Raw genomic sequence first — 57,671 nt, 5'->3', positions numbered from 1 at the left:
GAGGCCCTGCAGGGTTGCACGGGTGCCGGCGCCGATCGTGTCGGCGCGCGCGGCAGGGCGCGGGCCTTTGCCCAGCAGCGCCTGGGCCAGGATCGCCGCGAAGACGAACAGCGCCTGGGCCAGCGGGTGGTCCACCCGCAGCGCGGGCGACAGCAGGCCTGTCGCCTGCGCGGCGATCTGACAAAGGGTGGCCAGCGCGCAGAAGCCCAGCAAGGCCAGCGCGCTGCCCGACCAGGCCCGCAGCGCGCCGAACGGCCAGCCACCGCCCGCTTCCCTGCGATGCGCCAGCAGCGGCAGCACCATCGCCAGGATCATCGCCGCCCACATCGCCGAAATCTCGGCCGCCATGGCCAGGATCGGGCGGGCCGGGTCATAGGAACACAGCGACCCGGCATCCATCCAGACCCTTATGTCGCCAAAGCCCCACAGCCGCAGCCCGTCGATCAGCCCCATGCCCGGCCCGAACGGCGCCAGTGCGCCCCGGCGGGCCTGTTCGGCCGCCATGGCGGCAAGCCCGCCCCAGCCCGACAGGCACAGACCCGCCAGGGCCAGGCGCATCGCAGGGGCAGGGGCGGGCGGGCGCATCGGCGGCGGCAGCTCAGCGGCTGCCCTGCTTGCAGTAGCAGGACGAGCGTACCGGCACATCGACCCGGCCCTTGGCCAGCGTCAGCCGCTGCCCGATCAGCGCCGCTTCGGCATCGCGGCCCAGTTTCCGCAGGCATTCGTGATAGCCCTGCAGGCTCCAGACATTGTCGGGGTGATGCACGGCGCGCGGCAGGGCCGGGTCAAGGCCCAGATCCTGGCGGTAGACCGCGGCCGAAGCCTCGACCTCGCCCTGCTCCAGCAGCAGCGCGGCCAGGGCGTGGCGGGTCGGCTGCATCCAGCCCCAGGGTTCATCGTAGGGCAGGTTGTCGCTGAGATCGACCGACCTGCGCAGATGGGCGAAGGCGGTTTCATACGCGGCCTGGCGATAGGCGATCTCGCCCAGCATCATTTCCCGCGCGACGGTCAGGATGTCGCGGCAGGTGTTGTTGAACAGCATCCGGCTTTCGGGCACCCGCGCGAAGGCCTGTTCGAACTTCTCGGCCTCGGCAAGCGCCGGTTCGACCCGGTTGCTGGCGGCATAGGCCACGGCCTTGGCGTAATGCATCATCGCATTGGTCACGCAGAACAGCTCGGGGTCTTCGGGCTGCGGCTGGGCGACGATCTCGTCCCATTTGCCGAAGCGGATATAGACGTGCTGCTTCACCGACAGAAAGCCTTCCAGCCAGTCGGCCATGGGTGGCGACGAGACCTGAAGCAGTTCGGCCGGAAGCGTGCCGGCCATTTCGGTGGCGGCTTCCAAAGCGGGCGCATATTGGCCCAGGAACATCGCGCCATAGACCTTGAAGTGGTAATTGTGGCAGCGATAGAGCGAGTAGAAATTGATCGCGCCCTGGCGGGCCAGGTACTTGCGGTCCGCCACGATGGCATCGTGGTTCGAGGTGACCACCCGTTCATACTGCCCGCACAGCACGTCGATATGCGTCGACATATGCTGCAGATGGCCGGAATCGGGCACCAGCCCGCGCAGCGCATCGGCGGCGCGCAGCGCGCGTTCCGGGAAGGGCGACATTTCCATCAGGTGAATGTAGATGTGCAGCAGGCCCGGATGCTGATAGCCGCCGGGCAGGGCCAGCGCGCGCTCGCTTGCGGCAACGGCCTCGGCGGTGCTGGCGCCCTCGGCGATCTCGCCGGTCTTCAGATCCCACAGCGCCCAGGGCGTGCGGTTCATCACCGCCTCGCAGAAGAAGGTGGCGACGTTCAGATCGCGCGGAAAGCGGGCCTGCACCGCGCGCATCGCATCGGCATAATCGTCATTCCAGACGCAGAAGGCCTCGCTGCCCTGGGCGACGGCGCTTTGATAGCGGCGTTGCAGCGCGACGATCAGCGCCGCCTCGACCTCGGAGGCGCCGGCGGATTTCTCAAGCGCGCGTTGGGCATAGTCGAAGGCGCGGGCCAGGGACCGTTCCATGTCGGCATCGTCGAAGGCCGCCCAGGGCTTGTTGTAATTGCAGCCCGACGCGTAAGACACACCCCAATAGGCGATCGCCAGATCAGGATCGTGGTCGATGGCCTTGAGAAAGCAGGCCACCGCCTCGTCGTGATTGTAGCCGAAGCACCAGATCAGCCCGCGGTCGAACCAAAGCTGCGCTTCGGGCGACTGGGTGGTGACCGGGCAGGTATAGGGTCCAAGGTTGTAATAGTCGGTCATGTCGGTCTCCTGGTGTCGGGGGTCCGGCCGCGGGGCCGGACCATGGGTTCCTCTGTGACAGGGTGTCCGGTCACAGGCTTTCGTCGAGGATCCGCTTGGGGAACATCCGGCGGCCAAGGGGCGAGAGGCGGAACAGCTTGAAGCCGAACAGCAGGATCACCGCCGTGTAGATCGTCAGGCAGATAGGGCCCTGGAAGAAGGCCGACAGGTCGCCGCGCGACAACAGCAGCGTGCGGCGGAAATGCTCTTCCATCATCGGGCCAAGGACATAGCCCAGAAGCAGCGGACCGGCCGGGAAGTTGGCAAGCCGCGCGGCCACGCCGAACAGCGAGGCGACGATCACCATCCAGACATCGCCCAGATGCATGCGGACCGAATAGGTGCCGATGCAGATGAACATCAGGATCAGCGGATAAAGATACGGGCTGGGGATCCGCAGCAGCCGCACCCAGACGCCGATCATCGGGATGTTGAAGACGCAAAGCAGGATGTTGCCGATCCAGAAGCTCATGATCAGGCCCCAGACCAGATCGGCGTGATCGGTGATCAGCCGCGGGCCGGGGGTCATGCCATGCATGACCAGCAGCGACAGGATCAGCGCCATCGAGGTCGAGCCGGGCACGCCCAGCGTCAGGGTCGGAATGAAGGCGGTCATGTCGGCGCTGTTCGCGGCGGCCTCGGGGCCGACCACGCCCTCGATCGCGCCCTTGCCGAAGCGTTCGGGCGTTTTCGAGACCTTCCGTTCGGCCCCGTAGGAGATGAAGGTCGACACGGTCGATCCGGTGCCGGGCAGCGCGCCGAAGAAGGCGCCGATCGCCGTGCCGCGCAGCATGGGCGCGATCGAGCGGCGCAGATCGTCGCGGGTGGGCAGCATCGAGCGCATGCTGATGTTCTGCACCACGGCACGGGTGTTGGCGAAGCTGAAGACGATTTCGGCCACGCCGAACAGGCCCATGGCGATGACCACCATGCTGACGCCGTCCTGCAGGCTGGTCAGCCCGAAGGTGAACCGCTCGACCCCGCTGTTCACATCGGTTCCGGCCAGGCCGATGACGATCCCCAAAAGGACCATCGCGATGCTTTTCGACGGGCCGCTGTCGGACATGGCGGTGGTGGCCAGCAGGCCCATCGCCATCAGCGCGAAATATTCGGGCGAGCCGAAGCTGAGCGCGGCCGAGGCGATGACCGGCGAGAACAGCATCACGATGACGATGCCGATGGCCGCGCCCTTGAAGGCCGCCAGAGTGCTCATGAACAGCGCCACACCGGCGCGGCCCTGCTTGGCCATCGGGTGGCCGTCCAGACAGACGACCGCGGCATCGGTGGTGCCGGGGACGTTCAGCAGGATCGCCGTCGTCTTGCCGCCATAGGAGGTGCCGTAATAGATGCCCGCCAGCATGATCAGCGCGAATTGCGGCGCGACATGGAAGGTGATCGGATACAGGATCGAGATCGCGGCCAGCGCGCCCAGGCCGGGCAGAACGCCGACGACCATCCCGACGAACACCCCCAGCGTGCAGTACATCAGCCCTTCCGGCGATGCCGCGACCGAAAGACCCAGAAGAATATTCGAGAGCATATCGTTCATTTGAAGGCTTCCATCGGCCAGGTGACGATGTCGACAGGCACAGAGAGCAGCATGGAAAAGATCACCACGGCCAGCAGCCCGGCGCCCGTGGCCGCGATCAGCCGTTTCGCCGCCCCCATGTCCTTCGCCACGAAGGAGGCGATCAGAACCGAGACGAAACAGGCCGGAAACAGGCCGAAGCTTTCAAGCGCCAGGCCGAAGGCGGCGATCGAGACGACCACCAGCCCCAGCACGCGCAGGTTCAGGCCCTGCGCCGGCGCATCATCGGCGGGCGCGCGTCTGCGCCCGCCGATCAGGGTCAATGTCAGCGAGATCGCGCCATTCAGCACGAGAAGCAGCCCGAGGACGAGGGGAAAGCCCCCCGGGCCCGGCTCGACAAGCGTTCCCCGTTCGAGGTTCGCCATGCAATAGGCCGATATGGCCAGGCCGACAGCAAGGATGCTGGCGCCTGACAGCAGATCGGTCTTATGGTGCGTCGCTTTCACTTGGGTTCCTTTCCTGTCAGTCCGCCGGAGCGGCAAGCATCCGGCTGAGCCGGTCCATGCTGTCGGCCTGCTGGTCAAAGCCGCGCAGCAGGTCGAACAGCTGCTCGGTCGCGGGCTGGCCCATGACCGGCGTGACCAGTTCCGAGAATTTGGCGTGATGGTCGTCCCAGGTGAACGGACGCCGCGGATCGCCGAACGGAATTTCCGAAGAGGCCTTCAGCATCTCGCCGCTGTCCAGCTCGACCTCGATATGGGTCTCGTCTTCGGGCTGGTCGCCGATGGTGATGCATTCGATCTTCTTCAGCAGCGCCTGCACCTCGGGCCGGGCCAGGGTTGCCTCGGTGAAGTCATGCGGACCGAGGTTGATCCCCAGCAGGCCCATCGCCACGCAGAGCGGAATGCTGAACCGGCCTTCCAGCCCGGTCTTCGGGTCCAGCCGTCCGGCGGTGACCATGGCTGTGCGGTCAAGGTAGACCACCACCCGCTTGATCGCGCGCCCGTCCACCTTGCTGCGCGCCAGAATGGCGGCTTCGGCCGGGGTATGGGTGGCGCGGCAGCTGGCAAAGCGCTTGTAGCCGGTTTCCAGCAATTCCCATTTGGCCGCGAAATCCAGATCGGGGATCTGGAACTGGTCGTCGCGCAGGAAGGCCGTCATCCAGCCACCCTTGATTTCATACAGCTGCCGGGCGCCGACGAAGCCGTCCAGCGCCAGCTCGGCGCAGAGGATGCCATCCATCGCGGCCTTGCCGGCATGGAAGGGTTTGCCATGCGTCCCGAACGAGCCCAGAAGCCCGCCCGCCGTGGTCGCGACCGCGCCCAGGGCATTGCCGATCTGGTCCTGGTCCAGCTTCAGCAGCGCCGCCGCCGTGCAGACCGCGCCCATCCGGCCCACCATCGAGGTCGGGTGGAAGCCGCGCACCTGCAGCGTGCGGCCGATGCCATAGGTGCCGCCGCCGCCCAGCCGTGCCATCACCTCATAGCCGGTGACGAAGGCGGCCAGCGCGTCCTGCGCGCTTTTCCCGTAATGCTGCCCCATCGCCAGCGCGGTGGACCAGACCGGGCCGCTGGGATGGCCGCAGCCCTGGCTGTGGGTATCGTCCATATCAAGCGCATGGGTCATCGACCCGTTGGCCAGGGCCGCCATCGCCGGATTGGTCGCTTGCCCCAGAATGACCCTTGCCTTTCCGGCGGCCCCCCAGCGCTTGATCATCTGCTGCGCGGGTTGCGCAGCCGGGCTGTCGCGGCCCACGATCGACACGCCGATGTAATCCACCAAAGCCTGACGGGCGGCCTCCCGCACGTCTTCGGGGATTGTATTGTAGCTCGTCGCCAGCACAAAGCTTTCGAGCTGTCTGCCGCGGGGCAAATCAGACATTCTTCCGTCCTTCTGGGGTAAGCGATGCCTGTCCGGCATCATTGGAACGGGGCCTGACGCCCCGGAATACCTGCAAGGGAACGCCGCGACCGGCGTTCCCCCAGCAGTCTGTGGATCACTTGATCAGGCCAAGATCCGTCGCGATGGACCGGAACTGGTCCAGATCCTTCTTCAGCATCTCGCCATAGGCTTCGGGCGCGCCGGCCTTGACCACGAAGGACGTCTCGCTTTGCAGCTTCTTGCTAACGTCTTCAGAGGCCAGGGTTTCGCTGATCGCGGCATTGAGCTGGGCGATCACTTCGGGCGGGGTGCCGGCCGGAGCCACGACGCCATAGGTCTGCAGGATCTCGAAGCCGGGCAGGGTTTCGGCCACGGTCGGCACTTCGGGCAGCAGCGGATGGCGATCGGCCGAGGTCACGGCGAGGTAGTTCACCTTGCCTTCGCCGACATAGTCCTTGACCTCGTAGGGATAGGCCAGGAACAGCGGCACGCGGCCCGACAGGAAGTCGGCGAACATCTCGCCGCCGCCCTTGTAGGGGATCTCGATCATCTCGACCCCGGCCTGCGACTTCAGCAGGCCATAGGCCAGCGCCTGCAGCGATTCCTTGCCCGAGGTGGAATAGGGAATCTCGTTCGGCTTTTCCTTGGCCTTCGCCAGCAGCTCGGGAAGGGTCTTCACGCCCAGATCGGCGTTCGCGGTGATGAAATAGGGCGACGAGGCCAGCGCCACGACCGGGGTGAAATCGGTCAGCAGGTCGAAGCCCACTTCCTCATGACCCTTCACCGCCTGGTTCACCACCATCGAGCTGGTGATCGACAGGATGGTGCAGCCATCGGCCTTGGCGTTCATCGCCTCCTTGCCGCCGACGGCGCCGGTCGCGCCGGCGCGGTTGTCGACCACAACGGCGACCCCGCCCAGTTTCTGCGACACGCCGTCGGTCACCAGGCGCGTGGCCCAGTCAAGCCCGCCGCCCGCCGAATAGGGCACGATCCAGCGCAGGGTCGAGCAGGCGAAATCCGCCGCCGAGGCGGCCGTGCCGGTGACCAGCAGGCTGGTCATCGCGCTGGCAAGAAGCATGGTGCGTTTTGTCATTTTCGTCTTTTACCTCCGTGTTGTGCGGGATCAGAGCCTGATCCCCCTTTTTGTTCAGTCGAACTTCGTGATCACCCCGACGCCATTCTCGTTGCGGATCTCGGTCCCGTAGCGTTCAGAGTATTCGGCCATCTTGCGGATGATCCGGTCGCCGATCTCGCGGCTGGCGATGCGCGGCAGCCCGCGTTGCGCGCGCTTTTCGTGGTGGTGCCACAGCGGATGCAGCCGGATCTCGGTCACGGCGCCATCCTTGAAGGACAGGGCGCCCAGAACCGCCTCGTGCCATTCGCCATATTCCCCGCCCGCGCGCAACGGGCGGATATTGTCTTTCTGCACCCGGCCGGCGCGGATCGCGTCGCGATATTCGATCGCTTCCTGCGGCAGGGCGTCGATGCCCAGCCCGGCGCGCAGATACTGGTCCGGGGGGAAAAGCTTGATCGTCTCGCTTTGGTAGAAGAAATTCCCCAGGCTGTAGAAGATCGGCCGGCCCTTGTAGATCTCGATGCCCTGCAAAAGATGCGGGCCGTCGCCCATCACCACATCGGCGCCGGCGTCGATCAGCGCATGGGCCAGATCCTCGACATGGTGCAGCGGATAGTGGCCTTCGGTTTCCTGATGCAGATGCACGACCACGATGTCCGAGGCCAGCTTGGCATCCGCGATCACGCGGCAGTTGCGGGTCAGGTCGGCCTGGTCGACGGCATAATGGATGCTGTTGGCCTTGCCGCGCTTGAACACCTTGCCGAAGGCCAGGATCTGGTCGTCGCGCAGCGCCTTGTGCTGGTCGGTTTCCTGCATCAGCCGGGCCAGCGCGTCGAAGGTCTCGTCCGACACTTCGTAGCGGATGTCGTGGTGGATCGCGTTGATCCCGGGCCGGCCGGGCAGATCGGGGCCCTGCGGGCCGGCGGGGCAATGCGGCGGGAAGTCGATGCAGACCGAGATCAGGGCGAAACGGCCATTGTCGGTTTCAAGGAAGGTCGCGCGCGTCGCCTCGGACAGGTTCTTGCCGACACCGGCATGCACCAGCCCGGCGGCATCCAGGATCTCGGCCTCTTCGCGGATCATCTCGGGGCCGAAATCCATGCCGTGATTGTTCGACCGGCCGATCATGTTCAGACCCAGCCATTTCAGTTCCTCGGCCACGAACGGATCGGCCTGCTGATAGGACTGCTCCTGCCCCATCGTGTCGATCGGCATCGGCGCGCCCTTGAAGGTGTGGATCCGGGTCTCAAGATTGGTGCAGGCCACGTCCGCAGACCGGATGATCTCGACCATGTCGAGGAAGGGCCGGTCGGTGAAGGACGAATGTTTGCGGGTGCACAGCGTTTCGCCGGTAACCACGAGTTTTGCTTGCATAGGATATGTCCAGACTTCGGAAAGATCGGGCGGCCCGGCCCGTCAAAGCGGGCGTTTCGGCGGCCGGTTGAGGCGAGACTAGGGACAAATGCGTCTTGCGGGCCAATGCAAATCTGATGGCCGTGCGTTGCAAAATTCGGAATAATAGAGTCAGCTTTTTCCTGGTTTGGCACAGAAAACAGGCAGGCCTGCGGTGACGATGGGCCCAGCTTCAACCGCAGGCCCGTCGCGCGCCGTCACAGGCCCGATACAGAGGGGGGGATAAGGTAAGTCCGGCCGGAATCCGTCGCGGCGCGGCTGTCAGGCGGTGATCAGGAAGAAGCCGATCCCCAGATAGGCGGTCTCGGCCACGACCAGAATCACCGCGGGCCCGCCGACCTGGGCAAGCTGCCGCAGCGAGGTTTTCATTCCCACGGCGGCCACTGCGGTCAGCAGCATCCATTTTGACAGCTCGCCGGCAAATTGCACCAGCGCGGGCGGGGCGGCGACAAGCGAATTCAGGGTGGTCAGCAGCAGGAAGGCCAGCACGAAGAACGGCAACAGCGGCGGGCGGCGCGCGCCCGGGGCCCCAGCCTGCCCCGACCCCTGCCCGGACCGGCCGATGGCGACGCCCAGAAGCAGGATGACCGGCGCAAGGCAGGCGACGCGCAAAAGCTTGACGGCCGTCGCGACATCGCCCGTCTCATCCGACACCGTGTAGCCCGCGCCCACCACCTGCGCGACATCGTGGATCGTAGCGCCCAGAAACAGGCCGGCATCGGCGGGGGGCATGTCGGCAGCATCGGTGAAAATCGGGTAGATCACCATGGCGATGGTGCTAAGAAGCGTGACGGCCATGACGGTAAAGGACAGGTCGGTATCCGACCGCTCGTTGCGCGGCAGCACGGCCGAGATCGCCATCGCCGCCGAAGCGCCGCAGATCGCCACCGATCCGCCGGTCAGCATGCCGAAGCGCCAGTCGCGCCCCAGCAAACGCGCGCCCAGCAGCCCGACCGCGATGGTGGTGGCGACGGCGGCCATGATCCACAGCACCGACGACGCGCCCAGCCCCGCCAGCATCTGCCAGCTGATCCGCAGCCCCAGCAGCGCCACGCCAAAGCGCAGGACGGTGCGGCTGGCGAAGGCGATGCCGGGCGCGCATTGGGGCTCTTCGCTAAGAAAGTTCAGCGCGATGCCCAAGAGCAGCGCCATCAGCATGGCGGGTGCCCCGTAGTGATCGGACAGAAAGGTCGCGGCGCCGGCGATCAGCAGGGCCACGAACACCCCGCGGAACAGCCGCGACACCGAGGTCGAGACCGCGTGAAAGGTGGCGTGCATCAGAAGGGGCATCATTCGACCTATGCGCTGAAAGGCGGTCTGGCAGGCGCGCGGGCGCCTTCCGCCCTATTCCGGCGAAGGCCCAGGCGCGCCAAAGGGCGGGCGCGGGCGATGCGGCGGCAACCGGATCGCCCGCGCGGGGTCAGATATAGGGGCAGCCGGCTTGTGCGGCGCCTTGTCCGGGACGGCGGCTCAGGCGTCCTTGCCGCTGGTGAAGTTGAACTCGGCGCCGGTGCGGATGCCCGAGGGCCAGCGCGTCGTCATGGTCTTCAGCCTGGTGTAGAAGCGCACGCCCTCCATCCCGTGGATGTGGTGGTCGCCGAACAGCGACCGCTTCCAGCCGCCGAAGGAATGATAGGCGACCGGCACCGGGATCGGCACGTTGACACCGACCATGCCGATGCGAACCCGCGCCCAGAAATCGCGCGCCGCATCGCCGTCGCGGGTGAAGATCGCGGTGCCGTTGCCGAATTCGTGGTCGTTCACCATCTGCACCGCCTCTTCGTAGGTCTTGGCGCGCACGACGGAAAGCACCGGCCCGAAGATCTCTTCGCGGTAGATCGACATGTCGACCGTCACCCTGTCGAACAGGCAGCCGCCGATGAAATAGCCCTCTTCATGGCCGGGAATGGAAATGCCGCGCCCGTCGACCACCAGCTCGGCGCCCCGCGCCAGGCCTTCCTCGATCAGGCCCAGGATGCGGGTCTGGCTTTGCTTCGAGATCACCGGGCCCAGTTCCGCCTTGGGATCGGTGCAGGGCGCGATCCGCAGCTGGCGGATGCGCGGCGACAGCGCGGCGACAAGCCGGTCTGCCGTGTCCTCTCCCACCGGAACCACCACCGAAATCGCCATGCAGCGTTCGCCCGCCGACCCATAGGCCGAGCCGATCAGCGCATCGACCACCTGATCCATGTCGGCATCGGGCATCACCACCATATGGTTCTTGGCGCCGCACAGGGCCTGCACGCGTTTGCCGTTCGCCGCGCCGCGGGTGTAGATGTATTTCCCGATCGGGGTCGAGCCGACAAAGCTGATCGCCTCGACCGCCGGATTGTCGAGCAGGGCATCGACTGCCTCTTTATCGCCGTTCACCACGTTGAACACGCCCGCCGGCAGCCCGGCCTCGGCCAGCAGTTCTGCGATGCGCAGGGCGACGCTGGGGTCTTTCTCGGAAGGTTTCAGAACGAAGGTGTTTCCGCAGGCGATGGCGACGGGATACATCCACAGCGGCACCATGGCGGGGAAGTTGAAGGGCGTGATGCCCGCCACGACGCCGACCGGCTGACGGACCGAGAAGCTGTCGACATTGTTCGCCACGGATTCGGAATAGTCGCCCTTCAGCAGCTGCGGGATGCCGCAGGCGAATTCGACCACTTCGATGCCGCGGGCGATTTCACCCTTGGCGTCGGGGATGGTCTTGCCATGTTCGGCCGACAGCAGCGCCGCCAGTTCGTCAATGTGCTTGCGCAGAAGGTCGCGGAAGTCGAACAGCACCGCGGCGCGTTTCGCGGGCGGGGTCGCGGCCCAGGCCGGCAGCGCGCGGCGGGCCGCTTCGACCACGGTGTCGACATCGGCCTGGCTGGCCAGCGCCACCCGCCCCGTCACCGCGCCGGTCGCCGGGTTGCGGATCTCGGACCAGCGGTCCGAGGTGCCGGCCCAGGGCTTGTTTGCCATGTGGTGGGAAATCTCGATCATTCAGGTCTCCATCCGCCGGGCGGGGGGCCGCCTGCTGCGGTCATCCGCGCTGTAGGTGCAAAAGGGGTGGTCGATCGACCGGGAAGCTTGGGTCGATCGGGCTTCTGACCCTGCTCCTAGCGCGAAGACGATCGGCGGCGACAGACACAGATCCGGGCGGTTTGGGGGTACAGATCGCGCGGCGGCGCGCGCCGGCCGGTCATTCCGGTTCGCGGAATAATCCTGTCGGATATCGGCATTGGAAGAAAGGCCGCCGTGCCGCTACGGATAGGGTGGGCCCGCTTCTGGCGGCCAGATCCGGGCATCCGCGGCAGGCAAAGGACAAAGGCATGCAAAGGCCCTTCGCAGGCATCAAGATCGTCGACATGACCCATGTGCTGGCCGGCCCCTTCGCCACGGGTCAGCTGGCGATGCTGGGGGCCGAGGTCATCAAGGTCGAGCCGCCCGAAGACCCCGACATGGCGCGCAGCGATGGCGGCGACAAGACACTTGCCGATGCCTTCATGGGCACGCGCTTCCTGACCACCGGCGCGAACAAGCGGTCGCTGACGGTGAACATCAAGACGCCCGAAGGCCGGGCGATCATCGAGGCGCTGGTCCGCGACAGCGACATCTTCGTCGAGAATTACCGCGCCGGGTCGTTCGAGGCGCTGGGGCTGGGCTATGAGGATCTGAAGAAGATCAACCCGCGGCTGATCTATTGTTCGCTGACCGCCTGGGGACAGGACGGGCCCCGGCGCGGCCAGACCGGCTATGACCAGGTGATCCAAAGCTATTCCGGCATCATGTCGATCACCGGCACCGAAGAGACGGGGCCCTTGCGCTGCGGGCCGCAGCTGGTGGATATCGGGGCGGGGATCGCCACGGCTTTCGCGATTTCCAGCGCGCTGTTCCAGCGCGAAAGGACCGGCAGGGGGCAAAGGATCGACGCCTGCCTGAACGATGTGGCCTTCATGATGATGGGCGCGCAGATCACCGATGCGCTGCGCACCGGCCGCGAGATGACCTATGAAAAGCTGGAACATGGCAGCCCGACCTACAACCAGTTCCAGGCCAGCGACGGCAAGGTGATGCTGGCGGCCGCGAACCACCGGCAATATGCGCGGCTGTGGCAGGCGCTTGGCCATCCCGAACGCGCCATGCGCAGCGAGGCCGAGCGGCTTGCCGGGCGCGAGGAAGAGCTGGCGCTGCTGAACACGATCTTCCTCACCAGGACGGCGCAGGAATGGGAGGATTTCTTCCAGGCCCATCATGTGCCCGCCGTGCGCCAGCGCAGCGTGCGCGAGGCGCTGGCCGACCCGCAAGTCGCGCATCGCCGCGCCTTTCACCGCTTCGAGGACGGCTCGCCCCTGGTCGAGGGCGACTATTCCGTGCCGCTTGCGCCCTTCACCTTCGCCGAGGGCGGGCCCAGGATCGACAGCCCGCCGCCGCCCTTGGGGCGCGACAATCAGGACATCCTGTCGGCGCTTGGCTACCGTGCCGAAGAGATCGAGGCCTTGCGGCGGAAGAAGGTCGTCGGCTGACCGCCGTTCGGGGCTGGCCGCGCGGTGATATAAGGGGCAGGATCAGACCTCGGCCGCGCCGAAGGTCTTCAGAAGGTCAAGGAAGGCCGTGACCAGCCGGCCCTGCCGCGCGCCGCTGCGCTCGATGATGCCCAGCCGCCGCGACACGACGGGGTTGACCAGCGGGATGATCCGCAGATCGCCCATCAGCAGCGGATCATAGGCCATCCGCGGCACGACCGACACGCCGACCGCCTGGCGCACCAGCCCGACGGCCGCGGTGACATGGTTCACCTCATGCGCCCAGTTCAGCTTGATGCCGTCCTTCGACAGCCTTGTGTCCATCAGTGTCCGGTTGCCGCTGGATCTGTTGACGCCGATCAGCGGCAGGGTGTTCAGCTCGCTCCAGGCAATTCTGGCCTTCTGGGCGATCCGGTCATCCGGCGCGCAAAGTGCCACGAATTCGTCCTCGAACAGCGCGGTGAACTTGAACTGGCTGTCGGACTGGCCGGTGAAGGTCAGCCCGAAATCCGCCGTGCCGTCAGACACGCTGTCCAGCACCTGGGCCGAGGAATTGTCGAGAATGCGAAAGCGCGCCCGCGGATAGTCGGCATGGAACCTGCCGACCACCCGGGGAAGGAAACTGATCGTCGAGGTCGGGATGCAGGCGATCGAGATGAACCCCGACCGGGACGCGCCCGCATCGGAAAGCGATCCGAACTGCTCGTCGATCTCGGCAATGGTGCGCCGCGCCATCGGCTCGATCTCGCGCCCGACATTCGTCAGCGAGACATGCCGGGTCGAGCGTTCGAACAGCTGATTGCCCAGCTTGTATTCGAAGGCCTGGATCCGGCGGGTCAGCGCGGGCTGCGAGATGTTCAGCGCCTCGGCGGCCTTGCGGAACGAGCCAAGGTCGATGATCGCGATGAAGGTGCGCAGATCGAGAAGTTCGAAGTTGATGCTCATTCCGGAATGGTGCGGGACAGAGTTGCAGTTTTCAACGGAAATCAACGGCGGGGTTCACGCGTCGGTCCCAACCACGCGACTGGCTTGTGACGCTGCCGCATGGGCCCGATCGCCAGTCGCTTCCGGAACGCTGTGTCGGTCGCCTCGGGTTGGGCCACGGCGGGGGCGGGTCAGGTCTTCGCGATGCTGTCGGGCCATTCGCTGTTCAAGAAATCGCGGAATTCCTTCGCCATCGAGGCAAGGACGCGCCCCTTCTTTTCAACGATGCCGATGGTCCGGGCCATCCTGGGTTCTCGCAATTCGATGGCAACCACGTTTGGAGAGTTGACGGTTTCCACCATCATATGCGGCATGATCGAGGCCCCGACGCCCGCATCCACCAGGCCGATGGCGGTGGACAGGTGATTGACCTTCACCGTCCAGTCGAGATCCAGGTTCGAAGGGGCCGTCGACAGATCAATGATCGTGCGATTGTAGCTGCCGCTCTGGAACTGGATGAGGCGATGCCCCGCCAGATCGGTACCCGTCACGAACTTGCGGCCAGCCAAGGGGTGGGACCGGTGGCAGATGAACACGAACGGATCGGACATCACCGGAATGAAGGCCAGCGACGGATAGCTGCCTGTCAGGATCGTCACACCAAAATGCGCCTCGCCGGTCGACACCGCCTCAAGCGCATCATTGGCCGAGACGTCGAGAATGTTGAATTCCACGCCGCTGTGCAGGCTTAGAAAGTCGCTGATGAGAGACGGCAGGAACTTGACCGCCGCCGAGAAGACGCAGGCGATCACAACGGTTTCGCGTGACGGGCCTGAGGTCGCCCCCAGGGACGAGATCGCGTCAAGTTCGTTCAGCAGGCGGGCGAAGGCCGGCTGGTACTGCTCGGCAATGCGGGTGGGGCGAACGCTTCTTGTTGTCCGCTCGAAAAGTTTGACGCCCAGTGTTTCTTCGAAATGTCCGATCCGGCGGCTGAAGGCCGGCTGCGACATGTTCAACTTCTCGGCCGCGGCGTTGAAGCTGCCAAGGCTCATCAAAGCCAGGAAAGCGCGGATATCCAGAAGCTCGTAATTATTCCTCATCCCGGATCAATCCTTCAATTATTTGCACTTATCAAATCTATCGCATTGTTGCATCAAACGAATAATGAACACGTTTCATGCAAGAAGCAACTTAGAAGGCAATGCTGTGAGCTGCGATTTCGGATCCTGTGACCCACGGCCTTCGGGCCAAGATCTGAACGTCGAGAGGGGTGGCGCGACGGCAGTCCCCGACAAGATCGACGTGATGATCCCGATGCGCGATGGCGTCCGGCTTGCCACGACCGTATTCGTGCCCAAGGAGGGCCGTGGCCCCTGGCCTGTCCTGCTTGAGCGCACGCCCTATGGCCGATTGGGCCTGCGTCAGGGCGAGAAGCGGGCGGGTGCCGAAAAGGCCCCGGAAGCGCAGGATATCGCGCGGCAGTTCTGCGCGCTGGGGTTCGCTGTGGCCGTTCAGGACTGCAGGGGCCGATACGACTCGGAGGGGCATTTCCGGAAATACATCAGCGAGGCCGAAGACAGCTTTGACACGATCCGTGCCCTCACGGAGATGCAGTTCTGCGACGGGCGGATTGCCAGCTACGGCCAGTCGTATTCGGCGCTCGTGCAGACGGCGGTGGGCCCGCTGAATCCGCCGGGGCTGGCGGCACAGGTTATTGATTCCGGCGGATTCTCCAATGCGTGGCGCAATGGCGTGCGTCAAAATGGTGTCGTCGAGATGAAGCAGGCGGTCTGGCTTTTCCGCGAGGCCGCGCAATCGCCTGCGGCCCTTGCAGATCCGGCGCTGCGCAACGCGCTGCTGGCCGAAGATTTCCAGGCCTGGCTTGGCCGCACGCCCTGGACCAGGGCGCATTCGCCTTTGTCCGCGGATCCCGACTATGAGGCCGCACTGCTTGAGCTTTTCGACCCCAAGGCCGCGACGACGGATTGGTCCAGCCTCGCCCTTGCGACCGAGGCGCATTACGACCGTTATGCGCCTGTGCCGATACTTTTCATGTCGTCGTGGTACGATCCCTATGCGCGCTCGATCAGCGAGCTGTATTGCGGTCTCAAGGATCGCCAGCCCTGCCAGATCGTCCTGGGACCCTGGACCCATTGCGATCACAATTCGTCGGTCTCGGGCGACGTGGATTTCGGGCCGCAGGCTCAGCTCGATTCCTGGGCGGGAAGCTGGGTCGACTATCGGGCGCGGTTCTTCCAGGCCGCCATGCAGGGCAGATCCCCTGATGCCCCGACCGCCCGGTTTTTCCTCATGGGCGGGGGCAGCGGCAGGAAGACGGCGCAGGGTCGGCTGGATCACGGGGGGCAATGGGTTGTCGCGGCAGACTGGCCGGTGCCGGGGACCGAATCCAGGACACTGTACCTGGCTGAAGGCTCGGCGCTTGCGGAACAGGGTCCGGCCGGACCCGTGTCGCGCAGCTTCCCCTATGATCTGAAGTCGCCCGTGCCGACCCTGGGTGGAGATTTCTCAAGCTTCAGCCCCTATCTGGAAGCCGGTTCCTTTGACCAGGTCCAGCCCGACAACGCGGCGCATTGCCCGACGCCCGGACAAAGGCTTGCCGACCGGCAGGACATCTGCGTCTTCCGCACCGCCCCGCTGACCGAGGACATCGCGGTCGCGGGCTGCGTGGACTATGATCTGAGGATCTCGACCGATGGCGGTGATACGGACATCACGCTCAAGCTGATTGACGAATATCCCGCCGGCCCAGACTACCCCGAGGGCTATGCCATGCTTCTGGGGGACACGATCCTGCGGCTCAGCCACAACGTGCCGGAAGGGCAAGAGGTTACCGGAAGAGTGGTTTCCGTGGCGGGCACCCTGTGCTGGACTGCAAACAGGTTTGCGGCCGGGCATCGCCTGCGGCTGGACATCTCGTCGTCAAACTTCCCCAAGTTCGAACTTAACCATGCGGCCGTCCGAGACGGTGGCAAGGGCATCACCAACGTCCTGCATCTTGGGGCCGAGACGGGTGGCTGCCGGCTTACGCTTCCGATCCTGGCAAAGGATATCTGGTCATGACGCAAGCGGTCATCTTAAGGATCCTTCAATCGATCGGCGTCATCCTGGTGATGACCGTGATCGTCTTCATCGGCCTGCATGCGATCGGCAACCCGGTCGACGTGCTGATTCCGTCGGATGCAGACCAGATCGAACGCGCCAGGGCCGTCGAGGCGCTTGGTTTGGACAAGCCCCTCTGGCAGCAGTATTTCTACTTCCTGCAGGGGATCCTGCACGGCGATCTGGGGCGCAGCTTCGTGTCGGGCGAACCGGCGCTGGAGCTGATCATGAAGCGCCTGCCCGCCACGCTGGAACTGGCGATCAGCGCCGTCGTCCTGGCGCTTCTGATCGGGGTTCCGCTGGGGCTGATGGCGGGCATCTATCCCAAATCGCTGGCCTCGCGCCTGTCCGTCGGGTTGAGCGTGCTGGGCTTTTCGGTCCCGGCGTTCTGGATCGCGATCATGATGATCATCGTCTTCGCGGTGAATCTTGGCTGGCTTCCCAGCTCGGGGCGCGGCGATACGGTGCGGGTTCTTGGCGTCGAATGGTCGTTTCTGACACTGGACGGCCTGCGCCACCTGCTTCTGCCCGCGCTGAGCCTGAGCATCTACAAGATGTCGCTTGTCTTCCGCCTGGTCCGTGCGGGAGCCATCGAGATTTCCAGGGCAGAATACATCCGCTTTGCGCGCGCCAAGGGCCTGGGGCGACGGCGGATCGTCATGGTTCATGTCCTGAAGAACATCCTGATCCCGGTGATCACCATCGTCGGACTTGAGCTTGGCGGCACAATCGCCTTTGCCGTGGTCACCGAGACGATCTTTGCATGGCCGGGCACGGGCAGCTTGATCATCAAGTCGATCAGCGTGCTCGATCGGCCGGTCATCGTCGCCTATCTGATCGTGATCGCGCTGCTTTTCGTCACGATCAACCTTCTGACAGATCTCGCATATCTCATTCTGGATCCCAGAATCAGGGAGAAGATGGCATGAGCGACCAAACCCCCGTCCCGCCGATTGTCGTGTCGCGGCCCGCGGTCTGGCTGGCCTGGATCACGGAAAGCCCAGCCATGGCCGCGGGCAGTGCGATCCTGATGCTGGTCATCGGGATGGCCATTCTGGCCCCGCTGATTTCGCCGCAGGACCCTTACGACCTTCTCAGCCTTTCGCTGTTCGACACCAAGCTTCCGCCGGGAAGCCAGTCTTACGACGGCAGCACCAGCTACTTGCTGGGAACGGACGGCCAGGGGCGCGACATCCTGTCGGGCATCCTTTACGGGCTCAGGATATCCCTGATCGTCGGCTTCGGCTCGGCGCTGATCGCCGGGGCGATCGGAACGATCGTGGGCATCGTTGCCGCATATTTCGGGGGCTGGGTCGAAGCGCTGATCATGCGCCTTGTCGACCTGCAGCTGTCCTTTCCCGCAATCCTGGTGGCGCTGATGCTGCTTGCCTTTCTGGGCAAGGGGGTGGGGAATGTGGTGCTGGCCCTGGTGATTGTGGAATGGGCCGGCTATGCGCGCACCGCGCGCAGCGCTGCCCTGGTCGAACTGGGGAAGGACTATCTGACCGCTGCGAAGGTTTCGCTGCTGCCGGTGCGCAGGATCATCTTCGTGCATCTTCTGCCGAATTGCCTGCCGCCGCTGATCGTGCTGCTGACCATCCAGGTTGCGCGGGCAATTTCGCTTGAAGCGACGCTGAGCTTCCTGGGTGTCGGGGTCAAGGCGACAGAGCCTTCGCTGGGCATGCTGATTGCCAGCGGGTTTTCCTACATCCTCTCGGGCACTTACTGGATCACGCTTTTCCCCGGCATCGCGCTTGTCGTCACAGTCGTGGCCGTGAACCTGATCGGCGATCACCTGCGCGTCGCGCTGAACCCCAAACTCAGGGCATGAGCATGGACATGCAGGACACCACAACCCTCAGGGTGCGCGATCTTAACATCTGGCTTGGTGACCGCGCGCAGCGCCGGGCGATCATCGAGGATGTCAGCCTCGACATCCGCGCGGGCGAAGTGCTGTGCCTTGTCGGCGAATCCGGATCCGGCAAGACCCTGACCGGGCTTGCCATCATGGGAATGCTTGAGGGCGGGATCAATTTCGCTGGCGAGGTTCTGTTCGGCGGCCAGAACCTGCTGGCTCTGGACGAAACGGCGATGCAGCGGGTGCGCGGCAACCGGCTGGCGATGATCTTCCAGGACCCGATGATGACGCTGAACCCGGTTCTTCGCGTCGGGACGCAGGTGGCCGAGACCATCCGGGCGCATCGCAGGGTGTCCTGGGCAGAGGCCTGGCGCGAGGGATGCGAGGCATTGCGCCTTGTGGGCATCCCCTCGCCCGAAGAGCGGATGCGCTGCTATCCGCACGAATTTTCCGGCGGCATGCGGCAACGGGTGGCGATCGCCATCGCCTTTCTGCACCGCCCCGATCTGATCATTGCCGACGAGCCGACGACCGCGCTTGACGTCACGACCCAGAGCCAGATCCTGGCCCAGGTCCAGGATCTGAGCGCAAAGTTCGGAACGGCCTTTCTGTGGGTCACGCATGACCTTGCCCTTGCCGCGGGCCTCGCCGACCGCATCGCGGTCATGTACGCCGGCAAGATCGTCGAAACGGGCACCTGCTTCGAGGTGCTCAGCACGCCGCGGCACCCCTATACGAAGGGTCTGCTGAACTCGGTCCCGACGGCGTTGGAAAAAGGTGCGCGGCTGGCGCAGATCCCCGGCGCCATCCCCAGCCCCGGATCGATTCCGTCGGGCTGCCGCTTCCTGCCCCGCTGTAACCGCAGCACGGCGCAATGCGCAACCGACCCCGTCACCGACCAGACCAAGAGCCATCAATTCCGGTGCTGGCACCCGTTGGAGGTTTCTGCATGACCCAGGATCTTATGACGTTCCATGACGTGGATCGCACCTTCAGCCGGTCGAAGGGCCTGATTGCCCGTTCGGTTGATTTCGTGAAAGGCAGGCAGACGGAAACGCAGGGGGTAAAGGCCCTTTCCGGCATCAATCTTGCGCTGCGGGCGGGGCAAATGACCGGGCTTGTCGGCGAATCCGGTTGTGGCAAGACGACCTTGGGGCGGATCGCTGGCGGGCTGCTGGAACCGACTGCGGGGCATATCACCAGGAACGGCAAACGGCTTGAACAGCTTGACCGCGAAGAGGCGCGCCGCATCCGTCTGAAGACCCAGATTGTGTTCCAGGACCCCTATGCCTCGCTGAATCCGCGGATGCGCATTCGCAGCCTGATCGGCGAGGCGCCGCGGGTGCATCGCTATGTCTCGGCGGACCAGCTTGACGCCTATGTCCGCCGCTATGCCCAGATGGCCGGCGTGGCGGAGGGGCATCTTGACCGGTATCCGCACCAGCTTTCGGGCGGACAAAGGCAGCGGGTGTGCATTGCCCGTGCCCTGGCGATGCAGCCTGACATGGTGGTCTTCGACGAGGCCGTCTCGGCGCTTGATGTCTCGGTCCAGGCGCAGATCCTGAATCTTCTGGCCGATCTTCAGGCTGATCTGAAGCTGACCAGCCTGTTCATCAGTCACGATCTGGGGGTCGTGCGGCACATCGCTGACCAGGTCGTGGTGATGTATCTGGGCGAAATCGTCGAACAGGCGCCTGCCGCGCAGCTGTTCGACCATGCGGCTCATCCCTACACGCGGGCGCTGATCGCCGAGATGCCCAAGCCGAAACCCGTAAAACGGCGGTTCGCGGGGATCGCGGGCGAGGTTCCAAGCCCCCTGAACCCGCCCAGCGGCTGCCGGTTTCATACCCGCTGCCCCCAGGTGATGGAGGTCTGCAAGAAACTGAAGCCCGCGGCTCAAAGCCTTGGGCCCGGCCATACGGTCGCCTGCCATCTGTTCTCGGGGCAGGCCGGCCAGCGCAGCATTGCTACAGGAGAGGTCGCATGACGATACAGGCCAAGATCGCGGCAAACCCGGAGGGGCCGATCCGTCTGCGGGACATGGGGTCGTTCTATGTCGGTGGCCGCAAGGTGCAGGTGACCGGAAAGCCTTCGCGCGAGGTCTTGTTCAGCCCGCAGGGAACGCCGGTCACCATCGACCCGAACGGAACCTACTGGGTCGAGCAGATGTATGTGCAGTATTTCCTGCCGGAAGGTTCAGACGACTGTCTGCCACTGCTGCTTTGGCATGGGGGCGGAAGCACCGGCGCAACCTGGGAAACCACGCCGGACGGGCGGGACGGTTGGCTGAACATCTTCCTGCGGCTTGGCTGGCCGGTCTATTGCTCGGATGCGGTCGAGCGCGGGCGTTCAGGTTGGCCCTGTCCGCCGCTTGAGATCTGGGGCGAAGAACCCAGTCGCGCCTCCTTCCAGGATGTCGTGAACCGGATGCGCGCCGGCCCGGTCGCACAGACGCCGCAAGGCGGGCTTGCCGGTGGGCCAGAATGCCAATTCCCTTTCGACCATTTCGACGGGTTCATGAAGGGAAATGTCCCGCGCTGGATCGGCACGGACCGGGCGGTGTTGCAGGGCTATCTTGATCTGGTTGACCGCATCGGCCCCTGCATCGTGATCGCGACAAGCCAGGGCGCCTCGTTTGCCTGCCGCACCGCTGAAGCGCGCCCCGATCTTGTGCGTGGCCTCGTGCTGGCCGAGCCCGCCCAGTCGGGCAGCGGCAACCCCCTGCCGGAAGGCTTCCGCACGCCCATGCTCGGGCTTTTCGGCGACTATATCGAAACCGATCCCCGCTGGATGCGCAATCGCGACGCCTGCCGCGCCTATGCCGAGGCAATCCGCGAGAAGGGCGCAAAGTCCGAGGTGATCGACCTGCCATCCATCGGCCTTCACGGCAACACCCACTGCATGCCGTGCGAACGGAACAACAAGGACGTCGCGCAGATCATACATCGTTGGCTGAAGGAGAATGTGCAGCCCTGAACGGGCGGGACGGGCCCCCGACCCAATGGGTCAAATCGGCCCAACTGATGCAAGAAACGGAATTATTGCCTGATAAATGCGTCGCAACGGGTCGCTCTGGCAGGTGCGACATCGGCCACAGCACCAGACGAACACCAAAACGGAGGAGGAGAGACATGAAAACCAAACGCATCCTGGCGACGGCGACATGCGCCGCGTTTTTCGCCAGCACCGCGACGGGCCTTTGGGCGCAGGATCTGACCATCGGCCGGCTGACCGAACAATCGTCGATCGACCCGCATTTCAACAACGCCGGCAATGACCAGCCGTCAAAGCACATGACCTTCGAGTCGCTGGTCACGCCGAATTCCAAGTTCGAGATCGTTCCCGAACTGGCCGAAAGCTGGGAGAACGTCGACCCGAACACCTGGATTGTCCACCTGCGCAAGGACGTGAAATTCCACAACGGCGATAGGCTGACTGCGGCGGATGTCGTGTTCTCGCTTGACCGCTCGGTCAATGTGCCGAATTCCCCGTCCTCTTATTTCCGGCTGAGGGGTGACATCACCGTCGAGGCGGTGGACGATCTGACTGTCAAGATCGTGACCAAAGAGCCGTGGCCGGCCGCGATCGAAAGCGTCGGGCGGATTCCGATCGTGAACAAAGCCGTTGCGGAAAGCGCAACCACCGAGGATTTCAACGCTGGCAAGGCGGCGATCGGGACCGGACCCTACAAGTTCGTGTCCTGGGCCCGTGGCGACAATGTCAAGTTTGAGCGTTTCGATGACTATTGGGGCGGGCTGCCGGAATGGGAGCATGTCACCATGCGTTTCATCCCCAACGAAGCCTCGCGCGTGGCGGCGCTGCTGAGTGGCGACGTGGATTTCATCGATGGGGTCTCTCCGAACGACATCGATCGGATCAACGGGTCGGGCAGTGCGAAAGTGTGGTCCGTTCCCACCGTTCGCATCGTGTATCTGCAGTTCGACCAGCGCGACCGCGAAAGCCCCTTCGTCAAGGACAAGTCCGGCAAGCTGCTGAACCCCAACCCGCTGATGGATTCCCGCGTGCGGCTTGCCCTGTCCAAACTGGTCGACCGCCAGCTGCTGGTCGACCGCGTGGCGGGTGGCGGCGAACCGGCAAGCCAGCTCGTGCAAGCGGGTATCTGCGGGTACAATCCTGACATCCCCGAGGCCGAGCGCGACGTCGAGGGCGCCAAGGCGCTGCTGACCGAAGCGGGATATCCGGACGGTTTCGCGATCACGATCCACTCTTCCAACGACCGTTTTGCCAAGGACGCGGATGTCGCGCTGGCTGTCGCGCAGATGTGGGCGCAGGGCGGTATCCAGATCGACGATGTCAACGCGCTGGCCTTCGCGAATTTCACCGCCAACGCGACCAAGGGCGAATACAGCGTGATGGAATATTCCTACGCGGGCACTTTCCCTTCGGCTGAAGATTATCTGAAGTCGATGCTCGGCACCTATGACGCCGACCGGGGGATCGGCGGGGTCAATCGCGGCCGTTATTCCTCAGCCAAGTTCGATGAGGCGCTTGGCAAATCGCTGCTCGCTTTTGACCGCGACGAAAAATGCGCCCTGATGTCCGAGGCCATGAAGATCGGCATGGAGGAGACCGGCGTCCTCCCGCTTTATTTTCTGCAGTCGAACTGGGCGACCGCCGGGAATGTCAGCTTCGAGCCCGCGATCAACGATGACTGGGATATCCGCTACATCCATCCGTAAAGGCGGGGTGACCCCGACTTTCGAAATGCAGAACGGCGCGCGTTTAAGACGCGCGCCGTTTCATTTATGTCGTACCGAACAGCTGTTCACCGATGCTTGCCGCCCTGACAGATGGACGGCGTGCTGCATGTCATTCCACTTGCAAATGCGCGAAGGCTTGCGCCGGTCAGGTCTGGCCCCGCCTTGTCACCGCCGCGGCGCTTAGCCCGGTTCGGCCGCCGCCCGCGCCGCTTCGCGCAGCGCAAAACTCAGGCGGTTCAGCGCGCGTCTGGCGCTGGTGGCCTGATAGGGCAGGCGCGGATCGCCGTCCTGCAGCCCGGCAAGCTGCTGAACGGGCAGCAGCACCGGCCAGGCCGGCTGGGCAAGCGCCGGATCATGGGCAAAGCGGTCGCCGCGCGTGTAATCCATCGGCACCAGCGCCCGCGATACCCGCACCAGCGCCGCATTCACCCGCTGCCTCTGCGCCCCGTCGGTCGCGGCCTCGGCCCGGGCGGCCAGCCCGTCCAGCGCCGCGGAGAAGCGGGCCAGATGATCCTGCGCCTCGTGCAGGTCCAGCCGGTCGCCCAGCCTGGTGGCCAGACGGTCAAGATGTTGGCCCAGCTCGGCGGCATGCAGGCGATAGTCCAGCGGCAGAAGCGGCCGCAGCAGCAATTCCGCCACCACCCGCAGATAGACCTGCGTGTCGCGCCGCAGGTTCTGCGGGTCGATCTTGTCCAGCGTGTCATGCGCGGTGTGCCACCACCAGCCCAGCTTCGGCGCGCCATGCTTGTCGCCGGTGCCGGGGTTCTGGTGGCTCAGGCTGTTGAAGACCGACGGGATGCCGATCCCCCAGAAGGATTCGTCGCCCGCCCGGCCATGCCGGACGCCCTCATAGATCTGGCCCGCATGGTCGCGGATCGCCAGCTGCGCGATGGCCCGCAACTCGGCTGACGAACCCGAGCCGGTCAGGACATTGGCCCCCATGCCGCCGGTGGAATCGACATTCACATGCGCGACGCAGCGCCGCTCCAGCTCGTCCCAGCGATTGTCGGCATACCAGGTCGAGCCGGAATAGCGCCCATGCGAATGGCCGGACCAGAAGGCGATGCGCAGGCTGCGCTGCCACAGGGGCCGGCAGCCGGCCAGGATGCGTGCCGTCTCGATCATCGTGGCATTGGCGCTGCCATTGTCCATCACGCCTTCATACCAGGTGTCGTGATGGCCCGAGAACAGCACGAAGGGCCCCTCGGCCGCGGCGCCGTCGCAGTCCATATCGGCAATCAGGATCGGGGTCTTGCGCCAGCCCTCGTCGATTTCGGCAAAGAGCGTGGCCTCCAGACCCGGCATCGCCGCCAGCCTGTCGGCAAGCCGCGCGCCCTCTTCCCGGCCGATGGTGACGACCACGGTCTGCGGCATCTCGCCCAGCGTTTCCGCCGAGGGGCTGCCCCAGACCGGCGAGACGCACATTTCATGGCGCTGGTCATCGTCGGAAATGTGGATCTGCCCAAGCGCCCCCGCGCGCGAGGCACGGTCTGCCATCGCGGGTGTCGCAAGGCCGCGCACCACCACGATCTTGCCCGCAACATCGCTGCGCGCGAAATCCGCCGCGGTCCCGGCGCCCAGATCCACCATCGGCGCCGTCACGCCATCGGGCCCCGAGGGCCGCGCCGCGGAATGGGTGATCGCGTCGATGGTTTCGCCGCCTATCCGGCAGAAGGCCTTGCCCGGCAGGCTGATGAAGGCATCATGGCTGAGAAGCTGGGTGCGAAAGCCAAGCGCATCCATTTCCGCGCGCAGGATCGCAAGGCTTTCAAGCTCTTCGCGGCTGCCCGACAGTTTCTGGAAATGCTGAATCCGCTTCAGGAAATCCAGCATGTTTTCCGCGGAAACCTGGTCGGTCAGGGCGCGGCTGTTTCCGGTATCTGGCACGTTCGAACCCTTGATCTCTGTGGGCCGGGGCTCGTGCGGGCGGCGAACCTCGGATCTGTGGCGCGGCCGTCCAAACGTCTCCGCCGACGGCTGAAACCGCGGTCGGGGCGCGGTGTTCCGTCTTGGCCTATCGCATGGTTTGGTTCGGCAGACAAGAAATATCGTATCAATGTACAAACCGACTTTCCTCTCTTGGCGATCCGGCCTATGCAGGAGTCCTCACCGCAACGCACCGTCGGCCGGCGCGATCCGCTTTGCCTTCCGGCCCGGCCAAGCGCATTGGAGACAGGAATGTCACAGGACCCCGCAGCCTCGCTTTCCGGGATCGTCACCCGGCTGACCGCGACATTCGTCGATGTCAGCGACCGGATCTGGGACTTTGCCGAGACCCGCTTTGACGAGCTGCGCTCGGCTGCCCTGCAGGCCGAGACGCTGGAGAAGCTGGGCTTTGCGGTGACGCGCGACGTGGCCGGCATGGCGACGGCCTTTGTCGCCGAAAAGGGCAGCGACGGCCCGGTGATCGCCTTTCTGGGCGAATTCGACGCGCTTGCGAACATGAGCCAGGCGGCCGATGTCGCCGCGCCCAGCGTGCCGGTTCCGGGCGGCAATGGCCATGGCTGCGGGCACAATCTACTGGGGGCCGGGGCGATGCTGGCCGCGGCAAGCCTGGCTGAAACCGTGGCGCAGATGGGCCTGACGGCGCGGATCCGCTATTACGGCTGCCCGGCCGAGGAAGGCGGGGCGGGCAAGGCCTTCATGGTGCGCGCCGGTCTGTTCGACGATGTGGATCTGGCCTTCACCTGGCACCCCGCGCCGTTCTGCGGGGTGCGGTCCACCGAAAATCTGGCCGTGGCCGGGATGAATTACCGCTTCTTCGGCAAATCCGCCCATGCCTCGAACGCGCCGCATCTGGGGCGCAGCGCGCTGGATGCGCTGGAGCTGATGAATATCGGCGTGAATTTCCTGCGCGAGCATATCCCCTCGGATTGCCGGGTGCATTACGCGATCACCGATGCCGGAGGCTCGGCGCCGAATGTGGTGCAATCGACGGCGGCGGCGCATTACTACATCCGCAGCCCGCGCCTGTCCGACCTGCCCGACCTGATCGCGCGGGTGGACAGGATCGCCGCGGGCGCCGCGATGATGACCGACACCACCACGGAAAACGAATTCGTCAGCGCCAGTGCGAACCTTATTCCCAGCCATACGCTTGAGAACGCGCTGCACCAGTCGATCCTGGCGATCGGCCCGGTGCCCTTCGACAAGGCCGATTTCGACTTTGCCCAGCAGATCCGCGAAACCCTGACCCCGGAAATGGTGGAAAGCTCGCTGCGGCTTTACAACGTCAAGGGCGATGCGGTGCTGAACCGGATCGGCACCGAGACGGTGCTGCACAATGGCATTCTGGCCTTTGACGGCACCACGCATTTCCGCGCCGGATCGACCGATGTCGGCGATGTCAGCTGGGTCGTGCCGACCGCGCAGATCTGGATGCCGGTCTGGGCGGTGGGCACGCCGGTTCACAGCTGGCAGGTCGTGGCCCAGGGCAAAAGCGCGGGCGCGCATAAGTCCATGGCCCATGCCGGGCATGCGATGGCACGGGCGGGACTGGAGGCGATCCTCAATCCGGGCCTGATCGCGGCGGCCAAGGCGGAACTTGCCGACCGCAAGGGCGGGCATGGCTACAAGACGCTGATCCCCGATGCCGTCCTGCCGCCGCGCCCCGGCCAGGCCGCGCACTAACCTTGCCAGATCGAACGGAGCATATGTCGATGAAAGCTGCCTGGTACGAAAAGACCGGCCCCGCCGCCGAGGTGATGATCGTCGGCGAGATGGAAACCCCCGCGCCCGGGCCCAACCAGGTTCTGGTGCGGATCCATGCCTCGGGCGGCAACCCGCATGACACCAAGGCGCGCTCGGGCTGGACCGGCCGGCCGCTTTTCGCGCCCAAGGTGATCCCGCATGCCGATGGCGCGGGCTTCATCGAGAAGGTCGGGCCCGGCGTGCCTGCAAGCCGGATCGGCGAAAGGGTCTGGACCTTCCGCGCCGATGTGGCCCGGGCCGGGGGCGGTACGGCGGCCGAATATGCGGTGGTGAATGCCGCCTATGCCGTGCCGATGGGCGACAAGACACCGATGGCGCTTGGCGCCTCGCTTGGGGTGCCGGCGATCACCGCCCATACCGCGGTGCTGCGCGATGGCAGCGTGGCGGGGCAATGGATCCTGATCCATGCCGGCGCCGGGGCGGTGGGACAGTTCGCGATCCAGTTCGCGCGGTGGAGCGGCGCGCGCGTCATCGCCTCGGCCAGCGACGAGGCCAAGGCGCAGATCGCCCGGGCCCGCGGCGCCGACGTGGTCTTTGACTACCGCGACGCGGATTTCGCCGAAAAGGTGCTTGAGACGACCGGCGGCCAAGGCGTCGACCGCATCGTCGAGGTGGATTTCGGCGCGAACCTTGCCAACAATATCAAGGTCATGCGGATGAACGGGGTGATCGCCAGCTATTCCTCGACCCGGGCGCCGCACCCGGTCATCGACTATTACGCCATGGCATCGAAGGGCATCACCCTGCATATGGTGCAGGGCAAGTACCTGTCCGAGGACCGCCGGATGGCGGCGCGGCGCGACATCTCGGCCCTGCTGGACCGCGGCCAGCTGATGGCGCCCGAACCCATCGTCTATGCGCTGGACGATATCGTGGCCGCCGAAGAGCGGATCGAGGCCGGCGCTGGCGTCAACAAGGTGATCGTCGCCGTGCGCGACCTTGACGCCTGAGGGCCGGCGCCCGGATCCGCGATCCGGGCCCGCCCTAGCCGGCAAGCATGGCGTTCTGCAGCGCGCCTTCGCATTTTCGCGCGGCTTCGATGGCCAGCGCCGCCAGTTCCTCCATCCGCGTGTCCGAAACGCGCGAGGCGGGGGCAGCGATTATAAAGGCGGCGACCACCTCGTCATGGCTGTCGCGCACCGGCGCGCCGACCGAGACGGCGTCGGGGTCGGTCTCGCCGCGGCTGATGCAATAGCCGGTGTCGACGATCTGCTGCAATTGCGCGGTCAGGGCGGCGGGGCTGATCTTGGTGGCATCGGTGAATTTCTTCAGCGGGGCGGAAAACACGTTGCGGCGCACCCGGTCGGGCGCGAAGGCCAGCAGGATCTTGCTGGAGCCGACATGCAGCGGGTTGCGGCTGCCCAGCACGCAATGGAAGCGCACGATCCGGTCCGGCTCGGCGAAGTGCTGGCAGACGCTTTCCAGCCCGACGCGGGTGCGGATCTGCACCGTCTCATTGGTCTTGGCGACATATTCCTGCACGATCGGCGCGAAGATCGCGGCCAGGTCGATCTGGTTCTTCGCCTGTTCGCCCAGCTGATGCGCCCGCTTGCCCAGATGGTATTGCGCATCATTGCCGGTTCGGACCACGAAACCGCTTGTCTCCATCGTCTGAAGAAGGCGGAAGGTTCGCGGCTTTGAATATCCCGACAGACGGGCAAGATCGGACAGGCCCTGTCCGGGATTCTCGGCCACAAGCATCAGGAGTTCAAGGGCGCTTTCAACGGCAGAAACGTTGTAACTGCTCTTCTTTGACGCACTTTCGGCCAGCATTTTGGCTCTCCCTGGGTTCGTGTCCCCTTAGCCCTACCGTGCCACAGCCCGATGCGCCAGCCCTGCCGGCGGGGGCGTCCGCGCGGCGCCCGGTCGCGCAGCTTTGCGGAATTCGGGGAGTAGACAAATATATGTGGTTCATACTATGATGTGACAAGTATCGTATAGCGAACCGAACCAAAGACAGAACAGATCCGCCCGCAGAAGGCAGAAGGTTCGGAACATCGCCTGCGACATCGCCCAACAAGGAGAATACGGATGGGATTGCGAACGGTTTTGAGAGGGGTGCTGGCCTCGCTCGTGCTTGCGACCGCGACGGTCGATGCCTCGGCGCAGACGCTGGTCTATGGGCGCGGCCAGGATTCGGCGGTGCTGGACCCGGCAATGGCGACCTCAAGCGAGGATTTCAAGATCGCCGACTGGGTGTTCGACGGGCTGGTGCGGTTCGACGGGCCGACGACCAAGGTCATTCCCGCGCTGGCGGAAAGCTGGGAACGGTCGGAAGACGGGCTGGTCTGGACCTTCCATCTGCGTCAGGGCGTGGCCTTCCATGACGGTACGCCCTTCACCGCCGAAGCGGTCAAGGTGTCGTTCGAGCGCCAGTTCATCGAAACCCATCCCAGCTACACCAACCGTTTCATCCGCTGGAAAAGCAAGCTGGGCGACCTGACCCAGATCGAGGCGGTCGATGACCACACGGTCAAGCTGCATTTCTCGGTCGCGCAGCCGGCGCTGCTGTACAATCTGGCGATCTATCCGGCCTATATCGTCAGCCCCGCCGCCATCGCCGCGAACCCCGAGGCGCTGAACGACCATCCGGTCGGCACCGGCCCGTTCAAATTCGTGCGCTGGGAAAAGCAGGACATCATCGAACTGGTCCGCAATGACGATTACTGGGGCGAAGTGCCGAAGATCGAGCGTCTGATCGTGCGGGTCATTCCCGAAAACGACGTGCGCATCCTGGCCCTGCAGAAGGGCGAGGTGCATCTGATCGACGATGTGCCGTTCAACCGCATCAACGATCTGGATGCGACGGACGAGGTGAATGTCGATCTGGTGAATTCGGTCGGCTTCTCAAGCCTGTTCATCAATACCGAACACGGCCCGCTGCAGGATGTGCGGGTGCGCAAGGCGCTGCAGATGGCGATCAACCGCGAGCGGCTTTACAAGATCTCGTTCTTCGGCATCGGCGCGCTGGACCAGCAGGTGATGACCAAGGGCGAAATCGGCCATGTCGACGGGCTGGCCGAATATCCCTACGATCCCGCGGCCGCCAAGGCGCTGCTGGCCGAAGCGGGCTATCCCGACGGGTTCAGCCTGACCTTCATGTCCTTCTCGAATGCGCGGCCCTATTTCCCCTCGCCCACCGATGGCGTGGCGATCATCCAGGCCGATCTGAAGGCGGTCGGCATCGACGCCAAGGTCGAGATGGTCACCTGGGCCGATTGGCTGACCCGCCGCGGATCGGGCGATTTCGACATCACCGTCGGCGGCTGGACGGCCTCGACCGTCGATCCCGAGGGCGTCTTCTATCCGATGTTCCATTCGCGCTTCATCGATTCGGGCAATGTGGGGCGTCTGCGCAACGACAAGCTGGATGCACTGCTCGATGCCGCCCGCAACACCTATGACGATGCGCAGCGGCAGGAAGATTACGGCGCGGCGATGCAGATCCTGGCGGACGAAGCCGTCGCGGTCTTCCTGGCCCATCCGGTCTACAGCCTTGGCATGTCGTCCAAAGTGTCGAACGTCTACCGCAACCCGGCCAATCAGGTGTACCTGAACGCGGCCACTCTGGCCGAGTAAGGCCGGTCGCGGGCGCGCGGCCCGCAAGGCCGCCGCGCGCAGAAGCCTGGGCAAAAGCCTGGGCAGAAGTCTGGATCGTGGGCGGATCAGCCAGGACCGCCCACGCGCTGATCACAAGGACGACGACGTGACCCCCGGACAGCTGAACGGCGCAATGCCGACAGGTCAGAGCCTTCTGGCCATCAGGGATCTTGATCTCTTTTTCGACACCCGGCAGGGGCCCGTTCAGGCGCTGGCCGGGGTGACCCTTGACCTTGCCCCCGGCGAAAGCCTGGGCATCGTGGGCGAAACCGGCAGCGGCAAAAGCATGACCGCGCGCGCGGTCATGGGCCTGCTGCCGAAAAGCGGCCGGATCTCGGGCGGGTCGATCCGCCTGAAGGGGCAGGAGCTGACGGGGCTGTCGGCGCGGGCGCTGCGGGCGATCCGCGGCCGGCAGGTCGCGATGGTCTTCCAAGAGGCCAAGCGGGCGCTGAACCCGGTGAAGACCATCGGCAGCCAGATCATGGAAGCCGCGCGAGCCCGGGACGGGGTGACGAAAGCCCAGGCCTGGGAGCGGTGCCTGACGCAGCTGGCGCGGGTCGGCCTGCCCGATCCCGACCGGGTGATGCGCAGCTATTCCTTCGAACTGTCGGGCGGCATGGCGCAGCGGGTGATGATCGCGATCGCCACGGTCGCCGGGGCCGAGCTGATCATCGCCGACGAGCCGACCGCGGCGCTGGATGTCTCGATCCAGGCCCAGATCCTGGATCTGCTGAACCAGCTGCGGTCGGATCTGGGCACGGCGCTGGTCATGATCACCCACGATCTTGGCGTCGCGGCCGAGAATTGCGACCGCATCGCCGTCATGTATCTGGGTCAGATCGTCGAGATCGCACCGGCCGACCGCCTGTTTCAAGATCCGCGCCACCCCTATACCTGCGCACTGATCGCCGCGCTTCCCTCGCCCGAGCAGCGCGGCCGCCCGATCGGCGAGGTGCGGCGCGTCGCCCCCCCGCCAAAGGGCTATGCCTATGCCGACCGCCGGCTGGGCCGGGGCGGGGTCAACCCGGACAAGGCGCAGATGATCGAGGTGGCGGAAGGGCATTTCGTGGCCTGCCAGCAGCCCCTGCCGGGGGCGCAGGCCGCGGACGGGGGCAGGGAATGAACGACATGTCAGACAAGACCCCTCGGGCGGCGCAGGCGGACGGAGACCTTGCCGTCACCGGACTGAGCGTCAGCTTTCCGGTGCGCGGCGGCGGGCTGTTGCCGTTTCTGCGTGGCAAGGAACGTGCGGCGGTCCGGGCCGTGCAGGATGTGACCTTGGCTGTGCGCCGCGGCGAGATGGTCGGCGTCGCGGGGGAATCGGGCAGCGGCAAAAGCACGCTTGCCCGGGCCTTCGTGCAGCTGCAGGCCCCGACGGGCGGCCGCGTGACGCTGGGCGGCCAGCCGGTCAGCAGCCTTGACCCGCTGGCCTTCCGCGAACAGGTCCAGATGGTGTTCCAGGACCCCTACAATTCGCTAAATCCGCGACGGAAAGTCGGCACGATCATCACGGATTCGCTGGTTGTCCACAAGCGCGGCACTCCGGCCGAGCGGCGGGCGCAGGCGCTGGAAATGCTGGACCGGGTGCATCTGACGCCGGCGCATTTCGACCGCTATCCGCACGAGTTGTCGGGGGGCCAGCGCCAGCGCGTGGCGATTGCCCGGGCGCTGATCCTGAACCCGAAATTCCTGATCCTGGACGAGCCGACCTCGGCGCTGGACGTGTCGGTTCAGGCCAAGGTCATCGACCTGATCCAGGAACTGGAACGCGACCTGAACCTGGGCAGCCTGTTCATCACCCACGATCTGAACCTCATCGGCTATCTGACCGATCGGGTTGCGGTGATGTATATGGGCCGGATCGTCGAAAGCGGCGCGGTCGAGACGATCTGGGCCAACCCGCTGCACCCCTATACACGGGCGCTGATGGAAGCGACGCCCAGCCACAAATCGGTGCGGGGCAAGACACGGGCGTTGCTGAAGGGCGAGATCCCGTCAAATGTGAACCTGCCCAGGGGCTGCGCCTTCCACACCCGCTGCCCCAGGCGCATCCCCGGGATCTGCGACACCGCACTGCCGCTGCCGCAGACCGTCGAGGGAAGAACGGTCGCCTGCCATCTGTACAACGATCTTCCCGGCGCAGCGCCCTTTGCCGCCGGACCAGGCGAGGAGCCTGCCGCATGAGCAATTCCCATTCCGTTCTGGCGAAGATCGGCAAACGCTTCGTCAATTCCGCCTTCGTGCTGCTTGTGCTGACGGTGGTGGTCTTCGCCGCCATGCGCGCGATCCCCGGCGATCCGGTGGAAACCATCGTCGGCGTCGAGGCCGTGTCCGAGGAAACCCTGGCCGCGCTGCGCAAGGAGATGGGGCTGGATCAGTCCTATGTGGTGCAATATTTCACCTGGCTGGGCAATCTGCTGCAGGGCGATATGGGCCAAAGCCTGCAGAACCACGAGCCGGTGCTGCCGATCCTGCTGGACCGGTTGAAGGCCACGGCGGAACTTGCCTTTCTGGGCGTGCTGATCGGGGCCGTGGTCGGCGTCGCGGCGGGCACCATCGCCGGCATGACGCGCGGGTCCTTCTTCGACACGCTGGTGATGTTCGTCACGCTTTCGGGCATCTCGATCCCGGTCTTCTGGTTCGGCACCATCCTGATCGTCGTCTTCTCGGTCTATTTCGACATCTTCCCGACCGGCGGCATGATCTCATACGAAGTGTCGCTGACCCATGTGACCGGGTTCAAGCTGCTGGACAGTCTGCTGACGCTGAACGGCGCGGCCTTCCTGAACGTGCTGTCGCATATCGTGCTGCCGGCGATCACCCTGTCGACGGCGCCCGCCGCGCTGATTGCGCGCACGACGCGGGCCAGCGTGCTGGAGACGATCAACGAAGACTATGTGAATGCCGCCCTGGCGCGCGGACTTAGCTTTCCGGCGGTGGTGATGCGGCATGTGATGCGCAATGCGATGATCCCGGTCGTCACCATCCTTGGGCTTGAGATCGGGGTCTATCTGGGCGGCTCGATCGTCACCGAAACCCTGTTCTCCTGGCCGGGACTGGGGCGGCATCTGATGCAGGCCATTCTTGCGCATGACTATCCGGTCGTGCAGGGCGCGATCATCTTCTACGCGGTGATCATCGTCTTCATCAATCTGATCGTCGACATCTCTTACGGCATCATCGACCCGAGGGTTCACGCATGAGCATCCCGTTGAACGCCGCCCCCGGCGCCGAACTCCCGAAATCCGGCCGGCTTTCCCGGCTTCGTGCCGGGCTGGCGCTGGTGGTCGAGAACCGCAGCGCGCTGGTCGGCCTGGTCTGTGTCAGCCTGCTTTTGCTGGTGGCGCTGTTCGCGCCGCTGATCGCCCCCTACGAGGTGGATGCCTTCACCGATGGCGTGCTGGAAGGGCCCAGCTGGATGCATCCTTTCGGCATCGACCAGATCGGCCGCGACGTGTTTTCGCGGGTGGTCGAGGGCACGCGGATCTCGCTTGCCGTGGGGCTTCTGGCGGTGACGATCTCGCTGGTGGCGGGCACGATCATCGGGCTTCTGGCCGGCTATTACGGCGGCATGGTGGACAGCGTGCTGATGCGGGCGATGGATATCGTTCTGGCGTTGCCCTATGTGCTGATGGCGGTGCTGATCGCCGCGATCCTGGGGCCGTCGCTGCAAAACGGGATCATCGCGATCGGGCTGGTGCGCATTCCGCGCTTTGCCCGCGTGGTGCGGGGCGCCACGATGTCGGTGGCGCAGCTGCAATATGTCGAGGCCGCGCGCAGCATCGGCGCATCGGACTTCCGCATCATCCTGCACGAGATCCTGCCCAATATCCTGGGGCCGCTGATCGTGTATTTCACCCTGTCGCTGGGCGATGCGATCCTGGCCGCGGCGGTGCTGAGTTTTCTGGGCCTGGGCGCGCAGCCGCCGATGCCGGAATGGGGCGCCATGCTGAACGAGGCGCAGCGCTATCTGACGACGCACCCTTTCCTGTCGGTCTTCCCGGGGATCTTCATCTTCGTCACCGTCCTGTCGTTCAACCTGCTGGGCGACGGGCTGCGCGACGTGCTGGACCCGAAGTCGCGCCGCTAGGCGACGGGCACCCGACCATGCTGATCGACTTCGCCTTCATCGACATTCCGGCCCGCGATCACCCTGTGGCGGCGGGCCGGCTGCTGGAAGAAACGGCGCCCGGCCGCATCCTTGGCTGCTGGTCGGTCGAGATCGGGCAGCTGAACCATCTGGTTCTGGCCCGGGCCCATGACAGCGCGGCCGAACTGGGCGCGGCGCGCGCGGATCTGGCCTGGTCCGACGATCCGTTCGGTCTGGCGGGCCTGCTGCGCGGCTACCGGACCGAGGCCTATGCCCTGCCCGACTGGTTCGCGCCGATCCTGTCGGGCCGGCACGGGCCCTGTTACGAGCTGCGCATCTACGGGGTCAGGCCCGGCAGTTTCCCGGTTCTCGATGCCGCCTGGCAGCAGAAGCTGCCGCGGCGCGCCCGCTATTCGCCGGTGATCATGGCCGGCGTCTCGGTCGAGGGGACGCCGCGCTTCGCCCATCTCTGGGCCTATGAAAGCCTTGCGGCCCGCCAGGCCATCCGCGCCCGGGCGCAGGCGGATGGGGCCTGGCCGCCCGGCGCCTTTCCGGGCGCCCCGCCGCCGCCGATGCAGACGATGATCCTGACGCCCCTGCCCGGATCGCCGCTGACCTAGCGCCGCTTCTCCCGCCGGGCTTTCGCAATAGATAGACCGCAGACCCGGGCCGGCCGGGACTGCGGTTGCGCCTGCGCGATCAGCCCGCCGCGGCGGGCGCGATCAGCGCGTCCATCACCCGGGCCAGATCGTCCACCTCTTCCAGCGCGTTGATCAGCCCCGCCGCGCGGGCGACCTGATCCTCGGGCAGCAGCCGGCCGGCGCAACCGGCGAATTTGGCCTGCACCTCGGCTTCGGACATCGGGTTGAAGCGCGGATGGCCCTTGGAATGCACCACCCGATGCGACAGGCGCCGGCCATCGGTCAGCACCAGGACCACCTCGTTCTGCGCCGCGCCGGCCGGCTGCGGCGTGTGATGGATCCGGCCCATCATCTCGAGGGTGCGCGGATCCTGGATCCGGTCATCGGCGAACTGGTCGATTCCCAGCGCCCCGTCCAGCAGGCACAGCGCGATGCCGTAGCCCAGGCTGTAGCGCGCCTCGAGATCGGTCTTCGGGGCAAGATAGCGGTAGGTCGGCTTGTCGGCCTGCAGATCCACCTCGACCCGGGCGATCTGGTCGGGGGTCAGCGCATGGGTCTGCTGCAGGTGCAGGACCGAATCCAGCACTTTGTGATGCGCCCAGCAATTCGGATAGGGCTTGATGGTGATGCCCGGATCCAGAAGCCGGAACGGCGCGCCCAGGCCTTCGGTCAGGGCATGGGTTTCATAGCTGCCCGGGCCGCACAGCGCATCCATCAGCCCGAAACGGCCCTCAAGCGGGTCGGCATCGGCGCGGAAGCCTTCCTGCGACAGATGCGCCGCCATGATGCCGTTGCGGCTGGCATTGCCGGCATGCAGGCCCATGCCCATGCTGCCGATGTTCTGGCTTAGCCCGCCGCCCATGGTGGCGGCGATCGCGATGGCGTTGACGCTGTCCTCCAGCGACAGCTTCATCAGCTTGGCCGACAGGATGGCCGAGGTCACCGCGCCGAAGAACCCGGTCGGGTGCCAGCCGCGCTTGCGCATCTCCCAGGCGTCCTCGGTCACGGCGTTCAGCCGCTGGAACACGTCATAGGCCAGAACCTGCGCGGTCAGAATCGCCTTGCCGTCCAGATGGTACATCTCGCCCATGGCCAGCAGCGGCGGCACGATGGTGACGGAAGGGTGCGAGGGGCCGCTGTCGTCGAAGCTGATCGTATGGGCCAGGATGCCATTGGCGAAGGCGGCATTGTCGATCGTGGCGCGCCGGCCGTAGCCGATGACGCGGCAGGGGCCCTCGGCGCCGATCCGCGCCAGATAGCGCTGCACGATCTGCGAACGGGGATGCGCGGCTTCGGCCAGGGCCGATCCGACGCAATCCAGGAAATGGGTCTTGGCCAGATGGACGACCGCGGGGTCGAGCTGGTCATAGCCGGTGTCGAGGACGAATTCGACCAGCTCTCGGGTGCGTGACATGGGGGGTCCTTTCGCGTCTATCGGGAAGGGCCGTGCGCCGCAGCGCCGGCTGTTGAAGGGCAGGGGGCCGCGGGCAGGCCCAGGGCCAGAAATGCGGCCGCCACCTGGGCCAGCGCCTCGGCTGTGCCGGAAGGGTCGGCAAGCCGGGCCACGGCGGCGCTGACCTGGGAGGCCGGGGGCAGACCGCCGGCCTGTGCCAGGCAATCGGCCAGTTTCGCCGCGATCTGGTCGGGGTTAAGCGGCAGGTCGGCATGCCCCAGCGCCCGGGCCACTTCGGGGCTGGGCAGCGGCGCCGCGCCGTCGCGGTGCAGCGTGACCTGATCAAAGGCCGCGAAGCCTTCCAGCACCGGATCGGCGCTGTCCGACAGACGGCGGGCACAGCGCGCCATCAGGCGGCGCAGCTGCGGATCCGCCAGCCAGCCGGCCTGCAGCTGGGCCAGCCCGACCTGCCCGGTCAGCAGCGCCGTGCAGACCGCGAATTCCAGGCTGAAGCGCGCCTCGGCCACGGTCTGCGGCGCGTCATAGCGCAGGGTGGCGGAATGGCGGGGGCTGATCAGGATCTCGATCCGCGACAGCGCGTCGGGATCGAAGCCGCCCGCCGCGTGCAGCGCCAGCGCCGCGTCGATCGCGCGATGGGCGGCATAGCAGACCGGAAAGCGCTTGACGCTGGGGGCGATGCCCGCCAGCCGCAGCGCGCCGCCCGCCAGCCCCAGCGGCCGGGTCAGATCGACCGCGCCCTGCGGCGAATGCACCTGCAGAAAGCCGTTCCAGGCCTCAAGCGCGTCGGACGCCGCGGTCAGGCCGTGGCGGGCCAGATCGGCCGCGAAAACCCCGGCCTCGGCGGCGCGGCCGGCATGGAAGGGTTTGGTCATCGTGCCGAAATTCACCGTCAGCCCGGCCCCCAGCGAGGCGGCAATGCCCAGGGCCTGCGCGGTCTGGCCGGCGGTCAGCTGCCACAGCTGCGCCGCCGCCGCCGCCGCGCCGATCGGGCCCAGCAGCCCGGTCGGATGCGCGCCCTTGGCGTGGTACAGGGTGGTTTCGCGGCTCGAGACCTCGGCCCAGGCCTCATAGCCCGCCGCATAGGCCAGCAGGACCCGCCGCCCCTCGACCGGCTGCGGCAGCGCCGGCAGCAGCGCCAGGATCGCCGGCACCAGAACCGCGCTGACATGGCCGCCGAATGCCACGTCGTCCAGATCCAGCGCATGGGCGGCCGTGCCCAGAACCAGCGCCCGGTCGCGCGCCGACAGATGCGCGGGCCCCGCGCCGCCGTCGGCCCCCAGCGTCCGCGCCAGCGCCGCGACCGCCGGTTCGGACAGGCCGGCCGCGATCACGGCCAGCGTGTCGAGAAAGGCGATCTGCGCCCGCTGCGTGGCGGCGGCGCCCAGATCCCCGGGCCGCAAGCCTGCCAGGGCCGCGGCCAGATCGCGGGTCAGCGGAAAGCCGGGCGTGGCCATGCCGGGCTCAGCGCTTGTCGGCCGGGCGGCCATAGCTGTCCGCGGCGCCCGCCTCGGTGACATAGCCGCAGCGCAGATCATGCGCCAAGGCCTCGGCCGAGCGGGCGCGCGGATCGCCATAGCCACCGCCGCCCGGCATCTCGATCACCACCGTATCGCCCACCGGAATGGTCTGCAGCCCCTTGGCGCGCAGCTTGCCGCCCGAGCCCAGGCTGACCCGGCCGGGATGGCCGGGGCTGCCGCCCTGCCGGCCCTTGGCCGGGTTCTCGACCCGTTCGTAGCGGGCATAGAAGTTCAAGGGCAGATCGGCGCGGTTGCCGATTTCCATCGTCTGGCCCAGCCCGCCGCGCTGCTGGCCCGCCCCGCCCGAATCGGGCCGGAATTCCTTGCGCCAGATCACCAGCGAGGTGATCGCCTCGGTCACCTCGACCGGAACATTGCGGATGCCCGAGGGGAAGGGCGTGGCCGACAGCCCGTCCAGCGCTGGCCGCGCGCCGGTGCCGCCGCTGTGGAAGGTGGTGACCATGAAGCCGGGCTGCCCCGCTTCGGGCTGCTGGCCCAGGCGGATATTCCACAGGGTCCCGGTGCTTTCGGCCGGCACGCGGTTTTCCAGCGCCTGTTCGAAGCAGCCGAAGACCAGATCGGGCAGGAACATCCCGATGGTCGAGCGGGCGACGACCGGGCGGGGAAACTGCGCATTGGCGATGCAGTTCTCGGGCGCCGAGACGGTGATGCAGGCCATGGTCGCGGCATTGTTGGGCAGATGCGGCGCCACCAGGCATTTCACCCCGAACGAGGCATAGGCCTCGGTATAGCACATCGGGCAGTTGATCCCGTAGCGCGAGGGTTCCGAGGTGCCGGTCATGTCGATATGGACGCCGGTCTCGTCGACGGTCACCGCGGCGCACAGGTCGATCGGCGCCTCGAAGCCGTCGATCGTCATCTTGTTGTGCCAGGTGCCGCGCGGCAGCTTGGCGATCTCGTCCATCATCGCCTTGCGCGAGCGGGCGAAGATCTCGTCGCCGACCGTGTCGATCTCGGTCAGGCCGCATTCGTCCATGATGGTCAAAAGCCGCTTGCCGCCCACTTCGTTGCAGGCCACCAGCGCGAAGATGTCGCCCTCGACCTGGACCGGCTCTTTCACATTGGCCCGCACGATCTGCAGCAGGCTTTCGTTCATCACGCCCCGCTCGGCGATCTTCATGATCGGGATGAACAGACCCTCGCCATAGACATCGCGCGATTCCGGCGAAGGCCCGTTGCCGCCGATATCGACGACATGGGTGGTGCAGGCGAACAGCGCGACCAGCCGGCCGGCCTTGAAGATCGGCGTGACGACCGACAGGTCCGACAGATGGCCGGTGGCCTTCCAGGGATCGTTGGTGATGTAGACATCGCCTTCTTGCGCGGTGGCGACCGGGAAGACCTCAAGGAAATGCTTCACCGAGCGCGCCATCGAGTTGATATGGCCGGGCGTGCCGGTCACCGCCTGGGCGATCATCTCGCCGCGGGTGTTGAACACCCCGGCCGAGACATCGCCCGCCTCGCGGGTCGAGGTGGAAAACCCGGCGCGGATCAGGCTGCGCGCCTGTTCCTCGACCGCCGAGATCAGGCGGCTCCAGATCATCTGCAGCTGGATCTGGTCGATGCGCGGGCTCATGCGGCTTCTCCTTGGCTGGCCTGGGCCCCCACCGCATCCAGCACCAGATGGCCGGCAGGGGTCAGATGGGCGGTGAAGCCCTGGGGGATCATCGTGTTGGTTTCGTCTTCGGTGATGATGGCGGGGCCGCGGATCACCGCCCCCGCGCCCAGATCGCCGCGCTGGTAGACATGGGCGGGGGCGTCGGTCATCGATTGCAGGTCGACCAGGGTCTGGGTCTTGCGCGGCTTCGGTGTGGCGCTGCCGGCCAGAACCGAGCCGGCGGCCGCCGGGGCGCCGCCATTGCGCGGGCCGGACAGCGCGAGTTTCCAGGTCAGGCATTCGATATCCATGCCCGGGATCACCCGACCGAAATGCCGGCGGTATTCGGCTTCGAACAGCGCCAGCAGCTTTGCCTGCAGCGCTTCGGCCGGCGGCATCCGGTCCAGGGTCACCATGATCTCATGGCCCTGGCCGCGATAGCGCATGTAGACCGAGACGATCTCGCTCAGCGCCGCCCCCTGGGGCAGGCCCAGATCGACCACGGCCTTGGCCTCGGCGCGCATCGCCGCGACGATCGTTTCCATCTGTGCGGCGTCCAGCAGATCCAGCGGGATCAGCCGGGTGCGCACCGCTTCATAGGAAACCGGCGCCAGCAGGAAGCCATGGGCCGAGCCTACACCCGCGCCCTTCGGCACGATGATCCGCGAGATCGACAGTTTCTGCGCGATCCGCGCCGCATGCATGGGTGCCGCGCCGCCGAAGGCGATCATCGTGCGGCCTTCCAGCTGGGCGCCATTGTCGGTGGCATGGACGCGGGCGGCATTGGCCATGTTCTCGTCCACCGCCTCGACCACGGCGATGGCCGCGGTGCGGGTGTCCATGCCGGCGGGAAGGCCGACATGCGCGTCAAGCGCCCGGGCCGACAGCGCCAGATCCAGCGTGATCGAGCCGCCGGCAAAGCCCACCGGGTCGATCTTGCCCAGGATCAGGTCGGCATCGGTCACCGCCGGGCGGGTGCCGCCCCGGGCATAGGCCGCAGGCCCCGGTTCGGACCCGGCGCTTTCCGGCCCCACCGCCACCCGGCCCAGCGTATCGACCGAGGCCAGCGACCCGCCGCCCGCGCCGATCTCGACCAGGTCGATGACCGGCACGCGCAGGGGCATGCCCGAGCCGCGCAGGAAGCGGTAGGCGCGGGCGACTTCCAGATTGCGGCTTTGCTGCGGGGTGGCGTCGTCGATCAGCACCAGCTTTGCCGTGGTGCCGCCCATGTCGAAGGCGATCGCCTTCTCGATCTTCAGCTCTTCGGCGATGCTGGCGGCCAGAACCGCCCCGCCCGCCGGGCCGGATTCCACCAGCTTGATCGGCTGGGCGCAGGCGATATCCAGGCTGCACAGCCCGCCCGAGGACATCATCAGCATGATCTCGCCCGGAATGCCCAGATCGGCGATGCCCTGCTTCAGCCGCCGCAGATAGCTTTCCATCACCGGCTGCACATAGGCATTGGCACAGGTGGTCGAGCCGCGTTCATATTCGCGGATCTCGGGGCAGATTTCATGCGAGAGGGTGATCCGCACCCCGGGCAGTTCGCGGCGCAGGATCTCGGCCGCCAGCCGTTCATGGGCGCCGTTCACATAGGAATGCAGGAAGCAGACCGCGACCGCCTCGACCGCCTCGTCGCGCAGCGTCGGGATCACCGCCATCAGGCTTTCGGCATCGAAGGGCCGCAGCACCGCACCATCGGCGGCCAGCCGTTCATCCACCTCAAGCCGCAGCCAGCGCGGCACCAGCGGCGCGGGGCGTTCCATATACAGGTCCGAGACCTCGAAGCGATGCTCATAGGCCATTTCAAGCGAATCGCGGAAGCCGCGGGTGGTGATCAGCGCCACTTTCGCGCCCTTGCGTTCGATCAGCGCATTGGTGGCCAGCGTGGTGCCATGCACCACCAGCCCGATCCGCTCGGGGCCGATGCCGCTTTTCGCGATCAGGTCGCGGGTGCCTTCCAGCACCGCGCGTTCGGGATCGGCATGGGTGGTCAGGTATTTGCCCGACAGGAAGCTGCCCGGGGCGGTTTCAAGCACGATATCGGTGAAGGTTCCGCCGATATCGACGGCAAGGCGTGCAGGTCTGTCGGTCACGTTTCGGTCCTTTCAAGAAGTCGCGGCCCGGGTCTGGCCGGGTGCGGAACAAGGGGGGCGGTCGCGGCGCGCCGGTCCGCCCGGCCGATCAGTTCAGCCGGTCAGTTCAGCCGGGCCAGGCCGGCCTCGAGATCGCGGATCAGATCCTCGGGGTCTTCCAGCCCGACATGGATCCGCATCGACTGGCCACCGGGGGCCCATTCGGTGCTGCTGCGCAGCTTGGCCGGCTCGGTCGGGATCAGCAGGCTTTCAAAGCCGCCCCAGCTTGACCCCATGCCGTAATAGCGCAGTCCGTCCATCATCCGCGCCAGCGCCGGGCGGGCGACCGGCTTCAGCACAAAGCCGAACAGGCCCGAGGCGCCGGTGAAATCGCGCCGCCACAGCGCGTGGCCGGGGTCAGAGGCCAGGCCGGGATGCATCACCCGCAGCACTTCGGGCCGGGTCTGCAGCCAGGCGGCAACCTGCAGCCCGGCGGCATGGTGCTGGCGCATGCGCATGATCAGCGTGCGCATCCCGCGCAGGACCAGATAGGCATCGTCGGGCCCGACGCAGACGCCCAGCCGCGCGGCATAGGTCTTCATCCGCTCATGCGCGCCGGGGGCGCAGGCGATGGTGCCCGACATCACATCGGAATGGCCGCACAGATATTTCGTGCCCGCCTGGACCGAATAGGTCACCCCCATCGCCAGGGGCTGCAGGAACAGCCCGCCCGACCAGGTATTGTCCAAGGCCGTGGGAATGCCATGGGCGCGGGCCACATCGACGATGGCGCGGATATCCGGCATCTCGAAGGTCTGCGAGCCCGGCGGCTCGATCCAGATCAGCACGGTCTCCGGCCGCACCAGCCGGGCGATGCCGGCGCCGATCTGCGGATCGTAGAAGGTGCAGTCGATGCCCATCGGCTGCAGCAATTCGGTATAGGCGTGCCGGCAGGGGCCATAGACATTGTCGGGGATCAGGTAATGCGCCCCGGGTCGGGCATGCGCCAGCAGCGTGACGGTGATCGCCATCGCGCCCGAGGGCGTCAGCACCGTGCCCACCGCGCCTTCCAGCGCCGAGACCGCCTCTTCCAGGGCCTGGGTGGTGGGCGTGCCGCGCCGGCCATAGCGGACCGGCGCGCTGGCCTTGGCATCCAGCGCCTCAAGCGTGGGAAACAGGATCGTCGAGGCGTGGAAGACCGGCACATTCACCGCGCCGCTATGGGCCTGCGGGTGGCGCCCGGCATGGCAAAGCGCGGTCTGGACCTGGGCGGGGGCCGTGTCCGGCAGGGGCGCGGCCCGGGGCGCGGCGGCGGCGGTGACATCAAGGGAAGGGAAGGGGGTTGGGGGCATCGGCGATCTTCTGTCTGGATGGGCCCGAAGCGGGGCATCAGGCGCGGGCGGGATCGCCCCGGCGCCGGCGGGTCGGGCGGGGCGTCAGGTCTGCAGCGCGGTCGGCAGGTGATCGGGCAGGTCCAGGACGAAATGCCCGGGCCCGACCTCGATCATCCGCGTGGGCGCGGGCCGGTAATCGGGCGGGCGGATCGGGGTGCGGATCTCGTCCACCTCCAGCCCGCGCCGCAGATGCCGCCGCGCCGGATCGGGCACCGGGGCCGCGGCCATCAGCTGGCGCGTATAGGGATGCGAGGGCGTCTCGAAGACCGAGCGGCGCGGGCCGATCTCGACGATGCGGCCCAGATACATCACCGCCACGCGATGGCTGATCCGTTCCACGACCGCCATGTCATGGCTGATGAACAGATAGGACAGCTGCCGCCGGCGCTGGATCTCCATCATCAGGTTGATCACCTGGGCCTTGACCGACACGTCCAGCGCCGAGACCGCCTCGTCCGCGACGACCAGCTGGGGGTCCAGCGCCAGGGCGCGGGCGATGGCGATGCGCTGGCGCTGCCCGCCCGAGAACTGGTGCGGATAGCGCTGCATCATCTCGGGGCTCAGCCCGACATCGCGCAACAGGCCCGCGCTGCGGCGGCGGATCTCGTCCTCGGACAGATCCAGATGCACGCGCATCGGTTCGGCCAGCAGGTCGGCGATGCGGAAACGCGGATCCAGACTGGCGAAGGGATCCTGGAAGATCATCTGCTGCCTGCGGCACAGAATGGCGCGCGGCGCGGCATCGGGGCCGGTGGCCTGCAGATCGCCCAGCCGGATCGTGCCGCCCTGCAGCCGGTTCAGCCCCATGATCGCCCGCGCGGTGGTGCTTTTGCCCGATCCGCTTTCGCCGACCAGCGACAGGGTTTCGCCCGGCGCGATGCGGAAGGACACATCCTCGACCGCATGGACGCGGCCGGTCAGCCGGTGAAAGGCGCCGCCCCGCATGTCAAAGCGCAGCGACAGGCCCTCGACCGTCAGAAGCGGGGCCGCATCGGATGAGGGCGCGGCGGGTGCCCGTGCGGGTTGCGGTTCGGGTTGCGGCTCGGCCGCGACCGGCGCGCCGGTGCGGTGGTCGATCAGCTGGAAGGGCTGCGGCAGATCGGTGCCGTTCATCGAGCCCAGCCGCGGGATCGAGGCGAGAAGCGCCTTGGTATAGGGCTGGCGCGGGCGGGCGAAAATCTCGGCCGTGGGGCCGGTCTCGACCAGATCGCCGCGGAACATCACCGCGGTGCGATCGGCCACTTCGGCCACGACGCCCATATCGTGGGTGATGAACATCACCGACATATGCTCTTCGTCCTGCAGAAGCTTGATCAACTCGATGATCTGGGCCTGGATCGTCACATCCAGCGCCGTTGTCGGCTCGTCCGCGATCAGCAGCCGCGGCTTGCAGGCCAGCGCCATGGCGATGGCCACCCGCTGCCGCATCCCGCCCGACAATTCGTGCGGATAGCTGGCCAGCCGCCGCCCCGCCCCCGGAATGCGCACCTTTTCCAGCAGCGCAATCGCCTCACGCGTGGCATCGCTGCGCGACAGGCCGCGCTTCAGCCGCAGGATCTCGGTCAGCTGGAAGCCGATGGTGTAGACCGGGTTCAGGCTGGCATCCTGAAAGATCATCGACATTTCGGCGCCGCGCAGGCGGCGGATGCCGGCATCGGACAGGCCGGTCAGCGCCGTGCCGTCAAAGCGGATATCGCCCTCGATCTTCGAACTGCGCGGATTGAGCAGGCGCATGATCGACAGCGCCGTCACGCTTTTGCCCGATCCGCTTTCGCCCACGACGGCCAGGGTTTCGCGCGGGTGGATGTCGAAGCTGACATTGCGCAGCACCGGGGTCCAGCCCTGCGGGGTCAGGAAAGAGGTGGTCAGGCCCTGCACCGACAGAAGCGGGTGCGACGGGGCGGTGGCGGCGGCGGCCAGCGGCGACAGGGGGGCTGCGGCTTGCATCAGCTGTCCTTCCGCGGGTTCAGCACATCGCGCAGCCGGTCGCCCACAAGGTTGATCGCGACGATGGTCACCAGCAGCGACAGGCCAGGAAAGACGCTCATCCAGTACATGCCCGAGAACATGTATTGATAGCCGTTCGAGATCAGCAGCCCCAGGCTGGGCTGGGTGATCGGCACGCCCACCCCCAGAAAGGACAGCGTCGCCTCCAGCGAGATCGCCCGCGCCACCTGCACGGTCGCGATCACGATCAGCGGCGGGATGCAGTTGGGCAGCAGATGCTGCAGCAGGATCCGCCAGGTCGGCACGCCCATGACATGGCTGGCCTCGATATATTCCTTGCGGCTTTCCACCAGCCCGACGCCGCGGGCGGTGCGGGCGAAGGTGGCCCATTCCACCAGCACCAGCGCCAGGATCACATTGCCGATGCCCTTGCCCAGCACCGCCAGGATCATCAGCGCGATCAGGATCGTCGGGAAGGACAGCTGGAAATCGACCAGCCGCATGATCGCAGCCTCCACCCGGCCGCCGCGATAGGCCGCGATCAGGCCCAGCGTGGCGCCGATCACCGCCGCGGTGGTGGCCGAGATCACCCCCACCCCCAGCGAGATGCGCAGCCCGTAAAGAATGGCCGAATACATGTCGCGGCCCTGGTCGTCGGTGCCCAGAAGATAGGTATAACCCGCGGCCATCGAACTGGCGCCCGGCGGCAGCTGGCCATCCATGATGTCCAGCTGCAGCAGGTCATAGGGGTTCTGGAACGACAGAAGCGGGGCGCAGAGCGCGGCCAGGACGATCAGCACCAGCAAGACCAGCCCGACCGCGCCGCTGGGCGAGCGCAGGTAGGATCGGGCAAAGTCGCGCAGCGGCCGTGCCGTCGCTTCGGGATCGCGGGCGAAGGGGTCGACGATATCGGATGGCATCAGCGGGTCCGCGCTTTCGAGAACTGAACCCGCGGGTCCAGAACGGTGTACAGGATGTCGACCACCAGATTGATCGTGACGAAAAGCAGCACGATGATCATCAGGTAGGCCACGATGATCGGCCGATCGAGGTTGTTGATCGAATCGATGATCAGCTTGCCCATGCCGGGCCAGGCAAAGATCGTCTCGGTCACGACCGAGAAGGCGATGACCGAGCCGAACTCCAGCCCGACCACCGTGACGACCGGGATCATCACATTCTTCAGCACATGCACGAAGACGACGCGCCGCGCGCTAAGCCCCTTGGCATGGGCGAGACGCACGTAATCCTGCGGCAGCACCTCGGCCACGCCGGCCCGCGTCAGCCGCAGGATCAGCGAGGCCTTGAACAGTGCCAGGTTCAGCGCCGGCAGCAGCATGTGCGACAGCCCGTCCCAGGTCAGGAAGGACCATTTCACCCCCAGAAGCGTGACCGTGTCGCCCCGCCCGCCCGAGGGCAGCCAGCCCAGCTGCACCGAGAAGACCAGGATGAACATCATCCCGACCCAGAAGGTGGGCAGCGAGAAGCCCAGGATGCTGCCGGTCATGATGAAGCGCGACAGCGGCGCATAGGGGCGCAGCCCGGCATAAAGCCCCAGCGGCACGCCGATCAGCACCGACAGGAAGGTCGCGGCCAGCGCCAGCTCGATCGTGGCCGGAAAGCGCTGCATGATCACCCGCAGCGCGGGTTCGTTGAAGATGTAGCTGGTGCCCAGATCCAGATGGACCAGCCCGACCAGAAAGCGCCAGTATTGCACCCAGATCGGTTGATCCAGCCCGAATTCGGCGATCAGCCGCGCGCGCTCGGCCGGGGTGGCGCTGGGGGAAATCAGCAGGTCGATCGGATTGCCGATCAGGTTCATGCCGATGAAGACCACGACCGTCATGCAGAACATGACGAAGACGGCCTGTCCGATCCGTTGAAGGATGGAAGCGAACATGGGGGGCTCCGGTGCTGGAGGGGGCAGCCAGGCCCCGGGGGCCCGGCTGCCGAAGAGGTGCGCGGCTTAGCCCGCCAGATGGAAATCCATCGCCAGCGTGCGCTCGTCCGAGCGGCCCTCGAACTGGATGTCGCTTTGCATGCCCCAGACGCTGATCGGGTAATACAGCGGGATCACGGCCAGATCCGCCACCGCCATGGCGCAGCATTTGCGGTAGATCTCTTCGCGCTTGGCGTCATCGACGGTGGCCATGCCCTCTTCGATCAGCGCGTCCAGGTCGGGGTTGGAATAGCGCCCGCGGTTGTTCGACCCGAAGCCCGACGCATCGTCATAGCTGTGGATCAGGTTGCGCAACACGCCCGAAACCTCGCCCGTGGCGGCGCCATAGCCGACCAGGAAGAAGCTGAATTCGGGCACGCCGCCCTCGCCGCCGCTGGCCGCGCGCTTGTAGAAGATGTTCGCGGGCATGGCGTCGACCTCGATCGCGATGCCGATCCGGGCCAGCATCTGCGCCACCGCCTGCAGCACCGCGCTGTCGCGGATGAAGCGGTCATTCGGCCCGTGCAGCGTCAGCTTGAACCCGTCGGGATAGCCCGCCTCTTCCAGCATCGCCTTGGCCTTGGCCGCATCGGCGTCGCGCAGCGCGATCTCGGGATTGTGGCCGAAGATGCCGGCGGGAACCAGTTGCTCGGCCGGGGCGCCATTGCCCGACAGGATGCGCTCGGCGATCGCCTTCTTGTCGATGGCCAGATCGAAGGCATCGCGCACCAGATGGTTCTTGAACGGGTTCGGGATCGCGCTGCCATCCTTGGCGGTCGCATAGGGCGACACGTCGCGGCCCTGATCGAAGGACAGGAAGATCATCCGGTTGGCCGTGCCGCGGCCGAGGCGCAGCTTGGCGTCCTTTTCCAGATGTTCGACATCCGAGGGCGGCACAGAATCGATGACATTCACATCGCCCGATTGCAGCGCGGCAACCCGCGAGCCGCCGGTCGGAATGGGGCGGAACACCACCCGGCTCCATTGCGGCTTTTCGCCCCAATAGCCGTCATGCCGTTCGACCTGAATGACCTGGCCCGGCACATATTCGACGAACTTGTAAGGGCCCGAGCCAATGCAGGCCTTGCCGGAATTGTAATCCTCGGGCAGGGCGGTTTCGCCAACCTTTTTCGAGATGATCGCCGTGGTCGCAAGTTCGCGCGGCACGATCGGATTGGGCTGTTCGGTGATCACGCGCAGGGTGCGGTCATCGACCTTTTCAAAGGTCTTGTCGCCCAGATAGGCGCGCAGATTGAAGATCGCGCCGGGAACGTCGCTGGCGCGGGCATAGCTGAAGATCAGGTCTTCCACCGTCACCGGATCGCCGTTGTGGAATGTCGCCCCCTCGCGCAGGGTGAATTCCCAGGTATTGCCATCGACATTGCGCCAGCTTTCGGCCAGGCCCGGCACTTCGTTCTGCGAGGCGTCCATATGGACGATCCGGTCGAAAAGATGCTGCGAGACCGAGCTATTGGCGGTCTGGATATGCCAATGCGGATCCATGGAGGAACTTTCCGTGGACATGCCAATGATCAATGTCCCGTCCAATTCGACCGCATAGGCCGGGGCCGAGCGCAGCAGGCTGCCGGCGCCCAGAAGCATGCCGAGCCCACTTAGAAAGTGCCGTCTGTCAAGTTCCATCGGGTTCCCCTGTCATCGTCTTTGCTTTTTCTTAAGGGTATCCGACCATGTGAATGCTTAAGTATGCAAGTGTTTTTTTATGTTCTGATTGGAAAACATTTCTTCCTGTCCGGGCGGCTGGAACAGTCGGAAAATCCCTGTAAGCGCATGATAAAAAGCTGATTAATTCCACGATGCCCGGCCAGAAGCCGGCATTTCGCAAGCCCGGGGTCGGCCGGGCAGCGGTTACCACTGCTCAGAGAACAGGCAGGTGATGGCAAAGGGCGCGCAGGGGGAGCGGGCGGTGGCGCCTGGACGGAATCAGTCCGAGGCCAGCAGCAGCCGATGCTGATGCGACGAGCGGATATGCAGGCGGATCGCCTTTTCGGCCGCGTCCGGGTCGCGCCGCTTCAGCGCGTCGACGATCTGCAGGTGCTGCTCATGCGCGTTCTGGGCGCGCCCGCCTTCGCCCAGCAGGCTGGGCAGCAGCGACATGGTGATCGACAGCTGTTCCAGCGCCTCGAGCAGATAGCGGTTATGCGCCGCCAGGGCGAGCAGGCGATGAAACTTCTTGTTGATCGTCGACAGTTTCACCGCATCGTCCATACAGGTCTCTTCGGTTCCGACCAGATCCTGCAGGGTGGTGATTTCGGCATCGCTGCCCGACAGAGACGCCAGCCGTGCCGCCGCACCTTCCAGCACTTCGCGCATCATGTACAATTCGCCGATCTGCTGATGGCTTAGATCGGTGACGATCAATCCGCGGCGCGGGACATTGGTCAGCAGACCATCCGCCTCAAGCTTGGAAATGGCATCGCGAATGGGCGTGCGCGAAACGCCGAATTTTTCGGCAAGCGCGACTTCGGTCACCCGGTCGCCGACCCGAAACTCGCCATTGTGAATGGCGTCGCGCACCTGTTCGTAGACGGTATGGCTGATGTCGCGCGTCTTGGGTGCTTTGGTCATACGGGCTGTCTCGAAATGTTATTTCCTGTCAGGAGTACACGTGTTTTCGGATGCATCCAAGTTGGATGAATGCCGGGACATGCGTCAATAGTGCAGGCGACGCGCGGTCAGGCGCACCAGCCGGGCCAGATTGGGCATGATCAGGAAGATCCGGGTGATCTGCATCGCGGTGACAAACGCCACGTCCAGGCCCAGCAGCCCGGCGGTCAGCGCCATTTCCGTAACCCCGCCCGGCGCCATTCCCAGCATCACGGTCGGGAAGGGGGCGGCGAACAGCGCGCTCAGGCCCCAGGCGGCCAGGGCGCAGCTGGCAATCAGCAGGAACGAGGACAGCAGCATCGCCGCGATCAGCCGCCTTTGCCGCAGCAGCAGATCGGGGCGCAGGCAGGCGCCCAGCCAGGTGCCCAGCAGGATCTGCGCCGCCGACAGCAGTGGCGCGGGCAGGTCATAGCTGGGCAGGTCCAGCGCCGACAGCAGCGCCGCGGTGAAAAGCGGGCCCAGGAAGAAGGGGTTGCTGATCCGGCCCCAGCGCAGCAGGGCAGGCCCCGCCAGCGCGGCGGCCAGGGTCAGCGCCATGCCGGCCACGCCGCCCTGATGCGGGGCGGCCGGTGGCAGATTGCCCTGCGCCGCGCCCAGAAGCAGCAGCACCGGCACCAGCGACACGACCATGATGATCCGCATCGTCTGCGCCAGGATCACCGGCGCCGGGTCGACGCCGAACCTTTCGGCCAGCACCCCCGCCTCGACCGGAGATGTCGGCACGCAGGCGAGCAGCGCGGTCACCCGGTCGCTGCCGCCCAGCCGCATCTGCAACCGCGCGACCAGCGCCGCGGCGGCAAGGACGCCGCAGGTCGCGGTCAGCAGAAGCGGCGCGCTGGCCAGCAGCGCATGCAGCGCGTCGGGGGTGAAATGCGCGCCGACAAAGGTTGCCACGACGATCTGGCCGAAGGGCCGGGTCATCACCGGGACCACGGTCCTGTTCAGCCCGGTCATCGTCAGCACCGCGGTCGAGGTCAGCGGGCCCAGCAGCCAGGCCAGCGGCACGCCTGCCCAGGCGAAGACATAGGCGGTGCAGCCCGCCACCAGGTACAGCGCCGGAAGTGCGGCGAGCCCGCTCATGCCAGCGACCCGGGATCGGGCCCCGCGCGTCGCGGGCCGGCCGGCGAAGGGGCGGCCATCGCGCTAGGCCCCGGCCGGGCGCGGCAGAATGTCGGCATGCGCCACCACGCCCGGATCGGGCCCGGTCAGCCGCGCGACCGAGACCAGGCAAAGCTGGCCCGCGCAGCCCTGGCTCAGCGCCGAGGCCGGGCGATCGGCGGTCAGGGCATTGGGGTTGCCGTTGACGCAGACCATGCCCAGGCCGTCAATCTCGCGCGGGGCATACCAGGCGCCGGTCGACAGCTGCAGCACCGAAGGCGCGACGCCCGGGTCCGGGCGGGCCACCGCCAGCGCCGCGCCCTGGTCGTTCCACAGCCGCAGCACCTCGCCGTCGCGGAGGCCCAGCCGCAGCGCGTCGGCGGGGTTCATCCGCACCACCTCGCGCCCCTGCACCTTGGTCGCCTGGCTTGTCGGCCCGAAATCCAGCTGGCTGTGCAGCCGTCCGGCGGGTTGGTTGGCGATCAACTGGAACGGATGGCGGCGGGCCAGGGCCGCGCCCAGCCATTCCTCGGGCGGGATCCAGGCCGGATGCGCGGGAAGGCCGCTTGCGGCCACCCGGGCCGAGGACAGTTCGATCCGTCCGCTGGGCGTGGCCAGCGGGTGGCGGGCGGGGTCGGCGTGATAGGCCTCCATCATGCCGGGCGCGTCCGAGACCGGCAGCGCCAGCGGCGGGCCGTCGAAGAAATGGTCGAAATCCGGGGCGGGCAGGCCCTGATCCTGCAACGCCGCCCTGGTGTCCTGATACAGGTGATCCAGCCAGTCGCGCGCGCTGCGGCCTTCCGAGAACGGCTCCAGACAGCCCAGCCGGGCGGCCAGATCGCAGAAGATCCGGTAGTCGTCGCGCGCCTGCGCATAGGGTTCGGCCAGCTGGCGCATCGGCACCAGCAGCGGATCGCCCGCGCTGGCGCCGATATCGTCGCGCTCGGCGGTCAGGGTGGCGGGAAAGACGATATCGGCATGCGCGGTGGTGGCGGTGCTGACGCTGTCATGCACGATGATCGTCTCGGGCCGCGCGAAGGCCCGGCGCAGCCGGCCCAGATCCTGATGATGGTGAAACGGGTTGCCGCCGGCCCAGTAGACCAGGCGGATCTGCCCATAGTGCCGGGTCGTGCCGCGATAGCTGTACGCGGCGCCGGGATGCAGCAGCAGATCGGCGATCCGCGCGACCGGGATGAAATCGCCGGCGCGGTTCACGCCCTGCGGCAGCGTCGGCGTCGGCACGCCCAGCTGCGGCTTGCCGTGATTGCCCATCGAGCCGAGCGCATAGGAAAACCCCGCCCCCGGCCTTTGGCCGCCGCCCAGCATGCACGCCAGCGCCAGCGCCATCCAGACCGGCTGCTCGCCATTCTGGGCGCGCTGCAAGCCATAGGCGATGGTCACGATGGTGCGCTTGCGCGCGGCCAGATCGGCCAGGTCAGCGATCTGCCCGGCCGCGACGCCGCAAATCGCCTCGGCCCAGGCGGGGGTCTTGGGCTGGCCGTCGCTTTGCCCCAGGATATAGGCCTCCAGCGCGGGCCAGCCGGTGGTGAAGGCGTCCAGATAGGCGCGGTCGACGGCGCCCGTCTCGATCAGCCGGTGTGCCATGCCCAGCATCAGCGCCACATCGGTGGCCGGGCGCGGCACCAGCCGATCGGCCGCGGCCTCGGGCGGCATGTCATCGGCCAGCGCGCTGACCGAGACGAAGCGGGCGCCGCGGGCGCGGGCGGCCCGGATCGCCGCGGCGGCGCCATGCTGCGAGATGCCCCCGGGGCTGACCGCCAGGTTCTTCAGCGGCAGCCCGCCAAAGGCGATCACCAATTCGGTCCGGTCGCGGATATGGTCCCACCATCCGCCCTCGCGCGACAGGCGGCGCCAATTGCCGGTGACCAGGTCCAGGATCACCGATCCCGCGGCGCTGGAATAGGATTCGACCGAGCCGACATAGCCGCCGAAGGCGGTGTTCAGGAAGCGGTGGACCTGGCTTTGCGCATGGTGGAAGCGCCCCGCCGAGGACCAGCCATACGACCCGCCAAAGACATGGCGGCCGGGCAGATCCGCCTCGGTCCAGTCCGCGCCGGCGCCCAGCCGTTTCAACTCGGCCGCGGCCAGGTCAAGCGCCTCGTCCCAGGGCAGGGCAAGGTAATCGTCGCTGCCGCGGCGCGGATCGGGGCCGGGGCCGTCGGCCAGCCAGCCGCGCCGCACCAGCGGCCGGGCGATCCGGGCGGGGTGGGTCAGCGCGGCCGGGATGTTCTGCAGCAGGGCCGAGGGCGCGGGGTCGCCCGGCAAGGGCGCGATGCGCAGCCCGTCCGCATCGCTTGTGGCGCTGAAGGCACCCCAATGGCTGCTGTGAAAGCGGCCCGGGCGGGCGGGGGCGGGCGGAACTTCCCTGGTCATCTTGAACGCCATCCTTGTCGCGGGGCGCAGACATCCTGCCGGCCTGCCTGCAGGCGGGTCGGGCCGGCCGACCGTAAGAAGGCGGGCCGAGGCGGCGTCATGCTGATGATGGATGCATTTGTATACAGCTGTCTACAATGGGTCAACCATTGTGTTCCCAACCCGCAGCTGCCGGCCCGGTTGCGCCGTGAAGCGGCCCGGTTTTGCAGCATGTGCCGAAAGACTGGGCACAGGTCGGGCAAAGGTCGGGGCAGTGCCCGGGCAAAGCGCGGGGTCAGGCCGCGCCTGTCACGCGCCGCATCAGGTAGATATCCATGATCCAGCCATGCTGCTGGCGTGCCTTGGCCCGGGTGGCCAGGATGCGCGGGGCGCATTCGGCCAGCGGGCCCGCGATCCGCAATTCCTCGGCCATGCCCAGATAGGCGCCCCACCAGATCGAGATCCCGGCCGGGTCCAGCGCGGTGAAGGCCCCGCCGGCATCCAGCATCACGACGACCGTATCCGCGCCCGCGGGCCAGCCGCCCTCGCGCAGGCGCCGCCCGGTGGTCAGATGCACCGGCCCGCCCAGATCGTTCAACGGAATGGCATGGGCGGCGCACAGCGCCTGAATGGCGGTGATGCCGGGGATGACCGTCAGGGTCAAAGGCATCTGCCGCGCCAGCCGCTCGGTGATGCGCAGCGAGCTGTCGTAAAGCGAGGGATCGCCCCAGATCAGCAGCGCCACGCGCGGGCCGCCGCCCTGATCCAGATGGGCGCGGATCGCCGCCTCCCAGGCCAGGGCGATCGCATCGTGCCAGTCATTGACGCGCTGCAGGTAATCCGGCGTCGCCGGGTCGCGTACGGGCAGGTCGAAGCCCTGAACCCGGGTCTGCGCGCCCGTCACGCAGCGGGCGATGATCTGATGGCGCAGCCCCGCCAGATCGGCCTTCTCCTCGCCCTTCAGGGGCACCAGGATCAGATCGGCGGCGGCCATGGCCTGGGCGGCCTGCGCGGTGACATGGTCGGGATTGCCGGTGCCGATGCCGATCAGGGAAAGCTGGATCACGGGGTCATCCTTGAAGTGCTGCCGCCGCGGCGCAAAACCGCGGCGACAAGGGCCATGCGGCTAGGCCTGTGCGGTTTCCTTCGACCAGATCGCTCCGGCCGTCCAGCCCAGAACCGCCCAGACCGCCAGGCCCACGCCCAGAACCCGCGCCGCGAAGGTCGCGGCCAGTTCCGGCGGGGCCACGCCCGCGAAGCCGTCCAGATGCGGCGCGCCGATCAGATGCGGGGCCGCCAGAAGCACCAGGGCCAGCACCACATAGATCGGGCCGCGCCCATAGGCCAGCAGCGCCAGCCCGGCCCCCGTCGCCAGAACGGTGCCCCACCACCAGACCTGCCGCGCGGCAAGGTCTGCGGCGGCCGTGCCGGGCAGTTCCGGCGCAAGCCCCAGTGCCGGGGCCAGCTGGAAGGCGGCATAGCCGGCAAGGCCCCAAAGCAGCCCCTCGCGCGCGCCGATCCGCCGCCCATAGGCAATGGCCAGACCGAAACCTGCCACCAGCACCATCGCATAGCCGGTATAGACCAGGATCGAGAACAGCCCGGTCAGGGCATTGCGCTGCAGATCGGACGGCTCGGCCTCGGCGTCGCCATGATCATGCGCGGCGTGATCATGCGCCTCGGTCCCGGCCGGTTCGGCCGCCGCTCCGTGGTCATGCCCGGCCGGGGCCGCACCCTGGAAATGGCTGACGGCGCCGCTTTCATATTCTTCCGCCAGAAGCAGAGACTTCTGCACGAAAACGAAATGCAGCAGGGTCGCAAGCAACCCCGCCGCAACGCCAGCGAACACCGCGCTGGCCAACATTTTCCGGAACATGGCGTCAGTGGCAGGGGAAGCCGGTGGCGTGGCGCACGTCATGGGCTGCGTCATGCAGCGCCGCCGATTGCGCATGGCCGGCGACGAACAGCGTCGCCACGCCCAGCAGGGCCAGGAAGACCACGGCGGTCAGAGCCGAAGACTTGTCAGAGGCGCGGGGCGCGGTCTGGGTATTGGTCATCTTTCATCTCCTTACCGTCACACCCGACGGCGGTTGTTGCCTTCATGCCTGGCCGGTCTCCTGACTCGCGGGTCGAAGCGTGCTTTCCGCCTTCCCAGCCCGTGACGGGGCCAGTGGCCGTTGGAAAGCCGCTCTCCGCTTACAGTCGCGGGGGCGGTTGGGGCTTCGGGCGCCGGATTCGGTCCGCCCTTTCCCCATTCCCGTTTCAGTCCGAGCGCTTTGCGCCTGATCGGACACCATGCCCGTTCAGTTGCCATCATGCCCGCATCCGGGTCAAGCGCGATTCCGCCGCCCCCCGCGCGATCTGCGACCGTTCAGGGCGGAATGCGCGCCAGCGCCTTCAGCCGCAGCCCGCCCAGAACCCGGGCATCGGCGAAGCTGCCATCGGCCGAGGCGCTGTAATGGCGCAGGAAATTCAGCAGGTCGGGCAGGTCGGCTTCGGTCAGGTCGCCAAAGAGATAGGCGGTCTTGCCGGGGCTGCGGAAGGCGCAGGTCGAGGGCCGGGTGCAGCCCGACATGCAGTCGACCATCTGCAGCCGCGCTTCGATCTGCGCCTCGATCCGGGCCGCGGTCAGCGCCGCGCGCAGGGGCGCCGCAAAGCCCGCGCGGCCCAGGGCACAAGAGCTGCACAGCGTGACGGTCAGGGTCATGGCGCTATCCCTCGGCCAAGGGGCCATACAGGATCAGCGCCGGGCCCGCGCTGGCGGGGGCATCGGCCAGCGTGGTGGCCAGGGCCTGAAGTGTGCTGCGGGTCAGCCGCTGCTCGGGATGGCCGACGGATTCGGCCAGCAGCGCCGGCGTGTCGGGGGCAAGTCCCTCGGCCAGCAGTCTTGCGGCCAGGGCGGGAAAGCTGCGCCGACCCATGAAGACCACGGTCGTGGCCTGCGGATCGGCCAGGGCGGCCCAGTTCAGGCCCTCGGGCAGGGTGCCGGTCACATCGGCGCCGGTCACGAATTGCACCCGCCGCGCCGTCAGCCGCCGGGTCAGCGGAATGCCCGCCGCCGCGGCCGCCGCACAGGCCGAGGGCACGCCCGGTACGATCTCATAGCCGATCCCCGCCGCCCGCAGCGCCAGGATTTCTTCCTCCAGCCGCCCGAACAGGCCGGAATCGCCCGATTTCAGCCGCACCACCCGCGCGCCTGTGGCGGCGTGATCGACCAGCAGCCGGCTGACATGGTCCTGCTTGGGCGAGGGCTTGCCCGCGCGCTTGCCCACCGCCACCAGTTCCGCCCCGGGCCCGGCATGGGCCAGGATCGGGCCCGAGGCCAGATCGTCGAACAGCACCACATCGGCCTCGGCCAGCAGGCGGGCGGCCTTCAGCGTCAGCAATTCGGGGTCGCCGGGGCCGGAAGAGACGAAGAAGACAAAGCCGGTCATGGCTGGGGATCCTGCGCGGGAAAGGCTTCGGCCGACGAAGTTTCGGCTGGGGCGATCAGGTGGAAGAACGTGCCCGAGACGCGGCCGCCGGGCGCCATGTCGCGGAAGGATCCGGTCTCGGCCACGGGCGCGCCGGTGGCGTCGGTGACCTCGGCCAGCGGCGGATCGGGCTGGGCCAGGATCGTAGCGTAGTGGAATTCGTGGCCGCGCAGCGCGGGCGCGGTCTGGCCGGGCAGCGCCTGCAAGGGCCGGGCAAGCCGATAGCCCAGATGCATCCGCCGCTTGGCGAAGCTGGTCTCAAGCCCCAGAAGCCCGGCCATCCGGTGGCGGGTGCCATCGGCAGCCACCAGCCCGGCCCCCAGCGCCATGTAGCCGCCGCATTCGCCATGGATCGGGCGGGTCTGGGCAAAGGCGGTCAGCCCGTCGCGGAAGGCCTCGGCCGCGGCCAGGCGCGGCGCATGCAGTTCGGGGTAGCCGCCGGGCAGCCAGCAGACCGTGGCGCTGGGGTCGGGGGACTGGTCGGCCAAAGGCGAGAAGGGCAGGATCGTCGCGCCCTGGGCGCGCCAATCGGCCAGAAGATGCGGATAGACGAAGGAAAACGCCGCATCGCGCGCCAGTGCGATGCGTTCGCCCGGGGCGGGAACTGGCGGGGCGACAGCGCCGGGCAGCGCGCGCGCGGCCGCCAGGGCGCGGATCGCATCCAGGTCGCAATGGGCGGCCACGAAGCGGGCGGCCTCGGCCAGGATCGCCTGCCCAGGCGCGGCCGTGCCGGACGGCCTGAGCAGCCCCAGGGCCGAGGCCTGGCCGTCGGCGGGCCCCCCGTCGCGCTCAGGGTCGGTGTCGGCCGCGGCCCGGGCCCAGAAGCGGCGATTTTCGGTGATCATCG

General features: G+C 66.6%; 46 protein-coding genes, 2 pseudogenes and 1 riboswitch (1 of these 49 running past the window's edge). Of the genes and pseudogenes, 16 read left to right on the top strand and 32 right to left on the bottom strand.

Annotated elements, in window-relative coordinates; all coding sequences use genetic code 11:
• The 9 genes from K1Y73_RS00235 to K1Y73_RS00195 form a co-directional block, all read right to left on the bottom strand.
• A protein-coding gene (locus K1Y73_RS00235) for a DUF2182 domain-containing protein (RefSeq protein WP_225025896.1) crosses the window boundary here: on the bottom strand, positions 1-558 show its 5' portion. 189 nt of this gene lie to the left of the window's left edge; 558 of the gene's 747 nt are visible here — the first part of the coding sequence; it begins with the start codon at positions 556-558; its stop codon lies beyond the left edge, outside the window.
• Positions 559-598: 40 nt separating this feature from the next.
• A complete protein-coding gene (locus K1Y73_RS00230; protein WP_225025895.1) occupies positions 599-2,254 on the bottom strand; it encodes a tetratricopeptide repeat protein in 1,656 nt (551 codons plus the stop codon).
• A gap of 70 nt (positions 2,255-2,324) precedes the next feature.
• Positions 2,325-3,842 (bottom strand): tripartite tricarboxylate transporter permease, encoded by a 1,518-nt coding sequence (locus K1Y73_RS00225; RefSeq protein WP_225025894.1) that lies wholly within the window; start codon positions 3,840-3,842, stop codon positions 2,325-2,327.
• The gene (locus tag K1Y73_RS00220; protein ID WP_225025893.1) at positions 3,839-4,327 is read right to left on the bottom strand and encodes a tripartite tricarboxylate transporter TctB family protein; all 489 of its coding nucleotides are present in this window, start codon (positions 4,325-4,327) and stop codon (positions 3,839-3,841) included. Before K1Y73_RS00220 ends, K1Y73_RS00225 begins: the two co-directional genes overlap by 4 nt.
• A gap of 16 nt (positions 4,328-4,343) precedes the next feature.
• Positions 4,344-5,702, bottom strand: coding sequence for an MmgE/PrpD family protein (locus tag K1Y73_RS00215; RefSeq protein WP_225025892.1), 1,359 nt, complete (start codon positions 5,700-5,702; stop codon positions 4,344-4,346).
• A gap of 115 nt (positions 5,703-5,817) precedes the next feature.
• Positions 5,818-6,795, bottom strand: coding sequence for a Bug family tripartite tricarboxylate transporter substrate binding protein (locus K1Y73_RS00210; RefSeq protein WP_225025891.1), 978 nt, complete (start codon positions 6,793-6,795; stop codon positions 5,818-5,820).
• 54 nt (positions 6,796-6,849) lie between these two features.
• A complete protein-coding gene (locus K1Y73_RS00205; protein WP_225025890.1) occupies positions 6,850-8,151 on the bottom strand; it encodes a CapA family protein in 1,302 nt (433 codons plus the stop codon).
• 300 nt (positions 8,152-8,451) lie between these two features.
• Positions 8,452-9,480: a YeiH family protein gene (locus K1Y73_RS00200; RefSeq protein WP_225025889.1), complete on the bottom strand. Its 1,029-nt coding sequence runs from the start codon at positions 9,478-9,480 to the stop codon at positions 8,452-8,454.
• A 180-nt stretch (positions 9,481-9,660) separates the two neighbouring features.
• Entirely contained in the window at positions 9,661-11,163 is a 1,503-nt protein-coding gene (locus K1Y73_RS00195; RefSeq protein WP_225025888.1) for a CoA-acylating methylmalonate-semialdehyde dehydrogenase, read from the bottom strand.
• 329 nt (positions 11,164-11,492) lie between these two features.
• Here K1Y73_RS00195 and K1Y73_RS00190 point away from each other — a divergent pair, with 329 nt between their 5' ends.
• A complete protein-coding gene (locus K1Y73_RS00190; protein WP_225025887.1) occupies positions 11,493-12,686 on the top strand; it encodes a CaiB/BaiF CoA transferase family protein in 1,194 nt (397 codons plus the stop codon).
• A 42-nt stretch (positions 12,687-12,728) separates the two neighbouring features.
• Here K1Y73_RS00190 and K1Y73_RS00185 read toward each other — a convergent pair whose 3' ends face one another.
• Both K1Y73_RS00185 and K1Y73_RS00180 read right to left on the bottom strand, forming a co-directional pair.
• Positions 12,729-13,631, bottom strand: coding sequence for a LysR family transcriptional regulator (locus K1Y73_RS00185; RefSeq protein ID WP_225025886.1), 903 nt, complete (start codon positions 13,629-13,631; stop codon positions 12,729-12,731).
• A 170-nt stretch (positions 13,632-13,801) separates the two neighbouring features.
• On the bottom strand, positions 13,802-14,710 hold the full coding sequence (locus K1Y73_RS00180; RefSeq protein WP_225025885.1) for a LysR family transcriptional regulator: 909 nt from the start codon (positions 14,708-14,710) through the stop codon (positions 13,802-13,804).
• A 205-nt stretch (positions 14,711-14,915) separates the two neighbouring features.
• Between K1Y73_RS00180 and K1Y73_RS00175 the strand changes: the two genes are divergently transcribed.
• The 7 genes from K1Y73_RS00175 to K1Y73_RS00145 all read left to right on the top strand — a co-directional run bounded on the left by K1Y73_RS00175 (position 14,916) and on the right by K1Y73_RS00145 (position 23,288).
• Positions 14,916-16,691 (top strand): CocE/NonD family hydrolase, encoded by a 1,776-nt coding sequence (locus tag K1Y73_RS00175; protein WP_225025884.1) that lies wholly within the window; start codon positions 14,916-14,918, stop codon positions 16,689-16,691.
• Positions 16,688-17,659, top strand: a complete 972-nt coding sequence (locus K1Y73_RS00170) for an ABC transporter permease (RefSeq protein WP_225025883.1) — start codon at positions 16,688-16,690, stop codon at positions 17,657-17,659. Before K1Y73_RS00175 ends, K1Y73_RS00170 begins: the two co-directional genes overlap by 4 nt.
• Positions 17,656-18,561 (top strand): ABC transporter permease, encoded by a 906-nt coding sequence (locus K1Y73_RS00165; protein ID WP_225025882.1) that lies wholly within the window; start codon positions 17,656-17,658, stop codon positions 18,559-18,561. Before K1Y73_RS00170 ends, K1Y73_RS00165 begins: the two co-directional genes overlap by 4 nt.
• An 8-nt stretch (positions 18,562-18,569) precedes the next feature.
• Positions 18,570-19,541, top strand: a complete 972-nt coding sequence (locus K1Y73_RS00160) for an ABC transporter ATP-binding protein (protein ID WP_225025881.1) — start codon at positions 18,570-18,572, stop codon at positions 19,539-19,541.
• Positions 19,538-20,575, top strand: coding sequence for an ABC transporter ATP-binding protein (locus tag K1Y73_RS00155; protein WP_225025880.1), 1,038 nt, complete (start codon positions 19,538-19,540; stop codon positions 20,573-20,575). Before K1Y73_RS00160 ends, K1Y73_RS00155 begins: the two co-directional genes overlap by 4 nt.
• Entirely contained in the window at positions 20,572-21,564 is a 993-nt protein-coding gene (locus tag K1Y73_RS00150; RefSeq protein WP_225025879.1) for an alpha/beta hydrolase family protein, read from the top strand. The genes K1Y73_RS00155 and K1Y73_RS00150 overlap by 4 nt, the downstream gene beginning before the upstream one ends.
• Positions 21,565-21,719: 155 nt before the next feature.
• Positions 21,720-23,288: an ABC transporter substrate-binding protein gene (locus K1Y73_RS00145; RefSeq protein WP_225025878.1), complete on the top strand. Its 1,569-nt coding sequence runs from the start codon at positions 21,720-21,722 to the stop codon at positions 23,286-23,288.
• Positions 23,289-23,489: 201 nt separating this feature from the next.
• Here the strand turns inward: K1Y73_RS00145 and K1Y73_RS00140 are convergent, their stop codons facing one another.
• On the bottom strand, positions 23,490-25,196 hold the full coding sequence (locus K1Y73_RS00140) for a M28 family peptidase (RefSeq protein ID WP_225025877.1): 1,707 nt from the start codon (positions 25,194-25,196) through the stop codon (positions 23,490-23,492).
• A gap of 291 nt (positions 25,197-25,487) precedes the next feature.
• On the opposite strand from K1Y73_RS00140, the gene K1Y73_RS00135 reads away from it, so the two are divergent.
• Together K1Y73_RS00135 and K1Y73_RS00130 are read left to right on the top strand one after the other, a co-directional pair.
• Positions 25,488-26,939: an amidohydrolase gene (locus tag K1Y73_RS00135; RefSeq protein ID WP_225025876.1), complete on the top strand. Its 1,452-nt coding sequence runs from the start codon at positions 25,488-25,490 to the stop codon at positions 26,937-26,939.
• Between the two features lie 23 nt (positions 26,940-26,962).
• On the top strand, positions 26,963-27,970 hold the full coding sequence (locus K1Y73_RS00130; RefSeq protein WP_225025875.1) for an NADPH:quinone reductase: 1,008 nt from the start codon (positions 26,963-26,965) through the stop codon (positions 27,968-27,970).
• Positions 27,971-28,004: 34 nt separating this feature from the next.
• Here the strand turns inward: K1Y73_RS00130 and K1Y73_RS00125 are convergent, their stop codons facing one another.
• Together K1Y73_RS00125 and K1Y73_RS22150 are read right to left on the bottom strand one after the other, a co-directional pair.
• Positions 28,005-28,610, bottom strand: a complete 606-nt coding sequence (locus tag K1Y73_RS00125) for an IclR family transcriptional regulator (RefSeq protein ID WP_318248203.1) — start codon at positions 28,608-28,610, stop codon at positions 28,005-28,007.
• A pseudogene (locus K1Y73_RS22150) lies at positions 28,611-28,793 on the bottom strand (helix-turn-helix domain-containing protein); the annotation flags it as partial.
• Between the two features lie 258 nt (positions 28,794-29,051).
• Between K1Y73_RS22150 and K1Y73_RS00120 the strand changes: the two are divergent.
• The 6 genes from K1Y73_RS00120 (at position 29,052) to K1Y73_RS00095 (ending at position 35,330) form a co-directional block, all read left to right on the top strand.
• A complete protein-coding gene (locus K1Y73_RS00120; RefSeq protein ID WP_225025873.1) occupies positions 29,052-30,599 on the top strand; it encodes an ABC transporter substrate-binding protein in 1,548 nt (515 codons plus the stop codon).
• A 127-nt stretch (positions 30,600-30,726) separates the two neighbouring features.
• Positions 30,727-31,743, top strand: a complete 1,017-nt coding sequence (locus tag K1Y73_RS00115; RefSeq protein WP_225025872.1) for an ABC transporter ATP-binding protein — start codon at positions 30,727-30,729, stop codon at positions 31,741-31,743.
• The gene (locus tag K1Y73_RS00110) at positions 31,740-32,804 is read left to right on the top strand and encodes an ABC transporter ATP-binding protein (protein ID WP_225025871.1); all 1,065 of its coding nucleotides are present in this window, start codon (positions 31,740-31,742) and stop codon (positions 32,802-32,804) included. Before K1Y73_RS00115 ends, K1Y73_RS00110 begins: the two co-directional genes overlap by 4 nt.
• Positions 32,801-33,823, top strand: coding sequence for an ABC transporter permease (locus tag K1Y73_RS00105; RefSeq protein WP_225025870.1), 1,023 nt, complete (start codon positions 32,801-32,803; stop codon positions 33,821-33,823). The genes K1Y73_RS00110 and K1Y73_RS00105 overlap by 4 nt, the downstream gene beginning before the upstream one ends.
• Positions 33,820-34,710 (top strand): ABC transporter permease, encoded by an 891-nt coding sequence (locus tag K1Y73_RS00100; RefSeq protein WP_225025869.1) that lies wholly within the window; start codon positions 33,820-33,822, stop codon positions 34,708-34,710. The genes K1Y73_RS00105 and K1Y73_RS00100 overlap by 4 nt, the downstream gene beginning before the upstream one ends.
• Positions 34,711-34,727: 17 nt before the next feature.
• Positions 34,728-35,330, top strand: coding sequence for an NIPSNAP family protein (locus K1Y73_RS00095; protein ID WP_225025868.1), 603 nt, complete (start codon positions 34,728-34,730; stop codon positions 35,328-35,330).
• A gap of 79 nt (positions 35,331-35,409) precedes the next feature.
• On the opposite strand, the gene K1Y73_RS00090 is transcribed toward K1Y73_RS00095, so the two are convergent.
• The 18 genes and pseudogenes from K1Y73_RS00090 to K1Y73_RS00005 all read right to left on the bottom strand — a co-directional run.
• Positions 35,410-36,765, bottom strand: coding sequence for an MmgE/PrpD family protein (locus K1Y73_RS00090; protein ID WP_225025867.1), 1,356 nt, complete (start codon positions 36,763-36,765; stop codon positions 35,410-35,412).
• 17 nt (positions 36,766-36,782) lie between these two features.
• Entirely contained in the window at positions 36,783-38,219 is a 1,437-nt protein-coding gene (locus K1Y73_RS00085) for an MmgE/PrpD family protein (RefSeq protein ID WP_225025866.1), read from the bottom strand.
• Positions 38,220-38,226: 7 nt separating this feature from the next.
• Positions 38,227-39,879: a hydantoinase B/oxoprolinase family protein gene (locus K1Y73_RS00080; RefSeq protein ID WP_225025865.1), complete on the bottom strand. Its 1,653-nt coding sequence runs from the start codon at positions 39,877-39,879 to the stop codon at positions 38,227-38,229.
• Complete coding sequence (locus tag K1Y73_RS00075; protein WP_225025864.1) at positions 39,876-41,996, bottom strand: hydantoinase/oxoprolinase family protein; 2,121 nt, start codon at positions 41,994-41,996, stop codon at positions 39,876-39,878. The genes K1Y73_RS00080 and K1Y73_RS00075 overlap by 4 nt, the downstream gene beginning before the upstream one ends.
• 101 nt (positions 41,997-42,097) lie before the next feature.
• Positions 42,098-43,327, bottom strand: coding sequence for a cystathionine beta-lyase (gene metC / locus K1Y73_RS00070; RefSeq protein WP_225025863.1), 1,230 nt, complete (start codon positions 43,325-43,327; stop codon positions 42,098-42,100).
• Positions 43,328-43,411: 84 nt separating this feature from the next.
• Positions 43,412-45,316: an ABC transporter ATP-binding protein gene (locus K1Y73_RS00065; protein ID WP_225025862.1), complete on the bottom strand. Its 1,905-nt coding sequence runs from the start codon at positions 45,314-45,316 to the stop codon at positions 43,412-43,414.
• Entirely contained in the window at positions 45,316-46,236 is a 921-nt protein-coding gene (locus K1Y73_RS00060) for an ABC transporter permease (protein WP_225025861.1), read from the bottom strand. The genes K1Y73_RS00065 and K1Y73_RS00060 overlap by 1 nt, the downstream gene beginning before the upstream one ends.
• Positions 46,236-47,216, bottom strand: a complete 981-nt coding sequence (locus tag K1Y73_RS00055; protein WP_225025860.1) for an ABC transporter permease — start codon at positions 47,214-47,216, stop codon at positions 46,236-46,238. The genes K1Y73_RS00060 and K1Y73_RS00055 overlap by 1 nt, the downstream gene beginning before the upstream one ends.
• A gap of 66 nt (positions 47,217-47,282) precedes the next feature.
• On the bottom strand, positions 47,283-48,896 hold the full coding sequence (locus K1Y73_RS00050; protein ID WP_225025859.1) for an ABC transporter substrate-binding protein: 1,614 nt from the start codon (positions 48,894-48,896) through the stop codon (positions 47,283-47,285).
• A 300-nt stretch (positions 48,897-49,196) separates the two neighbouring features.
• Positions 49,197-49,841: a GntR family transcriptional regulator gene (locus tag K1Y73_RS00045; protein WP_225025858.1), complete on the bottom strand. Its 645-nt coding sequence runs from the start codon at positions 49,839-49,841 to the stop codon at positions 49,197-49,199.
• 84 nt (positions 49,842-49,925) lie between these two features.
• Positions 49,926-50,960, bottom strand: coding sequence for an AbrB family transcriptional regulator (locus tag K1Y73_RS00040; RefSeq protein ID WP_225025857.1), 1,035 nt, complete (start codon positions 50,958-50,960; stop codon positions 49,926-49,928).
• 63 nt (positions 50,961-51,023) lie between these two features.
• Positions 51,024-53,372 carry a molybdopterin-dependent oxidoreductase gene (locus K1Y73_RS00035; protein ID WP_225025856.1) on the bottom strand — a complete coding sequence of 783 codons (2,349 nt, stop codon included), beginning with the start codon at positions 53,370-53,372 and terminating at the stop codon, positions 51,024-51,026.
• Positions 53,373-53,646: 274 nt separating this feature from the next.
• Complete coding sequence (gene cobF / locus K1Y73_RS00030; protein ID WP_225025855.1) at positions 53,647-54,417, bottom strand: precorrin-6A synthase (deacetylating); 771 nt, start codon at positions 54,415-54,417, stop codon at positions 53,647-53,649.
• A gap of 60 nt (positions 54,418-54,477) precedes the next feature.
• Positions 54,478-55,227, bottom strand: coding sequence for a CbtA family protein (locus K1Y73_RS00025; protein ID WP_225025854.1), 750 nt, complete (start codon positions 55,225-55,227; stop codon positions 54,478-54,480).
• 4 nt (positions 55,228-55,231) lie between these two features.
• Positions 55,232-55,408: a CbtB domain-containing protein gene (locus K1Y73_RS00020; RefSeq protein ID WP_225025853.1), complete on the bottom strand. Its 177-nt coding sequence runs from the start codon at positions 55,406-55,408 to the stop codon at positions 55,232-55,234.
• A gap of 33 nt (positions 55,409-55,441) precedes the next feature.
• Positions 55,442-55,664, bottom strand: a riboswitch (cobalamin riboswitch).
• 58 nt (positions 55,665-55,722) lie between these two features.
• Positions 55,723-56,058, bottom strand: a complete 336-nt coding sequence (locus tag K1Y73_RS00015) for a DUF1636 family protein (protein ID WP_225025852.1) — start codon at positions 56,056-56,058, stop codon at positions 55,723-55,725.
• Positions 56,059-56,062: 4 nt separating this feature from the next.
• Positions 56,063-56,785, bottom strand: a complete 723-nt coding sequence (cobA, locus tag K1Y73_RS00010) for a uroporphyrinogen-III C-methyltransferase (protein WP_225025851.1) — start codon at positions 56,783-56,785, stop codon at positions 56,063-56,065.
• A pseudogene (locus K1Y73_RS00005) lies at positions 56,782-57,671 on the bottom strand (hypothetical protein); the annotation flags it as partial. The gene cobA and the pseudogene K1Y73_RS00005, both read right to left, overlap by 4 nt.

Source organism: Xinfangfangia pollutisoli (genome assembly GCF_020179405.1).
GTDB classification, from domain to species: Bacteria; Pseudomonadota; Alphaproteobacteria; order Rhodobacterales; family Rhodobacteraceae; genus Pseudogemmobacter; species Pseudogemmobacter pollutisoli.
This window is presented reverse-complemented; position numbering and strand designations above follow the sequence as displayed.

Bases quoted from the DNA above. Each gene is read 5' to 3' on its own strand.
- K1Y73_RS00195 (WP_225025888.1), bottom strand. From the start codon at position 11,163: ATGATCGAGATTTCCCACCACATGGCAAACAAGCCCTGGGCCGGCACC.
- K1Y73_RS00060 (WP_225025861.1), bottom strand. From the start codon at position 46,236: ATGCCATCCGATATCGTCGACCCCTTCGCCCGCGATCCCGAAGCGACG.
- K1Y73_RS00120 (WP_225025873.1), top strand. From the start codon at position 29,052: ATGGGATTGCGAACGGTTTTGAGAGGGGTGCTGGCCTCGCTCGTGCTT.
- K1Y73_RS00180 (WP_225025885.1), bottom strand. From the start codon at position 14,710: ATGAGGAATAATTACGAGCTTCTGGATATCCGCGCTTTCCTGGCTTTG.
- K1Y73_RS00020 (WP_225025853.1), bottom strand. From the start codon at position 55,408: ATGACCAATACCCAGACCGCGCCCCGCGCCTCTGACAAGTCTTCGGCT.
- K1Y73_RS00130 (WP_225025875.1), top strand. From the start codon at position 26,963: ATGTCGATGAAAGCTGCCTGGTACGAAAAGACCGGCCCCGCCGCCGAG.
- K1Y73_RS00230 (WP_225025895.1), bottom strand. From the start codon at position 2,254: ATGACCGACTATTACAACCTTGGACCCTATACCTGCCCGGTCACCACC.
- K1Y73_RS00065 (WP_225025862.1), bottom strand. From the start codon at position 45,316: ATGCAAGCCGCAGCCCCCCTGTCGCCGCTGGCCGCCGCCGCCACCGCC.
- K1Y73_RS00045 (WP_225025858.1), bottom strand. From the start codon at position 49,841: ATGACCAAAGCACCCAAGACGCGCGACATCAGCCATACCGTCTACGAA.
- K1Y73_RS00175 (WP_225025884.1), top strand. From the start codon at position 14,916: ATGATCCCGATGCGCGATGGCGTCCGGCTTGCCACGACCGTATTCGTG.
- K1Y73_RS00080 (WP_225025865.1), bottom strand. From the start codon at position 39,879: ATGAGCCCGCGCATCGACCAGATCCAGCTGCAGATGATCTGGAGCCGC.
- K1Y73_RS00170 (WP_225025883.1), top strand. From the start codon at position 16,688: ATGACGCAAGCGGTCATCTTAAGGATCCTTCAATCGATCGGCGTCATC.
- K1Y73_RS00165 (WP_225025882.1), top strand. From the start codon at position 17,656: ATGAGCGACCAAACCCCCGTCCCGCCGATTGTCGTGTCGCGGCCCGCG.
- K1Y73_RS00190 (WP_225025887.1), top strand. From the start codon at position 11,493: ATGCAAAGGCCCTTCGCAGGCATCAAGATCGTCGACATGACCCATGTG.
- K1Y73_RS00090 (WP_225025867.1), bottom strand. From the start codon at position 36,765: ATGTCACGCACCCGAGAGCTGGTCGAATTCGTCCTCGACACCGGCTAT.
- K1Y73_RS00215 (WP_225025892.1), bottom strand. From the start codon at position 5,702: ATGTCTGATTTGCCCCGCGGCAGACAGCTCGAAAGCTTTGTGCTGGCG.
- K1Y73_RS00185 (WP_225025886.1), bottom strand. From the start codon at position 13,631: ATGAGCATCAACTTCGAACTTCTCGATCTGCGCACCTTCATCGCGATC.
- K1Y73_RS00105 (WP_225025870.1), top strand. From the start codon at position 32,801: ATGAGCAATTCCCATTCCGTTCTGGCGAAGATCGGCAAACGCTTCGTC.
- K1Y73_RS00210 (WP_225025891.1), bottom strand. From the start codon at position 6,795: ATGACAAAACGCACCATGCTTCTTGCCAGCGCGATGACCAGCCTGCTG.
- K1Y73_RS00155 (WP_225025880.1), top strand. From the start codon at position 19,538: ATGACCCAGGATCTTATGACGTTCCATGACGTGGATCGCACCTTCAGC.
- K1Y73_RS00100 (WP_225025869.1), top strand. From the start codon at position 33,820: ATGAGCATCCCGTTGAACGCCGCCCCCGGCGCCGAACTCCCGAAATCC.
- cobA (WP_225025851.1), bottom strand. From the start codon at position 56,785: ATGACCGGCTTTGTCTTCTTCGTCTCTTCCGGCCCCGGCGACCCCGAA.
- K1Y73_RS00015 (WP_225025852.1), bottom strand. From the start codon at position 56,058: ATGACCCTGACCGTCACGCTGTGCAGCTCTTGTGCCCTGGGCCGCGCG.
- K1Y73_RS00025 (WP_225025854.1), bottom strand. From the start codon at position 55,227: ATGTTCCGGAAAATGTTGGCCAGCGCGGTGTTCGCTGGCGTTGCGGCG.
- K1Y73_RS00205 (WP_225025890.1), bottom strand. From the start codon at position 8,151: ATGCAAGCAAAACTCGTGGTTACCGGCGAAACGCTGTGCACCCGCAAA.
- metC (WP_225025863.1), bottom strand. From the start codon at position 43,327: ATGCCCCCAACCCCCTTCCCTTCCCTTGATGTCACCGCCGCCGCCGCG.
- K1Y73_RS00160 (WP_225025881.1), top strand. From the start codon at position 18,570: ATGCAGGACACCACAACCCTCAGGGTGCGCGATCTTAACATCTGGCTT.
- K1Y73_RS00200 (WP_225025889.1), bottom strand. From the start codon at position 9,480: ATGCCCCTTCTGATGCACGCCACCTTTCACGCGGTCTCGACCTCGGTG.
- K1Y73_RS00050 (WP_225025859.1), bottom strand. From the start codon at position 48,896: ATGGAACTTGACAGACGGCACTTTCTAAGTGGGCTCGGCATGCTTCTG.
- K1Y73_RS00040 (WP_225025857.1), bottom strand. From the start codon at position 50,960: ATGAGCGGGCTCGCCGCACTTCCGGCGCTGTACCTGGTGGCGGGCTGC.
- K1Y73_RS00150 (WP_225025879.1), top strand. From the start codon at position 20,572: ATGACGATACAGGCCAAGATCGCGGCAAACCCGGAGGGGCCGATCCGT.
- K1Y73_RS00145 (WP_225025878.1), top strand. From the start codon at position 21,720: ATGAAAACCAAACGCATCCTGGCGACGGCGACATGCGCCGCGTTTTTC.
- K1Y73_RS00035 (WP_225025856.1), bottom strand. From the start codon at position 53,372: ATGACCAGGGAAGTTCCGCCCGCCCCCGCCCGCCCGGGCCGCTTTCAC.
- K1Y73_RS00095 (WP_225025868.1), top strand. From the start codon at position 34,728: ATGCTGATCGACTTCGCCTTCATCGACATTCCGGCCCGCGATCACCCT.
- K1Y73_RS00055 (WP_225025860.1), bottom strand. From the start codon at position 47,216: ATGTTCGCTTCCATCCTTCAACGGATCGGACAGGCCGTCTTCGTCATG.
- K1Y73_RS00085 (WP_225025866.1), bottom strand. From the start codon at position 38,219: ATGGCCACGCCCGGCTTTCCGCTGACCCGCGATCTGGCCGCGGCCCTG.
- K1Y73_RS00225 (WP_225025894.1), bottom strand. From the start codon at position 3,842: ATGAACGATATGCTCTCGAATATTCTTCTGGGTCTTTCGGTCGCGGCA.
- K1Y73_RS00110 (WP_225025871.1), top strand. From the start codon at position 31,740: ATGAACGACATGTCAGACAAGACCCCTCGGGCGGCGCAGGCGGACGGA.
- K1Y73_RS00135 (WP_225025876.1), top strand. From the start codon at position 25,488: ATGTCACAGGACCCCGCAGCCTCGCTTTCCGGGATCGTCACCCGGCTG.